Genomic DNA, 57,671 nt, shown 5'->3' with positions numbered 1-57,671 from the left:
TTAAAACTGGAACAATAGAGGTGTTCGCGATACCTGAACAGTTTGTTGAAGCTTTCACCGCAGCAGTTGATTATGCAGGTGCTGGTCCATATGTAGACAAAAATCAAATTGGTGTAATCGGTACCTGTCTTGGAAAAAAACTTGCCGGACCCTATCTTAATGGGTCAGAATGATGATTACGGTAGCCAAAAGGCTGTCGACTTATATAAAGCCTTACACACACGATATGCAGCGACCGGACTACCGGGAATTGAAAACGAAATACTGGTGCTGCTGGCGAATTGTTTTTTCCGTTGACCAACGGAAAACGTTTCGATTAAAAATAAATGATAATTAGTTTACGATGGGAATGTGAACGAAATGATTATACGGGGGGAACGAACATGAAGACAATTATGCTGGTGTGTGCAGCAGGCATGAGTACAAGCCTGCTCGTAACAAAGATGAAGAAAGCGGCAGAGAGTAAAGGAGTAAACGCGGATATTTTTGCAATACCTGCTTCGGAAATGAGTTCTGTTCTGGAACATAAAAATGTGGATGCTGTTCTGCTTGGGCCGCAGGTGATGTATATGAAAAAACAATTGGAAGCTGAATTAAGCATTAAAAACATTCCGATTGAGGCTATCAACGTACAGGATTATGGAATGATGAACGGAGAAAAAGTCTTGGATCAAGCATTCGCCTTGATTAAATAAGTAGTATAACACCAACGTTAAAGAAGGAGTGTTAAGAATTGAATACAGAGACAGATAATAATGAAATGGATCAGGATGTCATTGCTTTTAAAATCATCAGCAATGTAGGGATGGCGAAAAGCTTAACGATGGAAGCTCTGTATGCTGCCAAAGAGGGGAATTATGAGCTGGCGGAGGAGAAACTAAGCGAATCCAAACAGCATTTTAAACTAGGACACAAAATTCATTCGAAATTAATTCAGATGGAAGCCAGTGGGGAAAAAGTACATCCTTCGATTATTTTGATGCATGCGGAAGATCAGATGATGAGTGCTGAAACCATCTCTGAACTGGTAAAAGAAATGATCGAAATGTATAAAAAGATAAATAAATAGACATGTGTATACTGCTACTAATCATATGAGGAGCACTAATATGAATGAGAAATTAACGAATTTAGCCAATAAAGTATTGCCGGTTGCCAATAAAATCGGGAATCAAAGACATATTCAGGCCATCTCCAGCGGTTTGATGTATCTTATTCCGTTTGCGCTGCTAGGGGCAATCTTCAATATCATTGCTAATCCGCCGCTCACCGAAACTATTATTCAGCAGGGCGGCTGGTATGCCAAGCTGTTTAGCGGCTGGTTCCATTTTGCCCAGGCACACCGCGCCACTCTAATGATTCCATCCAATATGACTATGGGATTAATGAGTGTAATCGCCGTGCTCGGCATATCCTTTAATTTAGCCAAGAGCTACAAAATGAAAGAGCTGTCCACCTCAATGCTGGCACTGGTCATGTTCCTGATTGTTGCCGCTCCGTCAGTTCCCGCTTACATTGCATCACTTGTTACAAGCGGGGTGGATATGTCTACGGTTCCGACGACTTCGGTATTAGATGTGACGAACTTAGGCTCATCAGGGTTATTCGTTGCAATCGTCATCAGCTTGTTGTCCACGGAAGTGACCCGTTTCTGCAAAGTGAAGAATCTGGTTATCAAAATGCCAAGCTCTGTTCCACCCAATGTGGCCGATTCCTTCTCCAGTGTGATTCCGGCCATCATTAACTGTATTGTCTTCTTTGGAGTAAATTTATTCAGCCAAAATGTCTTTGGCTATTCATTACCGGAGCTAATTAATTCAGTGTTAACACCAGCTATTAACAACGTGAATACACCAATTGCGATTATATCTATCATCACTCTGGGGAACTTATTATGGATCTTCGGCATGCACGGACCGGCCATGATGAGCATGCTGTATATCCCGATTTCCTTTGCCATGACCGGAGCGAATGTAGAGCTTGTTGCGGCGGGTAAAGAGGCGATCTTCCAGCCTGTATATTTGACGCAATTCGCTAATGCCTTCTTCGGATTAACGGTATTACTATTGATTGCCAAATCGAAGCAACTGAAGGCTATCGGTAAAGTGGGGATCATTCCAGGGATCTTCCTGATCAGTGAGCCTGTAGTTTTTGGTACGCCGATCATGTTCAATCCGATTCTGGCCATACCTCATTTGCTGGCACCGATCATTATGATGTCACTGGGTTGGCTGGCAAGCTCATTCGGTTTCTTATCCGGAGATGTCAATATTATTTTTGCTCAATTGCCTTTGGGGCTTAACGCCTTCTTTGGATCAATGAGTGTGAAGAATCTTATTTTCTACTTCCTTATGATTCCCGTGCAAATCCTGATCTGGTATCCGTTCTTCAAAATGTACGACAAACAGCTGGTGATGAAAGAAGCAGAGGAAGAAGCTGCTACTGCCTAATATGTAAACGTTTTATAATTTGGAAGGAAAGGAACTGATTACACTTGGAAGACAGTAAACTACAGGAACTATTCGATTCTCTGACTCTGAAGGAAAAAATATATCAAATGGTGCAGTTATCCGGTGACTTTTTCGCGAACACTGAATTTGTAACCGGACCGCTGGAGAAAGTCGGACTCTCCGAAGAAGTATTTGAAAACTTAGGCTCGGTGTACAATATCTTCGGCGGAGCCAAGGCCATGAAGGACCTGCAGAAAAAATATCTGGAGCATAGCAAGCATAAGATTCCGCTGTTATTCCTCGGGGATGTCATTTATGGATACACCACCTCATTCCCGATTACACTCGCCTATGGCTGCACCTGGGACCCGGAAATGATTGAAAACATGGCACGAATTATTGCCAAGGAGGCTTCTGTCTCGGGCATTCAAGGAACCTTTGGTCCGGCAGCCGATCTGGTCCGGGAACCCCGCTGGGGAAGATGCCTGGAGTCGAACGGTGAAGATCCTTATTTAAACAGCCGCTATACGGCAGCGATGGTTAAGGGGCTGCAAGGGGATTTAGGGGAAGATACAATTGCCTCCTGTGTGAAGCATTTTGCCGCGTACGGTGCTCCAATTGCGGGCCGTGAATATAACAGTGTGGATATGTCGGAAAGAACGCTCCGTGAAGTGTATCTGCCGCCGTACAAAGCTGCGGTTGATGCAGGCTGTCTCATGGTCATGCCTTCCTTCAATTCGATTAATGGAGTGCCTTCTACCGGGAATAAATGGCTGCTGAAGGATCTGCTCAGGGATGAATGGGGCTTTGAGGGTGTAACCGTGACCGATTATTCCGGGATTAAAGAGCTTGTGGATCATGGTTATGCCAAAGATAACCGTCATGCCGCACAGCTTGCTCTGGAAGCCACCGTCGATATTGACATGCGGACCAACTGCTATGCGAATGAGCTGATTCCACTGATTGAAGAAGGTAAAGTTAGCGAGGATCTGGTGAATGATGCCTGCTGGAGAATCCTGGTCCTAAAAAATAAACTGGGATTGTTCGAAGATCCTTACCGCAGCGCCGATGAGCTTAAGGAAGAGAGCATTTGTAATACCCCGGAGCATGTTGATTTCGCACTGAAGGTTGCGGAGAAATCCATCGTTCTGCTCAAGAACGATCAGAAGGTTCTCCCGCTGCAAAAGGAACAGCAGATCGCCCTGATTGGACCTTATGCAGACAACCCGACGCTTAACGGCTTCTGGTCGCCTTTTGCCAGAAAGGATATTCCGGCGCTGAAGAAGACCCTGGAAGACAAGCTGGGTGCCGCGAACGTTCATTACGCCTTTGGCTGTCCGGTACTGGGGGATCACTCGATATACAACGGCTTCCCGGTTCCAAAGACGCCTTATGATGCTATAGCGACAGCGGAGGAGCTGGAGAAATATGGAGAAGAAGCCGTTCAAACGGCTCAGAAGTCCGATGTAATCGTACTTGCGCTCGGAGAACATCATCTAACAAGCGGGGAAGGCGCAAGCAAAACAGACATCAGCCTGCCGAAGCATCAAATAGAACTGCTGAAGAAATTGAAAAAGACAGGTAAGCCGATCGTTCTCGTGATGTTCAATGGCCGCCCGCTGGTGCTGGGTGAGGAAGAACTCGGATGTGACGCTATTGTGGAAGCCTGGTTCCCGGGCACAGCCGGAGCGGCTGCACTCGCGAATATTTTGTCAGGTGAAACCAATCCCAGCGCCAAGCTCTCGATGACCTTCCCAAGAAATATGGGGCAGATTCCGATCTACTATAATCACCTGAACACAGGCCGGCCGGCAAAAACCTCCACGCACAGCGGCAGATTCTTATCACGTTATATTGATTCATCCAATGATCCTATGTTCCCGTTCGGGTACGGGTTATCTTACACCACTTTTGAGTACTCTAATCTAACACTGTCCTCGAAGGTACTGGAAGGAACCGGGGCAATCACTGCCAGCATTGAGATTACCAATACGGGCGCGGTTGATGGTGAAGAGGTCATTCAATTGTATATCCATGATCTGGTGGGAAGTGTGGTCCGGCCGGTTAAGGAGCTGAAAGGCTTCCAAAGAGTAGCCGTGAAGGCGAATGAAACGGTTAAAGCCGAGTTCCAGATCACGGAGGAAATGCTGAGATTCTACACCAGTGATATGTCCTACCAGTCTGAAGCAGGAGACTTCGAGGTGCTCATTGGGCCAAGTTCATCCGAATTTATGACAGAAAGGTTTGAGCTGATCCAATGAACACAGCATCCGGAAAAGGATTTCCTGAAGGCTTCCTGTGGGGCGGAGCGACCTCCGCTTCCCAGGTGGAAGGCGGATTTGACCAGGGCGGTAAGGGACTAAGCATTGCTGATCTGGCGACAGCCGGAAGCAATGTAACCCCACGTTCCTATACCGCCACAATTGAGCCCGGCAGGTATTATCCGACGCATAAAGCGAGCGATATGTATCACCGGTATAAGGAAGATATTAAGCTGTTCGCTGAAATGGGCTTCAAATGCTACCGGATGTCGATCGCCTGGACTCGGATTTTCCCGCAGGGAGAAGAGGAGCTGCCGAATGAGGCGGGCCTGAAATTCTATGATGACCTGCTGGACGAGCTGCTTCAGTACGGGATTGAGCCGATCGTTACGATCTCCCATTTCGATGATCCTGTAGGGCTGACGCAGCAATATGGCGAATGGGATAACCGCAAATTCATCGATGCCTGTGTGAAATATGCCAAGGTGATTCTGGACCGGTATCATCACAAAGTGAAATACTGGCTTACTTTTAACGAGATCAATACCGTCATGTATTTCCCGATGTTTAACGGACTGGCGGTTAATGATGAATCCATGGCCCGGGTCTACCAAATGGCGCATAACCGGTTCGTTGCCAGCGCGCAGACGGTGATCTATGCACATGAACACTATCCGGGTCTGAAGGTGGGAATGATGCTCGGCGCGGCCGCCAAATACCCGTATTCCTGTGATCCCCGGGATGTGATCGAGAGCATGGAGAAGGAGGATGATATCTTTTACTTCAGTGATGTGCAGGTCAGAGGGTATTACACCAATAAGGCCAAAGGGAAATTACGGAATTATAATGTCTGCCTGGAGACGGCAAGTGACGATGAGCAGCAGCTTAAGGATGGCAAGGTTGATTTTATCGCCTTCTCTTATTACTCCAGCAATGTTGTAAAAGCCAATACTGATGAAAGTGAAGTGAAGGGGAATTTCTCCTCCGGCAAAAAAAATCCGTACCTGGAAACCTCCGACTGGGGCTGGCAAATTGATTCACGCGGCCTAAGATATACACTGAACCAGCTCTATGACCGCTATCAGGTGCCGCTGATGATTGTAGAGAATGGACTTGGGGCCAAGGATGAGATAAGTAGGGATGGTGCCATTCACGATCAGTACCGGATTCATTATTTGCGGGAGCATATCAAAGAAATGAAGACCGCAATCGAAACCGACGGTGTCGACCTGATTGCTTATACGCCATGGGGCTGCATTGATATCGTGTCGGCCTCCACCGGTGAAATGAGTAAGCGTTACGGTTTCATCTACGTTGATGCAGATGATAATGGCAACGGAACCTATGACAGATTGAAGAAAGACTCGTTCGAATGGTACAAACAAGTTATTGCCTCCAACGGTGAAGTGCTCTAATCCTATTGCTAAGATAGCCGATTCTCTGTTCAGGGGAGTCTGGCTTCTTAGCATTTATGGTATAAATATATAAGACGACAGGCCGAACAGTGCAGGAAACGAGGTGTACATCTATGGGTTCGAGGGTCTCAAAACGTCAAAAGGATATTCTCTTAGTCCTCTCAGGAACGAAAGATACAATTACCGCAGAAATGATTGCCAAGGAGTTAGGAGTCAGCGACCGGACTGTGCGGAATGAGTTGAAGGCGATACAGGCAGATTGCCGCCACTTAGGCGTAGTGATTGAATCTGTCCGGGGACTCGGATATAAACTCCAAGTAACTGATCCGGCGTTATATGCCGAAAACTTCAGTCAGCTGGTTATTGAGAAGAAAGAGGAGTATGACCAATTCCTTGATCAGGACGGCAGAGTGCTGTATCTGCTCAAGGTATTACTGCTCAGCAAAAAGGAAATCAAAATCGAGCAATTCGAAGATAAAATCTATGTATCCAAATCGACGATCCAGAATGATCTGAAGAAGGTTCGGGAGTATCTGTCCAAGCACCAGTTGAAATTGGTGTACCGGCCGCACTATGGAATTATGGTGGAAGGGGATGAGTATAAGAAAAGACTGTGCTTGTCCGAATATTTTTACCACAATTTCCGGGGCAGACGTATTCAAAAGGATTCTTCTCCGCTGTTGGATCAGCAGCTGTATGTCACAATCAAAGACATCATTATCAAGAAGATTAACGAGTATACCCTGAATATCTCGGACATGTCCCTGGAGAATTTGGCTACCCATATTGCGATAGCGTGCAAGCGGATAGAACAGGGATTCATCATTGAACATTTCAAGGAGCCGTTCGACAGCGGGCATGCATTTGAAAAAAAAGTAGCAGAAGAATTGATAATAGATGTTCAAGCCTATACCCATCTCCAGTTTCCAGATTCGGAAATTGATTATATTATCGTTCATTTGCTGGGCACAAGACTATTACAAGAGAACAAGTTATCTGAATTAAGCTGGTATGAGGAAGTAAATAGCATTGTTCAGCGTATGATTAAAAGGTTGGACATGGAATTAAATTGGGATTTTCATCAGGATTATGAATTTAGCCAAGCTCTTACGTTACATCTTCGCGCAGCAATCAACCGACTAAGGTTTCGGATGAATATCCGAAATCCGTTATTGGATGAAATAAAGCTGAGACATCCCGGTGCTTTCGAGGCAGGTGTTGTTGCCAGCAGAGTCTTGGAGGAATATACGGGTATAGAACCAGGTGAGCATGAAATTGCATATATAGCTTTGCATATTGGTGTTGCTTTGGAGCGGAAGAAGAGCAAGCAAAAAAAGATAAAGCGGGTAATCATCGTGTGTGCCTCAGGGCTTGGCAGTGCCCACTTGCTTGCCTTCCGCATTAAGCAGCTGTTCTCGAGTGAACTGGAAATTGTCGATATTATCAACTACTATAATTTATTGCAATATGACATGTCCTCTATCGACCTGATTATTAGCACAATCCCTATTAAGGAAAATTTGAGTGTGCCCATTGAAGTTGTCAATACTTTCTTAAACGAGGAAGATGTTGAGGAACTAAGAAAAAAATTATTGTCCGGTGAAAATAAGGCAGCTGTATATTTACACCCGTCAAGAATATTTATGAACCTAGCGCTGGATACGAAAGAAAAGGTTATCGGTTTTTTAGGTGATGAATTATATAAGCGGGGCCTTGTCCCAGAGAATTACACCCAATTAGTGTTGGAAAGGGAAGAATTTGCGCCCACCTGCTTCGGAAATCTGGTTGCCATCCCGCATCCGATATCCCCTGTGACCGATGAGACTTTCTGGACAATCTGTACGTTACAATCACCCATCGATTGGCATAACAATCAAATGGTTCAGGTAGTTGTCCTATTAAATATTCAAAAAGAACCGGGAAAGAACCTGGAAGAGATGTATAAAGTTCTTATTCAGGTGATAGAGAATAAAACCATCGTGCAAAATATGATTAAAAGTAAATCTGTTGCGGCGTTGATGGGGGAGTTCAATTAACTAATATATTCTCACATTAGGTTCATTTCCTTGGTACCGCTTCGGGGCCATCAGGGGTAATAGACGCCTTGAACTTACTACCCGAATCACCGTCTGGTATCTTTGTCCAAGAGCTTGTCAGGATATGAATAGTGGATATTTGGTATAAAAACAAATAAGTCCCCTCTAATTGGAAAATCCCTCTACAGTGAATTCGTTAAACTCCATCTACAATATTCAATAAGGGGGTATAATAATGCTCATTTATTGAAAGGAAGCTCAAATCCAAATTGCATTGGATGTGGGAATTAGGAGAATTTTATGGATATTGAAATGTGAATATGAAGTTGATGTTCATAATCCAGAGGAGGAACTAAATGATGGGGATTTGTCTCAAAAAATTTTGGGGGAATGTATTTATTTTATGTTCGGTTGTTATAGCAGTGATAGCTGCATTTCCAAGTAATGCAAGCGCGTATGGACCGTTGACAATGTACACTGCCGATTCATCTACATCGGTTCGATACGGAGCGTTGTACCCGCATGCTATTCAGCTTAAGTATCAGAGCAATCCATCAAATAACGGAAAGATGTATGCAACTTTTGAAAAATACACGGTGGCTCCTTTCACATTTCCTGTGTTTGAAAGTGTGGATAATGGAAAAACATGGTCAAGGCTTCCGGATGTAACGGATCAAGTCAACGGCTGGGGATTAAAGCAGGAGCCCTTCTTGTTTGAACTTCCTGAAGACACAGGTAATATGTCTGCTGGGACCCTTCTGATGATTGGCAATTCGGAGCCCGCTAATGATTCGCATACAAAGCTTGATATATACAAAAGTAATGATCTCGGTAGAACATGGACATTTGTAAGTTCAGTCGCTTCTGGGGGAGCGGCAACAATGGGGACAAGTACTGCTATATGGGAGCCATATCTTATCTACGCTAATAATAAGCTTATTTGCTTTTATTCGGACGAGCGTGGCGTGGCAAGCGGGGGACAAAAAATTGTAGCACAGTCCTCTACGGACGGAGTAAGTTGGAGTGTGCCTTTTGATGTTGTGAATTTCACTTCAACAAATGCAGCCTATCGCCCGGGCATGCCTGTAGTTGCTGAAATGGCTAACGGACAGTATATACTAGTCTATGAGTTCATAGGTAAGGCAAATGCGCCGGTTAATTATAAAATTTCGTCTAATCCAGAAAGCTGGGATCCGACAGATCCCGGGACCACTTACGGTTATGGAGGAAGCCCCTATGTAGCGGTAATGAATGATGGGAAAATTGTTGCCGGCTCCTATAGCACAGCGGACATATATGTAAACTCAAACAACGGCTCAGGTACGTGGACCAGACAGGCAACACCAGTAGGTAATGGTTACAGGCGTTTACTGTTACCACTTTTAAACGGCAGGTTGTTTGTAATGAATGGCGGTCTATTAAGAGAGCCATCGTTGAATTCAGTGACCTATGCTGATATGCCTGTAAATGCTGTGAACGGACAACCTATATATTTCAAAATCACTAACTTTAGCAGCGGTTTGGCCCTTGATAGTATGGGAAATAACACACTTGGTGCGGACGTAAATCAGTATCATATTAATAATAACGATAACCAATTATGGTATAACATGGATTTAAACAATGGTTATTTTAAAATTGTCAATAAAGCAACGGGCTTGAGATTGGATTCTTTGGGCAGAACAGTGGACGGTTCTGTAATTGGCCAGTATATGGATAGTTCTAGCTACAATCAACAGTGGTCCATTGTACCTCAGAATGGAGACTATTGGAAGATAATTAATCGCGCTACCGGTAAAGCACTAGACACAGGAGAACAAACCGGGGACGCCACTGCGATGCAGCAATGGATCATCAACTCCAGCAGCAATCAACTTTGGCGGTACTCTTCTAACTAACCAGCAAGTATTGCGATAAAGCAACTGCGAGTCAGGTCGCATCTGATTCGCAGTTTGATTTATTTTTTAGGGAAATAAACCTATCTATTAAAGAAAAACAGTCTACGTACACATGTATAGATTTCGTTTATATTTGAAAGCATTCCTAAAAAGATATGGGATACCGAATGGTAATGAATGCTACTTCTAGGTTATCATCATTACATTGTTAATTCCTCACTTAACGTGATAATGGACAAACAAGTTCCTCCAGAAGGTATTTCAAATGCAGGAGTGCTTACTATCTTCTTTTATAAGATGCTAATGTTCAATAATATTATGGTAAATAATCAACTTCATTTCCAAGGGGGGCATACTTTTGCAAGCGCTTAATAATTCGTGGATGAGGGTGGTATGAAGTTCTGGAACTCTTGGAGGTTGCAAACGAAACTCGTGTTAAGTTTCTCAGGGATATTCGCACTCTCTTTCATTGCTACAGGGGTATTCTACTACTACAGCAGTGTTAATGAGGTCAAGAAACAATCTCTGCAGTTGCTGGGTTCAAATAGTGCGCAGGTTTCTCGTTCGATCGAGCTCTATTCGGAGGATTTGGAGAAGCTGTCACTATCCGTATTCAATGATTCTGTTGTTCAAAGAGCAGTTGGTCAAAATGAAGCACTCGATGTTTCGGGGCAAGCGGAGCTGGCTCAACAGGTAACGTCGCATCTTCTGAATTTGACCTTGTCTTGGCCGGATGTCCAGGGAATCTATCTATACTCCAATCAAATGAAGGATTTAACCTACTTTTGGTCTAAGCGGAGTCCGCCCATAGGTTACACAATCAAACAAGAGCCATGGTATCCTTACAACGGAAGAGGTATAAGAACTCCTTTTCTGCTATGGCCAACCATAAAGGAGAATACAATCACGAATTTTCTTGGGGAACAAGTATTTTCGCTTATTCGTCCTGTTAATCAAATACCGACGGGTAAGCTAATCGGTTATATGAAAATTGATATTCATGCAGAGGTTTTTAAAAACCTGGTTACTTTGCAGGCTGGGGACAGATCTCCAGGTTCAACGCTGTATATCGCGACTGACCAAAACCAGGTTGTTTATGATACTCAAGATCTATTAACCGGAAGCGAGATTTCCGGAATAAATATATCTGAGTTGTTGCAAGATCGTACGACAGGCACGATCAATTGGCAAGGAAAAGCTTATTTATACGGTTATCACAGATCCGATTATACGCAATGGACAACGCTGATTCTAACGCCGATCCGTGCCATTACAAAGCAGCTAAAGGTTATCCGCAATACAGTCATGGGGATTGAAATCGTTGTGCTAATCTTGGTGGTGGCCATTGCTTGGATTATCGCAACAGGCGTAACGCGTCCCCTTCGTAAAATGATCGTCACTATGAAGTACGTTGAGCGCGGAGACTTCACCGTTCGTGCGGAATACTCAAGCCAACGTAATGAGATCGGCTTGCTGGGTAAGGTCTTTAACCAGATGCTTGATAGTCTGCAAGCTTTGATAACTAAGGTATATATAGCTGAAATTAGGGAAAAGGATGCCCGGCTTGTTGCTTTACAAGCCCAAATCAATCCCCACTTTCTTTTCAATACGCTTACGATACTCAAATCACTCGGTCGAAAGGGGGCCTCTGATGACGTTGTTGAAGTGACCGAATCCTTAGCCCACCTATTTCGCTATAGTCTGTATGATTGGGATCGAACAGTCGAATTAAGAGAGGAAATACAACTAATCGAAAGCTACATTAAGATTCAGAAATATCGATTTCAAGATCGCTTTGTATTCCAAAAAGATATACCCGAGGAATTACTGGGGGCTAAAGTACTGAGATTGATGATTCAGCCTCTCGTGGAGAATTCAATTGTACATGGGTTAGAACACCGCAAGGAGGGCGGTATTGTGGCTGTTGCCGTCAGGAGTCAGGATGGGGTATTGGAAATAAAGGTGACGGACAACGGGATCGGCATGGATGACGCCATACAGGAAAAGTTCCAGAAGAAACTTGAGGAGACACACTTAAGCGGATCTGACATCCGTGAAGAACATATGGGAATTGCACTTTTCAATATTCAGAAGCGATTGGTACTTATTTACGGAAATGATTACGGCTTAAAATTAGAGAAGTGTTTGAATGAAGGAACAACCGTTATTTTGCGGTTACCTTTCCAACGGGAGCGAGAGGAAGCGCGGTATGAAGATCACGCTGATTGAAGATGAACTGTTAGCATTGGACGAACTGTGGTATTTAATGAAGCCTTATGAGACTTTGCATACAGTCGTTGGATTTAAAAGTGGAGAAGAAGCTTTGGCAGATGCCAAGCTCTCCTCTCCCGATATCGTAATATCGGATATTCGCATGCCAGGGTTAAACGGACTTAAAGTGGTCGAAGAGCTGATTACTTTGCAGCCTAGAACACAAGCCATCATGCTGAGTGGCTATAATGACTTTGAATACGCGAGGATTGCGATGAAGTTTGGCGCTAAGGAGTATTTGCTCAAGCCGGTACTTGCTTCCGATCTTTATTCCGTCGTAGACCGAATGATTGCTGCTGTAAGAAAGGAAGAAGAGAAGAGCAGACTAGAACTGCATTGGTCTTTATCGCGTTCCATACGAGGTATACTCGAAGGAAAGGAAGACAGTATAAATGAGCTCACTGGTGACTGGCTCCTGGTTGTCATTCTTCTAGAGAACTGGAATAGTTTCTATTTGTGGGCTCACAGTGGTATTTCCGCTTCCGATATTTCTTCGTGGCTCCGTAATGAGGGTAATGTTGATGCGGAATGCTTCGACATGGATGAACACCTAAGAATTGCCATGTGGCCTTTGAACAATCAGGAAAGGGATGGCGTTCTGCGCCAACGTGTCAACCGACTTTATGAATATCTCTGTTTGCAAGGTCTTGTCGTGCATTGCGTCTATAAGCATCGGAAAATACCACAATCATTAGCGGGAATTTATAAACAATGTCTTAATCAATTAGAGGCTCAGCTTTGTTTAGGAGAATCAACATTTATGCAGATTGAGCAGCCAGTTGTCACACAATCCTTCTGGGACAGCGCCAGAAGGATTGAACAGCATTTGAGGGAGCAGGATTATGCTAAGTTTCAATTAGAGCTAAGAAGGATGATTGAAGGACTCCAGCGAGCACGGACGACGCTTAAGCAAACTTCCGTTTTGTTAGCGGATTTCCTCTATGCGCTTAAATTTAAATTGAACGATAATCAATTCGTTCTTGATACAGCAGGCTCGGATTCACTTTATGAGGTTCTTAAGTCATGCAGAGAAGAGACAATGCTTGTAGAGTGGTTATCCAGTAAGCTGGTAAGTTTGATGGCAGTAAGAGAGAAGAAAATTCTGGAGCCGAAACAAATCATTCCTTCGTTGATGGAGTATGCACAGCAGCACTATGGGGAGGTCGTTCATCTTCAGGATTTCGCGACCAAGCATCATGTAAGCATCAGTTATTTATCGAAGCTCTTCAAAACCGAGACAGGAGACAACTTCTCGGATTATATCATCCGACTCCGCATAAATAAAGCTAGAGAACTATTAGATAACGGCTATAAGAGAATTGCGGAGATCGGCAAATTAGTCGGTTATGAAGATCCGAAATTTTTCAGTCAGACGTTTAAACGATGGACAGGCGTCACACCTCAAGAATATAAGCGCAAAAATAAATGAAACGTGAGGGTATGCCATGCGGAACAGAATAGTCACTTCTCTGGCTCTGATCACTATCGCCTGCCTATCCTTGCTGTTGATAGTGAGAGCATTAAATACAGATAAAGCTACAATTTCGGATCCGGAAAAGGGTCGGATTACTCTGAAAATGGTCCATTGGATCGGAACAGAGGCCGGCCCCGTGGTGAGCGAGATCAATGAGAGATTTCATCAAGCATATCCTAATATTACTATTCAAGTCGAATATGCTCCTGTCGATCAATACCAGAGCCTAATCCGCAGTCGTTTTGTTGCTGGAGGCGCCCCAGATCTCCTTGGTATATTTCCTGGAACATGGAAGGACCCTTTCACACAAGCTGGGTACCTAATGAACTTAAGCGGGAGTAAGTGGGAATCCAGACTTCAGGATGATGCGCTGAAAATTATGAAAACAGGCGATAAGCTTTACGCTATGCCTATTAACCGTAATGTTATAGGAGTAATGTATGACAAGAAACTATTTCGCTTAAAAGGCTTCACTATTCCAAAGTCTTGGGATGAGTTTCTAGGCTTATGTGAGAAGATTAAGCTCAATGGAATTACTCCGATCGCGCTAGGCATCAAAGATCAATGGGTCACTCAGATAATTCCATTCTCTATGGCCGCCTCTGCCATTTACCCCAAACAACCCGACTTCGATAAGGAACTGTATGAAGGCAAAGCTTCATTCAGCAACTCATCATGGAAGCAAATATTAACGGATTATGTCAAATTGGATCAAAAGGAATACTTCAATAAAAACTATTTAGCTACAACATATGATCAAATGGTACAAATGTTGGCTACAGGCCAAGCTGCGATGATGATTATGGGCAATTGGTCTCTTGGCCCGATCAAATTGACAAATCCCCTAGCTGAGATTGGTATTTTTCCGTTGCCTTATGTGGAAAAGGATCAAACGATAGGATTGTCTTCTGGCGTCAGTATCGGTATCGGAATATCTAGCTCAACGCCTTATCCAGAAGAAGCAAAAAAGTATTTAGACTTCTGGAGCCAACCGGAGATTAATGCCCTTTTTCTGGAGAAAACCTACTCCTTCTCTGTATATAAGGATGTACATCCATTACTTTCTCCTGCGCTAATAGAGATTGATACTGCGTTTCGAGGTCCAGTCTTTCCATTTCCAGACCAAAACTGGCCGCCAGGCGTCCAATATACCCTCTTCCAGTCAGTGCAAAACGTTATGGCCAAGGAGAAGGGCCTTACTATTGACGAAGTCGTTAGCGAGTTAGACAGGGTTTTTGTGCAGAATAAATAGTTTGTATACAATTGGAAATTATCATTTATCTTTGACCAACCAGAAATTTCTGGTTGGTTTATTTTTTTTGATGCATTAGAAAATCAACCTAACCAAAAGAGAAAATAACCCGGCAGCCCTCGTTGGAGCCAGACGCTAAACTAAGAATGTAAGAGATAAACTTCTGGGAGGTCATTGCAATGTCTGTAAGAAAAAGAACGTTATTAGGAACGGTCTCACTTGTCACAATGTTATCCCTAGCTCTTGGGGGTTGCGGGAACAGTGGAAGCAATTCATCCAATCAAAGTGCTGGCCCGGACGCAAATTCTAAGCCGGCTGCTCCGAGCACTTCGACAGTCGAGGACGACAAGCCGGTTACGCTTAAGATGCTTCACTTTATGGAAGCAGAAGCAGGTCCGACGCTGAAAGAAGTTAATAAACGGTTTCATGAGAAATATCCGAACATTAAGATCGAATACGAGAACGCCCCCGTCGATCAATATCAAACATTAATTCGGACAAGGTTTGCTTCGGGTGATGCTCCCGATCTTCTAGGTGTATTTCCAGGAACATGGAAGGAACAGTTCGTCCAATCGGGTTACTTGATGGATCTGTCCGACCGGCCTTGGGTTGCCCGTTTGCAGGAGGGTGCCAAAAATATGGAGAGCCAGGACGGAAAGGTCTACGCGTTACCACTGGATCAGAATGCGATCGGTGTTATATATAACAAGAAGATCTTCTCGGATCTTAGCTTGTCCATTCCTCAGAATTGGGACGAATTCCTTGCACTATGCGATAATCTCAAGGCAGAGAAGATTACACCGCTTGCGATTGGAAATAAAGATTTGTGGGTCACACAACTGATTCCTTATGCCATGGCCCCTACAGCAATCTATCGCGACAATCCGAATTTTGATCAGGAGATGTATGATGGAAAAGCTGTATTTGCCGACTCGACATGGACGAAAATGATGCAAGACTACGTAATGCTTGATCAGAAAGGTTATTTTAACAAAGGGGTCTTAGGAACAAGCTACGATCAAATGGTTCAATTAATGGCAACAGGCAAAGCCGGCATGATGGTTATGGGCAGTTGGGCGTTGTCAGCAGTTCTGGCTGTAAATCCGGACGTAGATCTGGGTATGTTCCCTTTGCCATACGCTGCAGAAGGTGAGAAAGTTCTTGTATCCTCAGCAATCGCGCTTGGCATAGGCGCTTATGCCAAGACAGAACATCCGGAAGAGGTTAAGAAATACATTGATTTCTGGGCCGAACCGGAGAATAACGAATTGTTGCTTAAGCAAGCACAAGCTTTCCCTGTCTTCACGGATGTAAACCCGGACCTTGGAGCAACGCTGAAGGAGCTTCTTCCTTATCTGAATGTAGGAACATATAGCTTCCTTGACCAAAATTGGCCACAGGGTGTTCAAGAAAAGATGTTCACCGGAATTCAAAGTGTTCTGATTGATGGGGGCAAGACCTACTCGATCGATGACATGCTCAAAGATATGGATAAAGTGTTCTTAGAAAAGATGAACCAGTAAGACATCGCATAAGAAAATAATGCGGATGGGAGGGAAAACAAATTCCCTTCTTATCCTCATATGAAATAGAGGGATTGAGGATGAAGAAACCAGGATTACAGCTCATGTTTATGATGCCCGCATTCATTATTTTTAGCATGTTTATCGTAATTCCGATGATAAGCAGTTTTTATTTCAGTTTAACAGACTGGAACGGCTTGAATCCGCACTTTAATTTTATCGGTTTAAAGAACTACCGGAATTTAATTCGTGATACCGAAGTTTGGATTGCTTTAAAAAATACAGTTATATTTGCTCTTCTGGTGACGATTCTGCAGAACGTTTTGTCGCTGGGGCTCGCCATGCTGGTAGATGGAACAGGTTGGATTACCCGCTTCTTACGGGTATTTTACCTCATCCCGGCTTTATTAAGCGCTCTTGCGATTGGATTTATCTGGAGCTATATGTATAATCCCGTGTTCGGCGTAATTAATTTGGCATTGGAAAATATCGGACTCAGCTCATGGACGCAGGATTGGCTAGGAGACCCCAAGTGGTCCATGTTAAGCGTTGTCTTCACAAATATTTGGCAATGGGCTGGACTTTCACTGGTCATCTATTTAGCAGGGCTTCAAGCAATTCCTAGTGATCTATATGAGGCAGCGGATATAGATGGCGCCAATCGATGGCATCAATTCAAACATATTACATTTCCGCTTATCGCTCCGGCGTTTACCGTTAATATTCTAATCTCAATTATCGGAAGCTTTAAGGTATTTGATATTATTTTTGTGATGACTAAGGGAGGACCAGGAACAGCTACTGAGTCACTCGCAATTCTTTTATATAAAAAAGCGTTTAATTACAATGAGATGGGATATGGAACTGCAATCGCTATTGTTATGTTCTTTATCATTCTCTTGATTTCAGTCATTCAGCTTAGATTTCTCCGCAGAAGGGAGATTGAGGCATGATGAAAGGAAATTCTGTTTTTCATAGCATATCTAGCCTAGTATTAGTTGTATGGGGACTCATTGTCGCTCTGCCGCTTACAATTTTGATTACAGTCACCGTCAAGTCACCTCAGGATCTCCTAAAGTCTCCGTTTGCACTTCCGGAAAAATGGATGTGGAGCAATTTCGCGGAGGCATGGAAAACGGCGAATTTATTGACGGCTTTTGGAAATAGCCTCATTATTGCGGTATTCTCTCTGTTTGGCGTCGTATTGGTTAGCGCATTTGCTGCATATCCGATAGCAAGAGCCAAGTCCAAAATGGTCAATGCCTTTTACTTTTATTTCATATCTGGAATTATGATTCCGTTCCAACTAAGCATGATACCACTCTACAAGTTGCTCAAGATTCTACACTTAATCAATACTCACCAAGGTGTAATATTCATTTACATTGCCATGACGATTCCGTTCTCGATTTTTCTATATACGGGCTTCCTCAAAGGAATACCGAAAGAACTTGAAGAATCGGCGCTGATTGATGGTTGTGGGCCCACAAGAACCTTCCTCACAATTGTGCTTCCGCTTTTAAAGCCAGTCACTGCTTCAATCGTTATTACGAATAGCCTCACAATCTGGAATGATTTTCTTGTACCTCTACTGTTTTTGCAAGCAAGAGAGAAACGTACAATTCCTATCTCGATTTTTACTTTTACCGGACAATACAACAATAACTGGGCCATGATATTTTCGGCTATTGTACTAGGAACATTGCCGCTTTTGATTACATTCCTGCTGTTGCAGAAACATTTTATTAAAGGAATTGTGGGTGGAGCAGTTAAGGGGTAGATTGCTAGCTCAAAAAGAAGGTAAAGGAGAAAATAAAAAATTGAGTGATACTTTAACGAAACTACTACATCTTCAAGTCGAACATCATTCAGGAAATACATTGGGGCTCGATACAAGTACTCCTCGGCTCTCGTGGCAATATGACAGAGTGGTGCCAAATGACGCAAAAGTAGTAATTCAAATAACACGTAACATGCCTGGGGTTCCTGCGATAACTGAAATGGCGGAGGTTGATGCTGGACAAAACTATCTGCATCCGTGGCGATTTGCAGAACTCAGATCACGTGAACAAGTGACTGTTAAAGCAAAGTTAGTGTCAGCGAATAAATCATCCGACTGGTCGGAATTATTGAAATTTGAAATTTGCTTGTTGTGGCCCTTTGAGAAGGAAGCGGCATTTGTTGGACCTTCTTGGTTTGAGGGAGAGACGGATCATCGTCATCTACCTCTAGTTCGTACTGAATTTAAGCTTAAAGAGGCCCCTATTTATGCACGATTATACCTTTCTGCATTAGGATTAGTTGAAGCTGAAGTAAATGGAAACAAAGTCGGTAGGGATATTCTTACCCCTGGATGGACCTGCTATGATCATCGAATTGAGTGTTGGACGTACGATATAACTGAGGAATTACATGCAGGACAAAATGCTTTGGGGTTTTGGCTTGGCGATGGATGGTACCGTGGGCGAATTGGCTTCAAGGGCGGTAAAGCCAACATATACGGTGACCAGATTGGTGTTTTTGCACAAATTGAGATCACACACCTCGATGGTACAACGGAGTCGATTTATTCCAACTCGTGGGACGGACTTTGGAAAACATCTCTAGGACCCATTCTGCACTCAGATATATGCGAAGGTGAGACATACGATGCCCGCTTAGAAAAAAGCGGTTGGTCAAAAGCGGGTTTTGATGATAGCAATTGGTTTCCGGTTGCTGAGATTCCTTTTGAGAATGAAAAAATTCAATTTCCTAAAATCTCTCCGGTTCGAGAAACGGGTACCCATCCAATTTCTTTCATAAAAAAAATTAGCGAGAACGAGGAAGGGAAAACTATTTGGTTACTTGACTTTGGGCAAAATTGTACACAAAGGTTGAGGCTACATTTGAACGGCTTTCGATCGGGTGATACAGTCACTGTCAAGCATGCTGAAGTATTAAACCCTGACGGAACTCTTGCTATACATCCGCTCCGCCGTGGAAAACAGACTGATACATTTATTTCCAATGGACAGGATGCTTTTTGGGAACCAAGGTTTGCTATTCACGGGTTCCGATATGCCGAAATAGCCGGCTGGAATGGTTATCTTTTGGCCGAAGGAGTTGAATGCCGGGTTTATCATACCGATATGGAACTAACTGGTTGGTTCAAGTCTTCGAATAAGTTGGTCAACCGGCTCCACGAAAACGTGCTATGGTCGATGAAATCCAATTTTGTATCAATTCCCACTGACTGTCCGCAACGTGACGAACGGCTCGGCTGGACAGGGGACATTGCCCTTTTTGCTCCAACAGCAGCGTATTTGTACGACGTATCCAGTTTTCTGTCACATTGGCTGGAAGACGTGCGATATGAGCAGCAGCGTATTGGTACCGTACCTTTTTACGTGCCGTATGTACGTCTGGCTGAATGGTCGACACCGCAGGCTATTGCGATTTGGGGCGACTCGGCTGTATTTGTCCCATGGGCCATTTACATGTCCAACGGTGATAAAAATTTGCTGAAAGAACACTATTCTTTAGCTAAAGCATGGGTCGATGAAGTTAGGACATATTTGTCTGAAGACGGAGTCTGGGATCGTAAACCACAATATGTTCTGGGTCAGTTAGGGGATTGGCTGGATCCCTTGGCGCCGATAGATGATCCAACACTTGCCATTACTGAGAAGGAATTAGTAGCGACTGCCTTTTTTGCTCAAAGCTGTAGCTTGTTGTCATCAATGGCGCAGGAGCTAAATGAAGATTTCGACAAAGACACTTACCGGCAGCTATCTGAACATGTCAATATAGGGTTTGTGCAGCGTTTTGTTCAAAAAAATGGACTCATGACGTCCGATTCACAGTGCGCATATGCATTGGCTATCGCTTTTGGGCTTTTAGATGATCAGCAGAAGCTAAAAGAGCTTGCCGGCGAGCGCTTAGCTGAACTAGTTCGTGAGTCGGACGGCAAGATTAGTACCGGTTTTGCTGGGACACCCTATGTGCTGCCGGCGCTTACAGAAACAGGACATTTAAAAGAAGCCTATCAACTCTTTTTAAATGAGAAATGTCCGGGCTGGCTGTATCAAATAAAAATGGGTGGTACTACTACTTGGGAACGTTGGGATTCGTTACTTCCGGACGGTACGGTAAATCCCGGAGTTATGACTTCATTCAATCACTATTCACTCGGTTCGGTGGCCAATTGGATGCATGCTACAATCGGTGGTTTAAAGCCCTTAACCCCCGGCTGGACTACTTTCGAAGTAAATCCACAGCCAGGGGGCGGAATTACCAGTGCTCAGACAGCCCACCAGACACCGTTTGGACGCGCTGGCGTTGCTTGGGAGTTGGATAAAGACACGATAAAGATCAAGTTAACTGTTCCGTTTGGGACAACTGCACATGTCAAAATACTGGGTCAAACTGAAGTGGTTAAATTAAAAGGTGGTAATTATCTTTTAGAAACTACTTATTCAAAGGATGGTTCATGCACCAACGAGGTCTTTGTCACTTCAAGTGGGGATACAATTTTGAATTAGCGATGGAAGCCTAGCAGTTATTTGATGACTAAATTCGCATCTGCTGAGAAATTGCAGATGCGAACTTTAAACGAAATCCATAAATACGTAATCCAGAGTTGAAAGAAATACTATAATACGGGACAGCTTGAAGACGACCAAAATAAATTGGTCCAAATTCAATGCAGGTGAAAAGAAGGGGGCAGAAGGAATAAAGCAATTGGACAAAGCCGGAATCCTTATTGATAAGTATAAAAGTAAATATATCAAATAAATAATTTAATAAACAGAACCCTTAGAGCACTTTAAGGGTTCTGTTTTTAATTTGTCTGATTGAATTTATGTTGACGGCAACATATTTAAATGTTACTGTAGGTGTGCATATATGTTGACGACCACATAAAAGGAGATGACTTTATTGAAGCCTAGTGACAAGAGCGAAACCATTGAGGATGAAATCAGCGCAGTCACGCATTTCCCCGTGAATTTCTCGATCTTCAGTCTGGCTCGTTCCCATCACCGAATTGCGGGACAACTGCTTCGGGAAGCAGGCTTATACCCGGGCCAGGAACTGGTGCTGATGCAATTATGGCACCGGGACAGTCAATCGCAGAATGATCTCACAAAATCGTTGCGGCTTGATCACTCTACCATAGCGAAGTCCGTACGCCGTTTGGAAACTTCGGGTCTCGTCAGCTGCAACCGTTCCGAAGTGGATAAACGGGTAACCATAGTATCACTCACCCAAGAAGGGCGCGATATAGAAACCAGAGTCGATCAGGCTTGGCGCAAGCTGGAGGAGATTACAACGGAACATCTGAGTGCTGAAGAAAAAGTTCAGTTTGCAGTTTTGGCCAAAAAAATAGCCGCAAATCTTGAAAAATAAATGGAAGTAAACCAAACCATTAATCATATAGGAGGAGAGATAAACATGTCGAATAAATCTATGCAAGCTGTTCAGGTCAACGAATACGGGGATCCAAATGTTTTGAGGTTAGGCACCATTGATCGCCCTCAACCGCAAGCGGATGAAGTCCTGGTTCGCATCGTGTATGCTACGGTCATTCCGCTTGATTTTAAAATTCGTAAGGGTTGGCTTCAAAATGTGTTTCCTGTAACCTTTCCCTATATCCCTGGTTTCTACGCTTCAGGAGTTGTCGAAGAGGTGGGGCAAACGGTAACGGAATTTAAGCCCGGAGACCGAGTTTTTGGCGGCATCAAAGGCGCTTATGCAGAATATGGGGTTGCGAAGGAACAAGAATTAATGGCGATGCCGGAAAATCTCACTTTTGAGGATGCTGCAACGATCAAAGCAGGAGCAGAAAGCGCCTGGAAAGCCTTGTTCACTGAAGGTGAGCTCCAGTCCGGGCAAACCCTTCTCCTCCATGCGGCAGCAGGGGGTGTTGGACAGTTTGCAGTTCAGTTGGCTAAATGGAAAGGGGCAACCGTGATCGCAACGGCTTCATCCTCAAACGTGGACTTCGTAAAATCGTTGGGGGCTGATCAGGTCATCGATTATACCACAACAAAATTTGAAGATATCGTAAAGGACGTAGATCTGGTAGTTGATTCCGTTGGCGGCGAGACAGAATCGAGATCCTGGCAGGTTCTAAAAAAAGACGGAATCCTGGTTTCTTTAACTCAAGATCCCTCCCAAGAAAACGCTGAAAAATATGGCGTTACAGCTAAGTTCAATACCAAATTCCCTAACCGGGAAGACTTGCAGCATCTAACGAAATTAATAGCCGAAGGTATGATTAAAGCGGAGATTGATTCCATATTCCCGTTAAGCCAAGCGGATCAAGCACTGGAGAAGAGCGAAGCCAGACATGGACGGGGAAGAATTTTGCTGAAAATCAGTTCCATCTAACAAACCCCGGCCGGTCCTAATTATGAGCAGATCAAAACACCTTCAAGAGAATGGAACCCTGTCCAGTCGTAAGAAAGGGAGATAATCTTGGAGGTGTTTGGTTTGGATTGCGCGATTTTATGTACTGGCTGAATAGGGGGAGCCTTTACCCTTATCCTTCATCTAATTCAGGCTTCTCGCCATATTCGTTACCGAATTCCTCCATCTTCTTTAGGACAGGCAGCAGCTTATTTCCTTTCTCTGTCAGCGAATATTCGACCCGTGGGGGAACTTCAGGATACACATCGCGCAGAATAATTCCGTCGTCCTCCAGCTCCTTGAGCTGCTTGGTGAGCGAGCCTTGCGACAAGCCTCCCAGGAATTTTTTGATCTCGGTAAACCGGCGTCTTTCCCCTTCCAGATACCAGATAATGAAGTATTTCCATCGCCCCGAAAGTACATTTTGCGTAAAGGCTATTGCGTACATATCTCTTTTTTCATCAATAAACTCTTTTTCAAATCCTTCATTACATACCCGCATGATATCGCTCCCAGTCTAAAAGTACAAAAATATGTACTACGTTCATTTAAATTGCCTTCTTCGCAAATAAAACGTATGGACTTATGATATTGCCATGGCTGCTAACGGATACAAATATTATTAGCAAGCTAATGATTATTGTAGCATAACCCGTAGAGGAGACCAATTATGCTATACAGTATTGCGACTATATGGTGCTAAAGAGAGGATAATATTAATGAACAATCGTGTAGCAGAGATTCTTGGAATTGAAAAACCCATTTTACAAGGACCAATGAGTTGGATTACGAATGCTGAATTTGTTGCTGCCGTGAGTAATGCGGGGGGGTTAGGGATTCTTGGTCCTAATGCCGGCCAAACGACAATAACAACCTCACCGGAGGAAACCGCGGAACGTATGCGCCGTGAGATCCGGAAGACAAAGGAACTGACGGATAAACCATTTGGTACAACTTTAATCACTGATGCAGATATGAAGTTTACTTGGCCCATTTTGGAAGTTGTCATTGAAGAAGGTGTGCAAGTTATTCTTCTTAATGGTGTTGAAGGAACGCTAACTGAAAAAATAATCACCCCACTAAAGGAAGCAGGCATTAAGATTGTTTACCGTCCTTTAACTCCAACGATCGAAGATGCAAAGTCTGCTCAAGCTATGGGTGTTGATGTTTATGTTGCTACCGGGTTTGATGAGGGTGGAACATTGCCGACAAGTATTATTGGTACGTTTACAATAACGCCTATAATCGTTGATGTGCTTGATATTCCAGTGATCGCTGCTGGTGGAATAGGTGATGCTCGCGGTGTTGCAAGTGCCTTTGAGTTAGGGGCAGAAGGTGTCTTTTTAGGAAGCCGTTTTATTCCTACTGTTGAAAACCCCGCAGCACAATCAGTAAAGCAAAGGATAGTGGATTCATCTGCAGCAGATTTGTTGTTGTACCGTACTTTACCAGCTTACTACCGTTCGTTGCCTACACCGTTTGCTGAAAAATTGGTGGCTATGGATAACCAGGGCGCATCTCGTGAAGAAATTGCTAGGGTAGGAGGTAGCTCTAGTGTAATTCGTATCGGTATGCTTGAAGGTATCGGCGAAGGTGGTATTATCACTGTGGGTACTGGAATTACGCCGATCACAAAGATCCAAACTGTACAAGAAGTGGTTGATGAGCTGGCAGCTGGTATCAAGTAAAATATAGGCCATCCACGTAAAGCTCCGTTCACCGGTAGACACCTCAATTTCACCATGTTATAGTTAGTTCGCTAAAAATACTTTACAAGTTGAGGGTAAACTATGAATGATACAGTGGATTGTGATATCCGTCAGTCGCTAGACCGGATTTCTTCGCAAATGCGCCGGGATTACAGTGAATCTCTAAGAGAACTTAACCTTTATGTTGGCCAGGATAATTTGCTGTATCGCTTGTGGTTAGGCGATGGGATTACACAAATGCAAATAAGTGAACATCTGAAATGTGAGCCGCCTACGGTTACCAATATGGTTAAGTCACTGGAGCAAAACGGATTTATATACCGCAAGCGTGATGAACAAGATGCAAGGGTTATGCGAATTTTTTTAACTGATAAGGGAAAAGAGTTAGAACAACCAATCGAAGTCAAGTGGAAGCAGCAGCAAGAGAAATTACTGAAATCAATTTTACCCGAAGAGCGCTTACTGTTAAGACGGCTTTTGAAGGAAATGGAGAGTAACTTATGCTAAGTTCTCTCTTGCTCATATTTAGCATGCTAACTAATATAGGGAGAAATCAAGCTTCAGAAATGAATTTTCAATTCGAATAATGAATTATTTTGTCCTAGCGCGGACGAGACCGGGAAAATAAGGTCTCGTCTTTTTTATTGAAAACTATGTCCATTAACATCACCGAACCACCATCTGTCCGGCAAGAAGAGAAGGAATAGTGTATTTCTGAAGCAACGGAGAGGCCATCAGCTGCCATTAAGCCTGTTGGTCTCTTTTTTATGAGTTCCCGTGCTGACGCACCGGCTGCCGGTCAGGTGAAGGTATGACAAAATATAAACATTTCAGGTGAATTTGCAGAAACTTTTAATACACGCTCGGGAATACAATTAAGCGATATGAGGAGCATCAATTTAGCATAATGGGAACGGAGGTAGAACTTGAAGCAGATTCTTTCAACGGAGACAACTATCCGAACGGCTTCTCGCAGGGACGAACGATGCGTGGTGCGGAAACAACATCTCTGTTCCATTATGACGGCCAGGTAGTGGAAGTGAAGTTTTCACGATCACATCCATGTACGCAGCGGCCCCCTTAAACACGGAACTCTCAGATGGCTTGCCGAAGGTGCAGATGACCGATCCGTTCCAAGCGGCCGCATTCTTCCTGGAGAAATAGCGGTCAATAGCAATATCCATACCAATTAAGACGGAGAAGCACTTATCACGAAGCTTGAATAATGATCGTTTTCATCAAGATAATTGGAGGAGCGAATGATGAAGGATAGTTTTGATCCGAAAGAATATGGCGCTGTGGCCGACGGCATTGCCGTGGATACGGCAGCAATCCAGAAAGCGATTGATGTTTGCTTTGAGGCGGGTGGCGGAACCGTGGTGCTTGCGGGCGGTACATTTGTCTCGGGAACCATTTTCCTGAAATCCAATGTGTATTTACAGGTGAACCCGTCTGCTGTGCTGCTGGCCAATCCGGATATCAGTGACTACCCGGACGGAACGCATTATAACCGTTACATCAATGAACAGGATATGGATAAATGCTTTATTTATGCCGAGAATGCGGTGAATATTGGGGTAATCGGCCAAGGTGAAATAAACGGCAATGCGGAGAGCTTCCCGAATGAGGGCAGCATTTATCGTCCGATGATGATGCGGTTTCTGCGCTGTACGAACATTCAGGTCAAGGGACTGCGGCTCTATAATTCAACGGCATGGACAACGGCTTTTTTGGACAGTGAGAATATATGGTGCGAGGATTTGGACATTCGTAATGACAGAAAATATAACGGGGACGGCCTCGATTATGATGGTTGTACAAATGTGTTTATCTCGAATTGCAAAATACTAGGTACCGACGACAATCTTTGTTTACAAGCCAGCAGCAAAGAGTATCCGATGAAGAATGTGCATATTGTCAATTGTCATTTCACTTCTATCTGCGCCGGAATCCGCATCGGGCTGAAATCTGTAGGCGATATCTCTGCTGTCACCATCCACAACTGTACATTTGAGAATGTATGGCGTGAAGGAATCAAGCTGGAGTGCACAGAAGGCGGCAGCATTACCGATATTGTAGCACAGGGCCTGGTCATGCGGAATGTAACCCGTCCGGTCTTCATGATCCTGAACAACCGGCTGGACGTAATCGGTTCTTCGGTCGGTCTTGAGGTTATACCGGAAATCGGGACCATGGAGCGGATTACGCTGGCGGATATTACGGCGACGGACGACGAGGAGATGCAGCATACCCACTACCGTTTCACTGACGATGTAATGGGCTCTCCATCCTTCAACGGAATCCGGATTGATGCCTGCGACAGTTATCCCATCCGCGATGTAACCTTAAGGAATATTACGTATACCTTTATTGGAGGCGTTGATAAAGAAGACATCCCCCCGGCTTATCCCAAGGTATGGGACATGCGGTATAACCATCCGGAACAAGTATCCGAGAACTATTATCCAACCTGGAGCCGGGCGGCGTTTATGGATATCCGTAATGTGGAGCGGCTGACACTGGAAGGGATAAAGCTTCACGCTATTAATAAAGATACAAGAGCGCCGTATATTATCGAGAACTGCACGGTCTTTAAGCAAGAAATAGTGGAGTACTAATGTTACTAATCATTAACTACAACATCGACATGGAGGAAAAATGAATAAGACGATTGTTTATAGTGCACCGGGTGGGGCAATTAACACAGATGACTTTGCCGTGTATGTCAGGAATCCAGGACAAGCTTGGGAGCAGCTGTTTGTGTACGAGGCTAAAGTAGATATGCACCATGTGCGGCAAGCTTCTATGGCCTATTTTGATATGAGCGGAAGGGTAGAAGTACGGATTGAGAGCCTGAAGCAGAGCATTCAGGAAGCGGTTATTCGTCCGCTGTCGGCAAACCTTTCTTTTGAACATACGGAGAAGACACTTTCCTTCACCTTAGACCGGCCTCTGAAGTTATCGGTAGAGATTAACGGAGAGCGGTTCAGCAATCTTCATCTGTTCGCAAATCCCATTGAGGCGGTTACGCCGGACCCGGTGCAAGATCATGTTCTCCTGCTTAAGCCGGCCATTCACCGTACGGAGGATATTTACCGCCTGCTGGCAACACCCAAGGTGGAAGGGGGCAACCTGCCGGATACGATCTATTTCGCTCCGGGGATGCATTATTTGGAGCAGACGCTGCTGCAGATTCCTTCGGACACGACCGTGTATATTGCCGGCGGGGCAATTGTTGTCGGTTCAATGGTCTGTGACCATGTGAAGAATGTCTCGATACGCGGCAGAGGCATTCTCTACTTGTCTGACTTTCACCGCTTCTCGGCATTCCGCGGAATCCGCATCGTCTTCTCGGAGAATATCTCGGTTGAAGGGATTATTACGCTGGATCCTCCGCATTACAGTATTTATTTGGGACAATCCAAGCATGTGCATATCCAGAATTTCAAATCCTTCAGTACCCGGGGCTGGTCCGACGGCATTGATATGATGTCTTGCTCGCATATTGATATCGACGATGTGTTTCTGCGTACTTCAGATGATTGTATAGCCATATACGGCTCACGGTGGGATTACTATGGTGATACCAGCCATATTACCGTGCGGAACTCTGTATTCTGGGCAGATGTCGCTCATCCCCTGATGATCGGAACCCACGGGAACCATCGGGAGAATGGAGACACTATTGAAAATATTCTATTTGAGAACATCGACATTCTGGAGCACCATGAACCGCAGCCGAATTATATGGGAGCGCTGGCTATCAACGCAGGTGATAATAATTCGGTCCGGAATGTGGTCTACCGCAACATCCGTGTCGAGAATATTGAGCTGGGCCGTCTCATCGACCTAAGAGTAGTATGGAACAAAGACTATAATCCCGTACCAGGATTCCGGATCGAGAATATCAGCTTTGAGGATATCACTTACAATGGCGACACCAGTCATCCAAGCCAAATCTTTGGCTATGATGAAGAACGGACGATCAACAATATCAGCTTCACCCGCCTTTCAGTCAACGGCAGACTAATCCTTCAGCCAGAGCCAGGAATTATGGAGATTAATGAGTTTACCCGCGGGGTTTCATTTGACGCTTAGGATACAACTAAAGATGCGGGACTTGAGAATTTACAGCGTTATACACGGGTGAATCTTCCAAATTCAACGATACCGTTCAATTGTATAGTGGTTGTGGCGTTCACAATCCATGGGTCCTCCGTTGCTTGTAATAATCACACTAAAAACTCCCTCACCAAGTACACGGTTAAGGAGTTTTCATATTATAGTAAAACCGCATACTCCATCGTTTAAGATAACTTCATTCTTCTTATGATTAAGTAGCTTATTTAATATTGTTAAGCCAATCCCAAGCATCACCGATCGTCTGATCCTGAGACGAATCAGCGGAGGGAGAAGCTGGGGAGATTGTGTCCGGAGTAGCAGATCCGCTATCTGAAACAGCTTGTCCGTTAGCAGGTAATACACGGCGTGCTGTTGTATAATGTGAATCCCACCAGCCTGTATCCAGAGCAGTAATGGTCACTCCATCTTCTCCGTACGTATGAAGTATTTTACCGTTGCCCATATATACCGCTACATGGTGAATCGGAGAATAGAAAAATACAAGATCGCCAGGCTGAAGCTCATTTCTTGGCACAAATGTTCCAGTTGTAGACTGGTCTTTGGAAGAACGGGGGAGTGTGATTCCATTTTGTTCGAAAATAAACTGCGTGAATGAAGAGCAGTCAAAAGAACTCGAATCCCCTGACTCTGCACCGTATTCATAGCGGACGCCCTGATATTTCAAACCTGTTGCAATGACCTGATCGGCAACGCTCGTAGATGCGGAGTCTGAGGCAGATGTACTTGTTGCCGCATATGCTGTACTGCTGCTGCCGATCAAGCCGGTTGCGCCAGTAAGCAAGACCACGCCCAAGCTGACTACGATACTTAAGTTGCGGAAACGTCTTGTGTCGTGAGTTGTATTCATATGTTACCTCCTGTTGTTGTTGCAGTCTGGTTAATTGTCTGATTCAACTCTAACACAGAATTTATTAACATTAATTGTTAATGACTGCGATTTCACTTCTCCTCCAAGGCTTACAAGCCGTTTATTAAAAATAGATTACGATTTTGTCATTATTTTTTATTGACATGCCTGGTACAGGGACCGCTTGTTGGAGATTGGCCATTCGCTCATGGAGATGAAGGACACCACCGGATTCACCATTTCCTGCAGTGCTGGACAGAAACGTCGTCGAGAGAGTGAGGGCTGCAGTGATCCAAGCAGCTGTTTCTTCCGGGCAAGCGAGAGTTATGCCTGTTGACTTGATGGATGGAGTGTCGTAATCAACCCAACAACGGGAAAGGCTGTGTATTTCATTGTCCATTAACTGCAAAATTGTAGGTGAAGGATTCCCGGTAGTTATTTTGCATGGCTGGTCTTTGGATCACAGTGTAATGTCTGTATGCCTTGAGCCAAGTATGATGGTGAAATCATATGTACCGGCAAAGATATCCATGGATTATCCAAAAAATTATCAACTGATTAATTACGTAAGTTCTTATATTAAGAAGTATGATTATTAAAAATAACTCCAATTTAGTTGTTTTTTTATTGCTAGAATAGGGGCTTTGTCGGCAATGGGACTAAGTTCTTGTCACAAGGGACTATGTTCTTGTTCACAAACATGTTGTTGTGTTGTGTCGGTGGACAAGAACATAGTCCCATTTGAGCCCGCGCCCAGCGCGGGTTTGCTGTTTTAAGGGATCAAGTTCTTGTCCTTTGCTCAGGACAAGAACTTGATCCCATTGCCGAAAATGGACAAGAACATGGTACTATTGCCGATTTGATAATTATCTAAAGTTATTTGTGCTAAGTAATATGTTTGACTCGAGGTTGGATGAAGAAGGCTATTACGAACATAAAGTACTGTCTCAGAGTAATGACGAGACTGTACCTTTTTCAGTATTTATAGTCGAGAAGAACTGATTAAGCGATGCTAGCTGTTTTATCTCCATGCACTTAGTTGCTCCCCAGTACCGTTTCTTCGGTACAGCGAATTTTGCTTAGAACGTGAATACTTAACGAATTAAAACTATGTACTTACGGATTGATGTATGAGTTCTTGAAAGACGGTTGCTGTATCGTTTTTCCAGGGAATAGGAAGCTTACACACCCTGCAGATTAAATAGTGGACAGGAGAACTTCGGACCCGTGCACTCGGAGCTAGCCAGTTCCCGAAGGTGGATGTTATCTATAAGAGCGCTGACAGATGATCTAAGTTCGGCCTATGTCAAATGACCAAGCAGCACCGAGTTTTGCAGGCTACGATAGTTTATCGAAATCTCAACATCGTTGTGCCAGCGGTAACCTGGTTTTTCATAGCGAAATTTAACATTATCAAGATATAATGCAAGTATACTCAAATATTATTTAGAAGGATTGGTTTAATGAAAGAAATTCTAATACATTCTGGTAAACGTGACTGCCCTCACAAACGAAGCTTTAGAATGGCCGATACCTTCTCCGCTTGGTATTAATCTGGAACAATTAAAGGCACGCTACAATAAACATGCTGAGGAGTCCGGTTGAGCTGATCAGCCGGATTGTCAAATTCAGGACGGCAGAGAATATCCAGAAGGCAGCCGGCAAACGCAAGTCATAACGTCGAATGTTCGGCATTAGCGTTGAGGTAGACCGGAAACCCGAACAGAGAGTCTCGGTTATCGGAGGCTTGCTGTTTTTTGTTCAGAATCCAGGTCTTGAGCGGGTTCTTGGTGTAAGGTTTATGATATTCGTATGGAGTATCACAGCTGGAATCACCTAACCGAAACGTATGTTCGCTGACAGCTGAGAGTCGATTCAAACAGTGATAGTATATCTAAGTGCAGCAATAAGCGAGTGGAACGAATTAGATTGCATAAAGGAGTCTAATTGTGAATCAAGAAGACAGAATGCGCAGAAGCGATTTCATAGATTTTCTGATTAAGGAGTACGGGCTGGTTATTGCAAAAAGCAAACTGGAGTTCATCGAGAACAAGCAACTGCTTGCTCCGCTCAGACTCGACAATAATTATAGGCAATACAGTGAAGCGGATGCGGTTACTGTGCTGAAAATCATAATGAACCAATAATTCGGGATCAGATATGTAGATATTCAGTGGATTGAGGGGATCGCCACCAAACCGGAACGGAATGGAGTTCTAAAGGGAGGCGCAAGCTATTTCTATGAATTATTGGGAAATACAGAAGACAGAGAGATACAGCGCAGCATCGACAACATAGGTAAGGGCTCCGTACTAAAAGAGAGCATCCTTAGGGACTATCGTCAGAACCGGGAGAATGCTGCGGATAGTTACAGGAAGATAGATTGGTGCGATCTATATGCCAGCAGCAAGAGCATAATGCCGAAGAAAAAATGGTCCGTTGACCAGAACATCCTGAAGCAAATGATTCAGCAGATTATTGATGATATGATCTGGAGTAGATTATTGGTGAGGTTGCGGAAGAATTGAAGGATGAATTTTACGACAATGCGCTGGAAGTGATCATGGACAGATATGAGCTGGAGGATTTTGACGAAGAGACCAGCGACCTGCATATGTTGAAGAGCTGTATATAGAACTGGGTGAATGGATTGAACAGTATGAAGAGAAAGCGGTTCTGGAGCGGATGGAGCAGCAGCTGGATAAGGAGATACGGGAAAGGCTCAGAATGAGCAATAACAATGAGATTCTCTCCTTATATCCTTCAGTAAAAAGCAAGCTCGAAGGCCAGGTTTGTCGAGGCTGACCAAAAATCGCATGAAGCGAATATCCGCATGCTTCAGGACAGCTATGATGCGAAGAATTTGGTACTTGCTCCGAGTGAGATGGAGATACTGTCAATTGTTATCTTTGGACGGTATGTATGGAATTGGTTCGAGCTGGTTGAAGAGATTCCCGGAATAACCGGATACATAGAAGCGAATTATTCAGCGATTAAGCAATGCTCCAGAGACCTTAGAGCGAGCTATGGTAATGCTAACGAGGGAGAGTTCTTCGCGTTTTATAGCATTCCTGATTGTGAGAAGACCGTTCTCGAAGTAGCCGTGAGGTGTGGAGTAGCTCTGCCTTAACTGGTATGCCTCAATGAGTTAATAAATTTCATACAGGAGTGATGGGATGGAAACTACTAATACTAATAATATACACAGATATAATTTCGAGAATATTGAAAAAACACATAGAAATTCCTCATCTTTTTCTCTCTTACACTATGCCTTTATGTACCGTAATTTTGACAAAGTATTAGAAATTGTAAATGAGGACAATCTTAATGAACAACTCATATGCGAAGGTAAAGCGGGTTATGAGTGGATTACTCCGGCAATTTGTGCCAAATGGAACGAGAATTACATAAGGGCCTATGACGATAAGAACAATAAAAGTTTATATGGGCTGCTTAAAGAATCCGAGTCTTTTGAAAAAGTGAAAGATCAGCGTTTCTTACTTGAATATACTGAAACAGTCCAAGAGAACAGCACTGTTTTTGACATCTTTTTTGACGGGAATCAGCCCGTTCTTGACGTGAAATATTATGGACAACAAGAACTTGCCTCCAAGCAAGTGAAGAAGAATGGAATGTCCCTGGTTATTGATGAAGTGGGGACCGGGAAGACAGTTACTGCACTTTATTCAATAGTAAATACTATTCAAAATGCGATAAACCAGAATGAGTATGCTTATATACTTGTGGTTTGTCCTTATAATAAACGCACCGATTGGCAGGATGACATTAGACGCCAGCTAGGAAGGTATGCACATATTGTTGAACAAAGTGATCATGGCCGCATTTACTATAATCATTTAAAAGACGCTTTTTTCCGTGAGAATGAACATGTGATTATGATAACGGGGCAAGCTCAATCTAAAAAAGATAAAGAGGGCACCAACTCAGCACTTAAAGGCTCTCTTGAGCAAGTCTCTTTATCAGAAAACGATGATATTGAAAGATGGGATTTGGTAGTCATAGACGAAGGTCATATTTCCTTTGGAAATTACCGTTCTCTCCGTTCAGATCAAGTGATGATGCTTACGGCTACTCCGATTGTAGTGAAGTCATCTTCGGCCAGAGGTTTTGAGGATTATATTGAATTAATGAACACAATTACAGAGAAGTGGAATCATAACTCTGTTATGAATCCGATTGAGAATACAAACCCTACTGAAGATGATATCTTTGTGGGTCTGTTCAGGGAAGACTTGGGATTAAGAGCAGCAGAACGAATCATACGTTTTGAATATTGTAAGCGAGTGGAGAAGAGGCATGAGCTGTTTGATCGAATTGTAGAACAATCAGGATTCTTAGCAGCCTTGCAATACGATCAGGATGATACATATTTATTGAGAAAAGCCAGAGATAACTTTGGGGATGATAGCTTTGATAGTCACTGTAATTACAAGCTGGACAAACTTCTGGAGATAGTCACACAAAACAATAACACTAATTCATATATTATTTTCTGTGAGCATACAGAAGTAGTTAAAAATGTGTATGATCGATTGACAGATGAAGTAAATGCGATAATCGCCATGAAGCATGGTTCCCATCAAGAAGCGGTTGGCATGGAGGACTCAGGCAAGGAACAATTTATAAACGGGATTAAGCTGAATCTGCGTCAAAAAAACAGAGTAATCTTTGTGACTACAGGTAAGACAGGGGGGACGGGCCTTAATCTGGGTGAATTTGATGGTATTATTCATTATGAATTACCTTTTACCAGCATTGAACTAGAGCAGCGTTTTGGACGTGTTGACAGAATGGATACGAATAACCGTAAAGAAAAAGAAATGATATTTTTATTGAATGAATCATCTTCTATTCATGATTTTGAGAATAATCGGATGCTATATTATTGTACAACCAAAATTGATTTTACCTGTCAGTATACACCAATAAGGAATACTGTATTGTTTTATCCGGAATTTATAAAAAGGAGCTTTGAAAATTTCAAATCGTATCTGATTAATCTTAAGGAAAATACGCTTCTCAACAATTACAATGAGGCAATATACAATGACGTGACAGCAAGAAGAAGAACAATAAGCAGAAGAAATGAATGGACAGCGATTTTAGGGGCTACACAATCAGAGTCAGGCAACAAAAAAATTCATGAAAAAATCATAAACGTTCTTAATAGCCCAATGGATGAACAGATTGCTGGCGAAGATTTCTTCAAGCTCTTAAGGGAGTATCATGGCGTTTATGAACAGAGTCCGTACAGTATTCCGGAGTATGAAGCAGAGAAAAGAAATTTTGATGAAAATATAAAAATCATTCAAAATGTGCTTGTTGTTATAGGAAAAGTGAGCGCCAGGGACAGGGATGTTTTTGTCGCATTACAAGAGAGCGAAGAGGACGGGGAACACACGGATTCATCCAGTAAGTATCAATCTCTAGAGAAACGTGAAAAAGAGGATGCTGATAGGGAATCTCATGTGCTCATTGAATCCAAGATAAACCAACTTATAAGTTTGATAGAGAATCTTAACGAGGACACTTTAATTGCAGACGGTATTTTTTATTATAACAAGGACAAACGAATAGAGCGCAGAGAGGTGAGAGACTTCCGTGGATATAACAGCTCAAGGGATTAACGAGGCATTAGCCAGAGGGGAACATAGCGCTCCCAAATATATGCGGGAAGAGATCCAGGCTGCTAATCAATATCTGAAGAACGAGCGATCAGATAAGCCTGCATGGCTTGATGATTTTTTAACGAATAACCAAAATAAAATGCGTGAAACCATCATTCGGTCATCTAACGGCAGGGGTATTGCGTCATTGGATGGATACAACGAAGGATACTTTAATGAAATTATTCAAAATGCGAATGATATCGATACTGCCGATGAGATGTATATAAATGTTAGTAAAGAGGGGGATGTCTACACAATTGAATGTGAGTATGCGGATAAGGGATTTTCCGTCTCCAATATTTATGCGTTTCTAAACAGAGAAATGTCTGATAAAACCCATGATAAAGGTCAGAGCGGAAAGTTCGGCATAGGCATCAAATCCTTTTTTACATTTGTGGATCGTCTTACAATCGACAGCAATGTAGTGATGACGTTCAACATTATCAGTGATAATAACGGTGAGTTGGATATAGACAGCGATGTAAAGCGCAATGATCATTGGCGCCAAGGCACTACTAAATTGACGTTACAGTTCAATGGGAATAAGGAAACTAGCTTCAATACAGCAAAGCTAAGAAAGCTGATTGATTTTTTATGCGGTGATAGTAATCTGAATCCAGAATTTCTTTTTCATAATGAGGATCATTTGAGCGTTATTTTTGATTTGCGTTCACTGTTATTTACTGATGGTATGAGGAATAAGACGCATGCTATTAAGAAGATCTATTTCAAAGGTTCAAAAGTAGAAAACTCCCTTACTTTGGAGTGTAACGATGACGGACAACAGGAAGAATATACAACAGGTTGGATTACCAAAAAATCCACAGTTTCTTTGTCATTTGATGGTGTTCCTGCAATTGAAAACAAGTATTTACTTTTTATAAAAGAGGATATTGTGTTTGCATATCCGGTGAATGCGGATGAGCTTTCTATGAGAAACAGATTTTACGCCACATTTTTTATTAAATCTGATGGCAAGGAAACAATTTATCCATCCGGTGCGCTTATTAATACAAGATTCTCCAATATGCACAGAACGGATCTAGGACACAGTTTTTTTGAGATAGAGAATGCTGTACGAACTATAAAAAAAGAACAAATGAAACTTTACAAGTTTATGTGCAGTGCTGAAATTGAAAATAGTGCTCACAAATATGAGATTAGCGATATCTTTCATGGTCTTTTATATATCTACAGGAACGTTGAAGTAAATGAACATACGGAGAGTCTGCTTTCTATACCTGATATTGACACACAATACTTGCCAAAGTTCATGGATTCGCTTGAATCCAGGGGGAAACTGGTGGTGAAGTTAAAAGCAGTTGAAGAATATCAACGGCGTACCCCCTTTGAAGACGAAAGCATTATTACAAGACTTACGGATACATTTAGTACTGTTGCAGGTAAAAATGAGATTGTTAAGTATGAAGATCTTATCAGTAACGATAATTGTCTGAGCGGAGTAAAACGTATTTATAATTATCTGTATGAAGCATCAGAAGGTTCGAACAAGCTGTATCTGAGAAATATCCTCTGTGCATTTACTGGTGCGGCAGAATTGATTGCCTATAGAATAACGGGTTTAAAGAGTGAGGATGGAGAGAATATCCAAGTAGAAGAAAATGAGATTGATGCCTGGTTACTTGCACATGAGGAGGCGGAGTGGGATCTGCTGCTCAAGCTTATCGGGCGATATAAATTAAATCCCAATGTAAGCTACACTGGAGAGATTAGCGGTGCTGCGATTGTTCCGTTTATCTTTAACGATTTATTACAGCAATCAGGTCCAGAGGGGCTGTTCTCAAAAAGACAAAACCAAGAATATGAACTAAAGTACAGCAGTATGAAAACTGAGTTGCTGGCTATGAGGGGAATCGATTCAGAGAATTCCGGAAATACATTCAATATTAGATATAAGGGATCTAATTACAGTAATTGGGACGGGATACATCAGTGTTTTTATTTACGCTTCCCAACAAGATCTGTCATGGATTCCAAGAATCTAATGCTATTTGTTGAACTTCTGAAAAAGGGCAGTTTAAATGAGAAAATTGGTTATAGGTCGAATCAGCCATCACCAGATATCTTTTTGTGTGAGAAGAAAAGGATTGATTTAAGGTATAGAGAAAAGGGCCTGATTTCAAACATCATTCATGAACAACAATTAATACATTTAAACTTTCTGCGAAATATTGAAGTTACCACTTTTGATGAATTTAAATATTATAGAGAAGCATTTGATAGCATTGATTTTAAAAGAGGGATGCATAAATATAATGTGAAATGCAGGATAGAAAATATTACTGTCAAGGAGTTATCCACTGAAGTTCTTCCATGGTTTGGAAGCTTGGCTTATGATATTTCCTATTGTTTTAAAATTGCGTCAATTGCAGATCATCCAGTTATTAATTACAGTGAAAAGTTAAAGTTCATTGAACGGATTACAGGTCTCAGGTTGTACATTTCTAAATTCGATAGCGGCAGAAAAAAACATGTTATTGGGTATTTGGGCGGTCAAAATTTTAAAATGAAAAGAAGTGCTGACGAAAAGTTCACTCCAGTCGCCCAGTTTGATGAGGACTCCAACAAGGTTTATATTTGCTACGACAACATTAATGACGAAAGTAAAGTCATCAGTGAAGTGTTAGTGGATTTGGGCTTTGACTCTGCAATCATAGCGATTTTCAATGCGTACATTAGCAGTGAAAATAATGATAAAGTGCTCGGATATAACGACTATGCAAAAGCTGTAACGTCTTCGGCGGCTCCTCTGAAGTTAAATTGGAGACACAGTAATGATTTTGACTTTCCGGCAGACCGGAGCTTTTTGTATGAGGATTTGTACAGGCTGCTAACTTCAAGGGGGTCTTATGATAAATTTTGTCCGGTATGTGGAAAAGTCCATTCTGAAGATGAGCATAGAAATAATAACGACAAGAAAAGACAAGATAGAAAATTGATACTGTTTGATAACAAATGTGAAGAAAACAAATGCAACCTGCCGTTTATACTCACTATTGCCTGCAGTGCCTGTTTCAATAAATTAAAAAACACTCTAAGCAGGGCAGAACTGATTAAAGAATTCGATGGCACTTATTATTTGAAATTCTCAACGGAGATGGGTCATGGGCAGCATGAAAAAAGCTCGTCTGAGCAAAAAATAGAGCTTTCGCCTCTAAATATAGAGATTATCAATAAATACCAACTTGAATTCAATAGAGCGTAAAGGAGCCACCATGATCCAATTCGATCTCATTTCCGACATCCACCTTGATTTTTGGCTGAAGCACAAGGGCCCTACAGCAGCGGATAATCGGCGGGAAATTAAGCTGTTTGCGGAGAGCCTGCTCCCCCGGCAGATTTCTCAGGTGCTGGTCATTGCCAGAGATCTGGGGCACCGCAACAAGCAAAACTATGAGCTACTGTGTGCACTCAAAGCTACTATACTCATATTCTGCTAGTTGCGGGCAATCATGACTATTATCTGGTGAACAGCAAGGAACGCTACAAGCTGCAGACCTCGATGAACCGCTGGGTGGAGATGAAGGCGTTAGGCAGCAGTATCGAAGGGGTTCACTTCCTGGAAGGAGACAGCTTCGAATGGGATGGCGTGCGATATGGAGGAATCGGGATGTGGTATGACTTCGCCTACGGTATTCAGGTTATTGGGCATAGTCTTTCGTATATGCTGGACATCTGGGCGAATCAAATGAATGACCGCAACTACACGATCGGTTCACCGTGCCGTCCGCTAGAATTCTTTTGGGAGCATGGATATGACTAAGCGCTAAGTGAAAATGTCTACCGACGTTATAAAACAGCAGGATACAGCCTCACCACTGAATAGATAGTGCTACGGAAGGTGCGCATCGGTCAAAAGAATTTGTGTTTCCTTCTGCACACGTGACGGGGCTTGAGCAGCTGGTAAACGTATTGAAAACAGGTCAAGACTTTTCTCCCTATCTTAGCAAACAGTTTGAAGACATCACGGCTATTGACGGAGTTTAATGACTTGGGAGTCTTACACCTTCATTTTGGAGAATGGCGCGATGTACGAGACAGTCGCTATATTGAAAGAACTGGTCCATCATGAATATGAGGATGTGTAGAAGAATGAAATTATTTATTATTGGTAATGGATTTGATCAAGGGCATCGTTTGCCGACAAGCTATTGGAGCTTCCGAGAATTTTTAAAAGTCAAATATCCTGAATTCCTTTACGATTTTGAGAGTCATTATGAAATTTACCCTGGATATGATGATGACGCAAAGAAAGCCATGCTATGGAATGACTTAGAAACCAATCTCGCTAATATTGATACAATTGAAATCATTGAGAACGCTGTGCAAATGGATATGGGGCTTGAGAGCGGGGATTTCGGCATCAAAGACACCTTAGACCAATATTTTGAAGAAGAATATAAGTACATTGAGCGGTTGACCGTATATTTAAAAGAATGGGTTGCTACTATTGATCTCAAAGATGTGCAACAGAAAACATCATTTAATCTTTCATTTGAAAACGCATTGTACTTGACTTTCAACTATACAGCTGTATTGGAAGAAGTCTATGGAATTGACGATATAGACATTGTACACATCCATGGGTCATTGAATAATGGTCCATTCGGTGATGACCCGATATTGGGGCATGGTAATATTACAAGAATGGAAGAGATCCAAGAACAAGCAGGTGAAGCAGAAGAGAAGTTTGATGAAAAACTGTTGAGCATCTGTGGGGCAATTCAACGTTATTACGAGGAGACCTATAAGAACATAAAAGACTATATGTACAAACTGGATAGATTACGAGGGAAATGTATCGATGAAATTATCTCTATCGGTCATTCTATCGCCGGTGTGGATCTTCCTTATTTCAGCAGTATAGATGAGCTTTCACAGGAGCAGGCTAAGTGGATAGTTTATTATTATTGGGAAGGTGAGAAGCAAGCTATGTATAATAGTTTGCTTGAATGTGGAATTAACCCTGATCGGATTGAAATGAGACAATCGGACGAGTTCTACGATTTGTAATCAATCAGCTGCAAGCCTTAGCCGAAAATGGAAAAGAACATGGTACTATTGCCGATTTGATGAACATCTAATGAAAGCAGTTGGCTGGGCACCTCAATTTCGATTGTGAAAACTGGAAATGGAAGCATAACATTAAACTCACCAGCTCAAACGCTACCGCTTCCTCCCCGCCCAACTTTACAGGAAGTGAGTGCTGACGACGACAGTGCTAATACCACACTGGACTGAATAAGACGATGGAATTCTCACTGGTCGAAGGTATAAATGCGGACAGCAACACCGGCACTGGAATTGCAGTTGCAATTCAGCACTCCTGGTAGTTTCCGGATGAAGGTAACAAGGACGACAACCTGCCAGCGGGCCGACTGTTGCACTTTCGTGTCCTAGCTGCTTTCGAGTAAAGTTGGCAAGGTCAACGGTGCTGACGGATCCGATATCACTATATCCATACCTAGACAACTGTTCGAATAAGCGAGAGAACTGATTTGAGTTTGCTAATTGATGGAAACCTATGGAGCTTTAGGGATCTCTCAATCGACATCCCTGCAACATCAGTCATACGGCTAATGCTGGCGGAGCAGTTTTAGTAGGCTACGAAGATCAATCGGGGGAACCGTATCATAAATAAGCACAAACTGACCATGCAGTTGGAGCATCATCAGCGAAGGACATACATTATCCAGAAAAGTAAAAGGAACACAAAAGAGAACGAGGTAGATGTGCTTCGTTCTCTTTGTATATTAGACCTTTGGTTTGTTCGGAAGAAGGTGAAATAACATGCAACTCAACAGACATGGCGATGTGAAAACTCGTACTAACATGATGCTAAATGGTTAACACATACGATTACAAATATCTGGGGTAACACCATTGTCACTAATGAGACAGACTAGGGCGTGTCTGAAAACTAATCTTAATGGGGTTACTTCAACAAAATCATCACAGAAGCCAGAAAAGCAAAGCTCAAAAAGTTTCGGAAAAGCTTGTCATAGCGTGTGGCGATCCCACGGAATTGTTTGAGTTTGTTAAGAAAACATTCCACCACATGGCGTTCTTTATAATGGTAAAAATCACAGGCCCAAGGATCTTTCGCATTGGACTTGGGCGGGATGCAGAACGTGGCATTTTGGGATTCGATATACGTTCGAATGTCCAAGGTTCCATAGGCTTTATCGGCTAAAACAGCGCTTTCGGATAAGGCTACGCCAGAGAGGACGTGGGTCGCTACCGTAGAGTCATGGATATTACCAGGCGTCAAAAACAGGCGAATCGGATTACCCAGCGCGTCCACTACAGCGTGGATTTTGGTATTTCGCCCTCCTCGGGAAAGTCCGATGTTTTGGTTGGTTTCGGCGTTTTCGGCCCCTTTTTATCCCCCGCTGCGTGCTGATGAACTTTACAGGAGGTGCAGAGAGACATCCTGCAAGTCTGCATCGCGAGTCAAGGACTCAAACACCTTTTGAAAAAGGTCATCATCGCTCCACAAACGGAAGCGAGAATACACGGTTTTCTAAGGACGGAAACGTTCAGGCAAATCACGCCAAGGAGCGCCTGTTTTTACTTTCTAAAGCATTCCATTTAGCATCACTCGATTGGGCTTCGAGGGTCTGCCTTCCCCTGTGTTTTCGGGCGGCAATAGATGTTGTATCCGTTCCCAGTCCTGGTCGTTGATTTCGTGGCGTCTTAGCATCCTTTTACAATCCCCTCGTGATTTCATTCTTGTAAAATTATGCTACGATTATGCTTTTGAAGCAATACCTAGTTTTCAGACACGCCCTAGTATCCTAAACCTATCTGGTATTTATGATAGTATTGGGACGATTGGGGGATTTATTTCCGAGGATGCATTGAAGGAACGGACAGCCATATGGACAACAATAAACCATTTCATCCAATGCCTTGTAATTTGCAGATCAAGTGTACATACAGATGAAATAAGAGGAACGCCTTCTGTACCGAAAGAATTAAAGTCGATCTTAGGATTGTCCTTTGCAATTAACGGATCCTGAGGCGATTAATTCCATTCAACCATTCACTAGATGAGGTTATTATAGTTGAATATTATTATCCGTGTTATGATTTATATTAATTTACGTAATCAATGCATTCAGGCTTCTTGGGATGTTGTGTGTTACTTACTCAAATGGAAGTAATATTTAGGAGAGGCGCATTAACCTATTAAATCTTACTTAAAAACTAATATGAGAGATGTCAAATGGCGAAGTTAATTAATTTCCCATTTTTGTATTAGGATACATCTTAAAGGAGGAACATCGATGATTGATCCGATTAAGAGCAATTTGAAAGACTTGATCAAATATGCTAAAGGAGAGGAAGCATTCCAGGACCGAGCTGCTTGGCTCGCCGGCCTAACGGTAACCACAGCAGCACTAACTTTCACTGGAGTCGGGGGCGATATAGCGACGGTTTTTACAGTTTTGGGTAGCGGTGTACCGTCAACAGTTAAACAAATATTAAAAAATATGAACCAGCGGGACATAGAAGTTCAAGCAGTAGACACTTATGAGAGATGTCGATTTATCGATTATGCTTTAGCCCGTATGGCTGTCATGCAAGCGATCGCAGTGCTTCTTTCTGACGAGGAACGTTTTTATGCCCGATGGCACGTGAACAAACTGACGAAGGAAGAACAGGAGAAACTACATAAGAGGGACGAGAAACGCGAGGAGCAGCAAGTGCAGAACTACCTAGACAAATGGGAACTGGACCACGAGAGTTATTGGGATGACCTTTTGGCGGCTATCCTTCGAGTGATCGAGGTGGAGGAGGACGGTGAAGAATCATTCAGAGAAAAAATGATCAATGAGATTAGAAAGACATATGAAGCGTATAAGAATCGTGTTATGAGCGATTCGAAAGAGTTCGCACAGTATATGAACAGTACCGTTTCACCAATGAGACTAACTCAAAGCGTCAAGAGGGAAATAGAGTCCATGATGATATCTCGGGATAACGGATTCTTCACGATTGACGACATTAATAGTGAGTTGAGGGGAAGTACAGAACCAACCATCGACCTCACATTCTTTAATTATGAGGAGCATGATTTTGAGAAGCAAGTAATTGACAAATTGTCCGATCAGAGCCAAGACGTGATCTATGTTAAAGGTAAGACTCGGGAAGAAACACTTTATTACTTGCTTTATATTATAGGATGGATTGAAAAGGACCACAAGATAAATACAGTGATTGTTCGGTCGCTGGAAGATTGGAAAAGGATGAAAGGGACTTGTAAAGGCAAACTACTAATCCCCGATTTCAACGCATCTCTAGTCGAACCAATTCCAGAAAATCGCATGGTAGTTGTCTATGGAGAGGCTGACTTTATCGGCAAGAAGCCCCTAATTGAACTGAAAAAGCGAAAGCTTGGCAACATGCTTTCTAAGTTGCGGGATTCTGGCAACATTGATATTAAGTTAGCCTCTGAGCTTGTCGAACGGACAAACGGACTTTATGCTGGGTTCAAAAGGAGAGTATTCAAAGGGAAGAGTGGAGAGCCTGGCTGGGAAGCACAAAAAAATCCGAACTTCGTACCTGCGTTGTTAATAGGAGCTTGGACAAACAACTTAGGGGATCAAATGATAGTTGCCCGTTTGGCATCAGTCGACTATGAAAAGTATATTAAGCAACTGGGGACAGTCGTGAATAATGAGGATCCCTTCTTGCTTCACTTTCCTGACAGAACCTCGATAACTTGGAGATTAGCAAATGTGGAGGAAGCCTGGGAAGTGCTGCTTAAGGAAATCGACTCGGAACAGATTCAGAAATTCCGGGAACTTTTGCTCGAAGTATTAGGCGAAGTACCTTCAGGATTTAAACTTCCTATAGATAGACACTACCAAGCGGCTGTGTTAACAGAGCGTCCCATGTATTCCGATACGATGAAACAAGGTCTTATCCGTTCATTGATTATGCTGGCCGACCGAATCAACGATCATCCAACGCTTTGGCCAATGTCTTCACAAGATTTTGTTAACGAGATCGTTCTGGACGTTTTCGGTCAGCTCGATAAGAAGGAACAATGGTTCGCTATATCTGGACTCGTCCCAGATCTAGCAGAAGCCGCGCCACAAGTAACATTAAAGGTGATTGAACGTGAAGTTTCAAATCCGGATTCACCTTTGTGGTCGCTGTTCAACGAGAATGGAGACGGGCTTTGGTCGCGTAATTACTATACAAATATTTTGTGGGCGTTAGAGAAAACGCTGTGCTTCGAGGAGACAGCTCCGCAAGCAGTGAGAATCTTGACTAAGCTGGCGGAGAAGCGAATTAACTATAAGATCTCTAATAGCCCGATGTCCACACTAACACAAGCTTTGTCAGCTTGGCGACAAGAACTCAACTTATCGTTAGAGGACAAAATACGGTTGACCAGATCCGTAGTGAAGCAGAGTGATATTGGATGGGATTTGATCAAGGCGTTATTGCCAGATCGCGCGCCAAGCCATATTCAAACTAACATGTGCACCCCTAATTACCGGCCATATCAAATCCGATATAAAGTGAACTACACCAACGATATCTTGCAAACCTTTCGTGACTACACCCAAATAGCTATCAATGAAGCGGGGGAAGACCTGGATCGATGGGGTGTTCTTTTTGAAAAGTTCTTCTTTTTCGAACTTCAATTGGAGAACGAGGTGATACAAGGTGTTGTCAAGGTAATTAATCGTTGCCAGTCGGACAAGGAGAAGCATACCTTCAAGGAAATTATTCGAGATCTCCTCTACCAGCATCGGTATTTTCGGGATGCGAAATGGGCAGTCGATGAGAATGCTTTGTCACAGATCGAGCATAACGTATTTGATGTCATTCATTTCGATAATCCGATCTACGAGGAAATACATTTGTTCACTTCTGATCAGTGGCATCCTCTTCATCCTGTTTCGTATCGCGACAACGCGCAAGATTTTGATAATGAACGGGTTCAATTGCATGACGCAAGACGTGAGGCTCTTCTTAGAATACTGAAAATTCCGCAGTTAGGATTGCAAAACCTTTTATCCAAGATTCCGAATTCGAACTTATTGGGACTAACTGACATTGGTAGAATCATGGCAAGTGAAGTTCATGAGTTCAAATGGAATGATGAATTTATTGAATCGATGACACGTGAACATCAACGAACAATTCTACAGGCGTATGTAGGTACACTTTATCAAAAGCATGGATTAGAGGTTATTCAAAAAGCTCTAGAAAAGATCCAGTTTGATGAGATTTGGTCAGCCGGTTTATTACGATTAGCAAAATTGGATGAAGCCTTTTTGAAGCTCTTAAAGGATACTCCTCCAGGGGTGGTTAGGCATTACTGGGAAAGCGTACCTGGGTTCTATTCTATAGAGAACCCCGCCATGCAGGAGGAAGTCTGGAACAGATTTCTGGAATATCGCAATCACAGTGCTGCGCTTGAGATGCTTCATCGACAATTTCGCTCTAATCACTTAAAGCACCTTCAAGTATTGGATAATATTCTTAAAGATCTCGGCCGATTCAATCCTGATTCCCACTTAGTTTACTTAATTGTCAAAGTATTCGAACGGTTGTATGAGGCTGATTATCTTGATGTGGAACAAGTTAGACGAGCAGCACGACAGGAGTGGGCCTTCTTCAATCTATTGATCCATCAGACAACGCCGCAATTTCTGGTCCGGGAACTGAAGAGCAATCCAGAATTGTTAGCTCAAATCATTCAGTTAGTCTATAAACCTTCCGATTCGCCTAAGGATTATAAAGAAACCCTAACAGAGCAGCAACAACAGATGGTGAGTCAAGGACACAGTATCCTTATGCAAGTTAAGTTTTGCCCTTGTGTGGATTATAAAGGAGATATCGCTGTAAGTGCATTGAAGGAGTGGACCAAAACATACCTCAATCTAATCGATCATGCTAAGCGTGAAGCAATCGGTCGTCAGATTCTAGGGGAATGCTTCGCTCATTCTCCAATAGGCAGGGATGGTAATTTCCCTCATGAAGCAATCAGGTCTACATTCGAGGAAATTTATACACCTGATCTCGGAAAGGGCTTTCAAATCGGAGTGATGAATAGTCGCGGTGTTTTCAACTTATCCTCTGGCGACGAGGAACGGAAATTATCTAAAATGTATGAAACTTATGCTCGGACGCTAAGAATTGATTATCCTCATTTGGCCAAAGAACTCGAAGATATATCGGAATATTATAAAAGGGACTCGGAACTGGACAGAGAGAAGGCCGCGTATGACTTTTAAGGGACTAAGTTTAAATTTCACGCGTGGTAACGTTATTGGTCGGGGCGGCAACGGGGCTGTGTTTCAAATAGTGTGTAAGCCCCCGCGAGAGCAATCCCTGGTTGCTAAATTTTTGAAAAAACCTAGAACAACACGAGACCATAACTTTCAACGCTTCGAGAAAGAAGTTCAAGCAATGGTGGAACTTGGAGGTAAGTACGGTGGAATTATGCCGATCTTCGATTACAATTTGTCAAGTAACGATCCCTGGTATGTAATGCCATTGGCAATCCCATTAAAACAACATTTGTTTGGGCGCAAGGCTAATATTATGGAAAAGATGGATATTCTCACTGAAGTTGGCAAGACCCTGCAAAACCTTCATAATGAAGGATACTCACATCGAGATATTAAACTCGATAACATTCTCATGTATAACAACCGAGTTGTCCTGAGTGATTTCGGACTCGTGCGACACCCTGATTTTGAGCGTCTTACGAGAAAGGGTGAGAAGGTTGGACCATGGAATACTATTGCACCGGAAATGAAGAGATTTGTCCGTGAAATAGACGACCATCGCCCGGCGGATGTATATTCTTTTGCCAAATTAATTTGGATTGTCTTAACAGAAGATGAGTATTGCTTTGATGGACAGTATGAGAAAGTTAAAAGTTTCGGACTTAAGCATTCCGAATTTAATGTGGAGACATTAGAATGTGTTCATCAAGTGTTGGAGTTATCGACAGATCCTATCATGTCCAGAAGACCCATCATTAGTCGCGTACTAGATGAATTGGAACGTTGGCGGTATATTCTCGGAGACAAGAGATTAGTAGTCCAAGAACAAAGAAAAACAGTTAGGAACGAGATCAGAAGAGAGCTCACACCGGACGATGAATATTATTTGGGCTTGGATTCAATCAGAGTGATTCTGGAGAAGTTACTCGGTTTGTATTCATTAAACAGCAAACAGATCAAGAATATTCCTATCTCAACATGCAAGCCATCTCAATTACCTGGATGCTTGGAGATTAGCGGCACTGGGGGCGGAAATTCAATTTATCTGATCAAGCCGGAAAAGCTGACGGTAAAGAATGTATCAGGGAATGATGGCGAGCTTGAACCAAAGTATCTGCTGGATATCGGTAAAATTGAGGACGAAGAACTTGAACAAATGAAAGAGATTGTGATAAAATTAGAGGATATGAGCTACTTGGATACCATTTTTGGAAATAGTATTGAAGAACAAGGAAAGATCATCGCATTATCTGGAGAAAAGGATATCACTTTCGCTTGATTTTTATGAAAAATGTGAAAGCTCACACATGAGTGGTTGAATGGGGATCTCGAATTGATACCTAGAAGACTTTAGCTAACATTTTTCGGCGAATTCATCGTTTACGGGTGTTAAAATTACCATTACACTTAGCTTAATACTAAAATCAAAGAATAAGTTAGCCTAAGTTCTTCTATAAAAAATACAATATTTGAAAAACAACTCAATTGATGAGTTGTTTTTTTATGGCCTGTTGGCAAGCAAAGAGACTATGTTGTCGGTGGACAAGAACTTGGTAATATTGCTGATGTGATATATTGATCCGAACACATACAATTATCTCTGATTATGTGGACAAAATTATGTTGAAAGTCTATAAAAGTAGAATTAGTATTTGAAAGTAAGCACTAATAACATTTATAGCACTTAAAATCATTATACGGCCATATAAATGTCGGCGGTGTCGATGAACAAGAACATAGTCCCATAAGAGCCCGCGCCCAGAGCGGGTTTTCTGTTTCAGGGACCAAGAACTTGATACTATTACCGATTTGATAAATATCTAAATGAGTTTTTACAGATTAATGAAGCATTGTCAGTCTACAACTTTATTTTTCAGTTTAGAACTTTCTTTTGACTCCAGGGTTTTACTTAAAAAGTCTGTTCAGCTGCTTCCTTGTTTATATCATACTGCTCATGATCTGAAGCTAGTTTGTAATAATAAACCTGACATTCTTGATATGTACAAGAGGCTTATGAATTCAGAGTATGATTCAGTATTGGGGTATCGTGTGATGGAAGCACTGAGAAATTTTGTTCAACATAGAGGACTTCCAGTTCATGTTATTTCACATAAAACAAGTAGAACAGATGATAATAGAATTAAGCATTTAATTATACCTATAATTAGAATTAACGATTTAGAAAGCGATGGTAAGTTTAAGAAGAAATTATTGGAAGAATTAAAGGAAGAAGGAGATAAATTGGATATCAGATTATATATTAGACAGTACATACAATCTTTTTATAAATTTCAAAAGTTCATTAGAGAAATCTTAGCTGAAGAAGTACAAAATAACGACAACTTAGTAACTCAACTTTCGCACCAGGAAAATGAGCCTAAACCCTTGAGTACGTAAGGAAAACCCAATAGATTTACTCGCATTGACAAAAAAACACCTCACTTGTTTGGTATCATGGAAGTGCGACCAACCATGCCAACAAGAAAGGTGCGTAACTCTATGTTACAACAACATTCCCTGTCTGAACAGTCTCGCTTTTCCAACCTTTTTGCCAGTCTTCACATCGGGAAATCGTTGCGACAAGCGGGTATTTCTAAATCGTTTGGTCTTTCGAGTTTAGCCATTTTCCAAATCATTTTCTCTTTGGTCTTCGAAGGGAAGAATTGGTATCGACTTCTGGAAAGTGACCGCGCAGCCGATCTTCCCGGCAAAGACGTGATCTACCGTTTTTTGAATCAAGCTTCTTTTGCCTGGCGACGCTTTTTGCAGGTCTTAAGCCTTCGCATCGTGCGCCATTTCGAATCGCTTATTTCGTCGCACCGAGTACGCGTATTCATTATTGACGATTCCGTGCTCAGCCGAAACCGGAGCAAAAAAGCGGAACTTTTGGCACGTGTATTTGACCACTCCACAGGCAAATTTACCAAAGGCTATACGATGCTAACGCTAGGCTGGTCAGATGACTTTAGCTTTGTTCCACTTGACTTTGTCATGCTGTCTTCAGCCAAACTAGCCAACCGTCTGTGCGAAATGGCTTCGAATCTCTCCAAACGCAGTAACGGCTACAAGCGCCGGATGGAGGCCTTTTCTCGGAAGCCGGATGCAGTCATAGCCTTGTTGGAACGAGCCTTACGTGCAGGATTCACCGCCGACTACGTGCTTATGGATAGCTGGTTTACGCAAGCTCCACTGCTCCGTGAGCTCGCCGCCAAAGGGCTTCCCGTGATTGGTATGGTGAAAGAAATGAAGCAACGCTACCTGATTCAAGGTAAGCGAATGATACTCCGCGAGGTGTTTCAAAGCCTTCCCGCATCGAATGCTAAAGACATTAAAGGCTCGGTCATTGTGCACACCGCCTGCGGTCTGCCCGTGAAGCTTGTGTTTGTCCGCAACCGGAATAAAAAACGGGAGTGGCTGGCCATTTTAAGTACCGATGTGACGCTGGATGCAGCTGAAATCGTACGAATCTATGGCATGCGCTGGAGCATAGAGACCTTTTTCAAAGTCACCAAAAGCTATTTGAAACTGGGAACTGAATTCCAGGGCCGTTCTTTTGACGGGCTGATTAGCCATACGACGATTGTATTCAGCCGATATTTGGCAATGGAATACGAACGGCGTCAATCGAGTGATGATCGAACACTGGGAGGACTCTTCTTTCTCTTTGCCGACGAGGTCCGCGATCTGGACTACCAGACCGCGCTCCAGCGGCTCATGAGTTTATTTCTCGAAATGTCCCAGGCGAAAACCAAGAAGAACAAAACAGCTGTTTTTTGTCAACTACACGAATGGATCTCCGGTTTACCCAGCTATATCAAGGATTTGTTTGCAGATTTGAGCTGCGAAAGTTGAGTTAGTAAACAATGCATATTTAAAATGTGAAGAAGAATTTGGACAGAAATCTTCTGCAGTTGCAATTTCAAAGATTGTTCATGAAAAATATCATTTAGATGTTATACATATTATGAGGGATATTATAACTCGCAGAAAATGGCTGGAAGACAAGAATTCAATTGATAAAGATTTAACCAAAAACTTTGTAACAGGAGAACTCTAACGTTAAATGTATGATCGCTACAGTTCATTACATTAACAAAGAAAATTCGCTGAATAAACTTACAGAGGTAGCCGTCAAAGACCTACCCGTTTTTTGCAACTAGAGGGGAGTTTAGTTCCAATATGTGCAAAAATGAATGGGACTAATATTCGGAGTTGAAGTAATGAACATTAGCAAAAAAGGGGCAAGATAGATCCTTGTCAAGCGAGCTATTCAGATGGGTAATCACTCCATTAGCAAGAGGCGTTATTATACTAACCGTTCAGCATAATGAAGTGAAGGGGCAATCGCTCCGAGTTGATATAAAGTCAGAAATCAACGAATTCTGGGTGGAGTTTCCGAATGTTGACTCACTAAATAGTAAAATTGTGATGCCTGCTGAAAAAGCATTAATTATTTCGAAGACAATCTTACAAGGATGGAGACTTAGGGAGCAAGGTGCAGTTCAACATAATCCGTGTGCCTAAACACGCGATTTTTCGCAAACAAATAGTGCAAATAATGTAAGAGATATTGAGACTCTCTATAGAACTGGCTTCCTTTAAAATACGAAAAAGTTATAATTTCTTAATCAAATTCCTAGAAGGGAAGTACCTACTATGCTTGATACTTTTATTAAGCAAACACGAGGTTTAATTTTACGTTCGGATATTAAAATTCATACTCCGCAAATTATGCCTGTAGAAATAAGAGAAGATGGAGGACGTACTCACTTTTTATCATTTAACGATAATCTTTTCAAATCTGCCGTTTTAAGCGAAAATTTCATGTTGAATATCTTTATGTTTTTTGGCATGTTAGATGCTTACGTTGATAGTAAGTACCCCGAATTGCTTGGTAAAACCTACGCAGATAAACTTCGTCATATGCCTAATATGTCAGATTCGGAATCCGTTTTGCATGAGGTTTTTCGGATCTATAAGTTAATTCGTAATGCTACCATCCATAATGTCGGAAGTATCATCATAGATCAGAATGGTGACATAAGCATAGAATATAACTTCAGAACTACCGAATATAAATTAGAGATTTCAGCGAAGGGACTGGAATTGCTCAATAGCATTACTTATGAATTTATTGCACCATTTGAACCTAAATCCGCAACGTATTCTGCAGCACTTAGAATTGGACTTCTGCATGATCTCCGGGCAGAGATAAAAATATTTAATGACGAAAATAATGGACTAGGACCTGAAGTGAATGGTAAATATTGCTTGAACAAATTACGCAGATATCGCCCCCAACCCGTTAGGTTTTTTTTAGAAAAAAATACACTGACTATCCAGAATCCGTGTCCAGTTGCTCCTATAGAGGAATCCTATACAGGAGTTGACTATGGAATAGAATTAAATCACTGCTTGTTTTTAATTCCAAGCGAAGTCTTAAGTAACAATTCGATTTCACTAAATCAATTAATTGATTGGGAATTGAATTAAAGTTCATACCTAAAGGATAACAAAATGAGAATGTGGATATAGAGTAAGTTCAATACGAAAGTTACAAATCCCCTACTTGCAAACCTAATCTCAAAAATGAATCATATATACCGACACTAATATCCATGAATTATCCAAAAAGTTATGAACTGATTAATTACGTGAGTTCCTATATAAAGAAGCATGATTACTAAAAACAACTTCTAGGAGTTGTTTTTTTCATGACAAGAACGGAGCATTGTCTGCTATGGGACAAGAATATTGTATTGATGTTGAATTAATAATCATATTTAAAGCAAGTATTAATATCAAATAAAGTTTGAATGCCAGTCGCGGCAGGTGTGTTAAACCAGGAAGTTTAGCTGATGTCATTAAAGCTGTGGCTGATCAGGGACTGTTCGCCGCAACGATTGGGATGGGCTTTATCGCTGCAATCATCTCCTCCATAATGAACAACATGCCTACGGTTATGATTGACGCGCTGGCTATTGATGCCACGAATATCTCGGGACTGATTAAGGAAGCCTTGATTTATTCGAATGTCATCGGCTCTGACTTGGGACCGAAGATTACACCAATTGGTTCACTGGCAACCTTGCTGTGGCTGCATGTGCTTTCGACCAAAGGGGTGAAGATATCCTGGAGAACATATTTCAAAACTGGTATTATCCTTAGGATCCCTACGCTATTTATCACACTGCTTGGCCTCTATTTAACATTGACCCTATTTTAAACTCGAAGGAGATTACGACTCATGGATAAGAAAACCATTTACCTTTTATGTACAGGAAACTCCTGCCGGAGCCAGATGGCGGAAGGATGGGCCAAGAAATATTTGAGCAATGAATGGAATGTGTACAGTGCCGGCATTGAGGCTCATGGTTTGAATCCGAAGGCCGTTCAGGCGATGAGCGAAGTAGGTATAGATATCTCAAGTCAAACGTCAGATATTATCGATCTGCAGCTGCTGAATAGCTCTGATCTCGTTATTACATTATGTGGAGATGCAGCGGATAAATGCCCCATTACCCCGCCTCAGGTGAAACGTGAGCATTGGGGATTTGATGATCCGGCGAAAGCTCAAGGAACAGATGATGAGAAGTGGGCGGTCTTCCAGCGGGTTCGTGATCAAGTGGGCGAGCGCATCAAACAATTTGCTGAAACGGGTGAATAGTCACGATGGTGGAGGAGTAACTGCTGCTAATGAGACAGGAGAGAACTATAATGGTAAATTATCATGAACTGATTGAAGGTAAAGTATATATTGGCGGGGAGAATGCACTGCTTGATGCCCTCCAGGAGCAAGAAATTTCAGACGTGTTTGATTTAAGAGATACCGGCACAAAAGTAGAGGGCTTCCCTGAGCAAGTAACTCGTCATCATTTTCCGATTGTAGAGGATGAGAGCGGCCAAGAAGGTTCTGTACAAGCAGCGATCCAAGCGGTAACAGCTGCAATGAATAACGGGAAGACAGTCTATTTCCATTGCGCTGGCGGACGAAATCGTACAGGCACGGTTGCTACTGGAGTATTGCTTGAATTAGGATATGCTGCAACTGTGGTAGAAGTTGAGTCCTTGGCTAAGGAAAAACGTCCGGATATCAACATTAAGCCGGATATTCGTGAGATGCTGAAGGACTTTTATCCATCCAAGTAAATTAGAATAATCTAAACAGGCTTCTCCCTAAACGAGGGTTTCCAATAGAGGTTGAGAGATTCAAAATTAAATTCAATGTTCATATCTGACCTGTGCAACCACATTTAAATGTAGTTGCACAGGTCATTTTTATGCTATTACTGAAGTTCTTTGGTTTGCAAAGAGGAGGAGCCGAGTTATAGTTAATAACACAGACTAATAGTATAATATTCCAAATATGATAATGTAAAAGTAGAATAATATATAGTACTAAAGGATGGTGTGTTGGTTTGACAGTTAAATTAAAATCAGATGAAATTAATAATAAAAGAACTGAAATTACTATGTTCTTTTGGAATATCGGAAAAAAAGATTTGACTGATTCATTAAACACTTTATTAAATGAAAGTCCAATGGATATATTAATTTTCAGTGAAGCAAATATTTCAATTAGAGAGAGCTTAAATAAAACTTTATTACCTTTAGGATATAAAAGTCGAACTCCCTTAAAAGGGGCGGTTAGGGTTTCAATATTTGATCGATTGCCCAATGTTATTTATTGCCGTGTAGATCAATATCAAACATTCATTATATATGAGCTTCTCGGAATGAAAGTGCTGGTTGTAGGGATTCATCTTCTCTCACCTATATCAGCTCCTATAGACGATAGGTACGTTGATGCTACAAAACAAAATGAAAATATTGAAAGAATTGAAGCTGAATGGGGAATAGATAAAACTATAGTAATCGGTGATTTTAATATGAATCCCTTTGACAAAGGGATGGTCAGTGAGAAAGCCTTTAAGGCAACTCATTGTAAACAAACGGTTTTATCCAATAGAACAAAGAAACCATATTACTTTAATCCTTCTTGGAGAGCCTTTTCCAATGATCTTACATTAGAAGGCAATAATGCCCCTCCTGGAACAATTCACTTTATCCCCCGAAACAAAGATTCAGATGTTAACTTTTGGCATATATTTGATCAAGTCTTGATTCGCAGCAAACTCTTTTCTGAGTTATCGGATCGTTATCAAATATTGTTTAAATGGAATAAACATTTTTTGTTAACCGATAATTTAATCCCTAACCGTTTAAGCTATTCAGATCACTTACCTATAAAATATACAATAAATCTTCAAGCTGAATAAACAACCATATGTGTCGTTTGGAGGTAAAGAGATGAATGATTTTAAAAGAGCTTTAAGTGAAGTTGAGGAAAAAAAATTACTAAATGATATGTCAAACGAAGATTTGATTTCTCGTAATTTATTGATTGAACATAATTTACGATTAGTTCATCATATAGCGAAAAAGTTCGAACACATGAAGGAAGATTTTGATGACTTACTCTCTATAGGAGTACAAGGATTAATTAAAGCGATAGATACCTTTGCAATAGATAAAGGTTTTAGATTAACTACTTATGCTGCAAGATGTATAGAAAATGAAATCCTGATGTATCTGCGTTCAAAAAAAGATTATAATTATGAGGCAAGCGAAGCTCTCCCCGAATTTGAAATTCAAAAGTTCATTAGTAGTAATAATCTCCCGCTCAAAATTCACAATGCTACAGATGATATCTTATTGTTTAAACATATTGATAAACTGATTGTTTTTATAAATGACATAGTAAAAACACTAAAGACAAGCTTAGCTTTGCAGTTAAGCATTATGAAATCTGACGACAACTATTTAACAATTCAGTTGGATTCAATAATTAAAGACCCATATCTATATGAGATTAATATTTTCACAATAGTTTTTTCAATACTTGATAGTGAAGAGACAAAGTTTGAAATGGTTTATAACTTTGAATCAACGGTTGTATCGGATATTGATCTTTTACAGCCATATATCTCAGAAGCCATTGCTGAAGCCTTAGATAAGGGGAGTAATCATAGTAACATCTCACTGCCACCACTTTTATAAATATTCATTACTGAGATGTGGAGTATAAGATATCATGAGATCAAAAAAAAATAAATTTCAAATTTACGAGAGGAGGTTCTGCATTGTCAAAAATAGTCCTTCTGGCTGGAAATGGTTTATCTGTTGCTTTAAGCAGCGAGTTTTCAATGGCTAATATAACAAAGAAGTTTTTTGAGCGCTTGGGAGTAGAACATAGAAGATTTATTGAATACCACATGATGGATAAACTTAATGTTGTTGATTTTGAAGAATGTATAGCCATCATTGAAAAATTGTACGATGAGCTCCACTTTCACCAATCATTCTATACAAACGGTATTACAGGAGAAAAGTTGCTTAGTGCATTCAACCTAAACATCGTAGAACTGTTAAAACATGAGAATTCTATTCGAGCATCTATTCATACCTATATGGCTCTAATTCTGGATATAGTAAACTGGAATGTTAAAAAACATTTAATTGATTCTAGGCTTAAAGACTTTGTAAAATGGCTCGATTCTATTATTAAGGACAAGAATCAAGTTGAACTTTTTACATTAAATTATGATTTACTGCTTGAGTCAATTCTTATTGATTTAGCTCCTTACAAATTTTTAGAATATTATCATCAAGCTGGACAATGGTTCGCTGTAAGTAAAGAAGTACCACGTTACTATTTTAATCCAGATAAAGTTAAAAAGCAGAGATACAAACAAGAATGTAACACCAGGCTCTACCATCTTCACGGGTCTGTTTCTTCTTTTAAAGATCAAAAAAACAAAAAGATATTTAAAGTTAAGAATGAGGTAATAAAAAAACATGATATCTACAATAGAATTTCGGAATTGATGATCGTTCCTTCGATCATAACTGGAGGCCGCAAGACTGACAAAATTCAAGAAACTCCTTTCGATTTTTATTATGATCAGTTTGTAAGAATGATGAATGAAAGAAAAGAACTTTGTGAAGAACTTATCATTGTTGGATATAGTTTTAGAGATGAGCATATAAACACTGCAATCGCAAATAGAATGCAACTTGCATCTTCTAAAGATGAGTGCAGCCCATTGAAGTTATTAATCGTGGATTATGCTATGTCTGAAGAGGGCAAAGAGATTTTTATTGATCAAGTCAATTTGGCTTTAGGACTAGGAGAAGATGCTGCAGATCGGTTTATAAAAAACGACCCTCGAATTTCATTTGAAGGAGCAAATAGCATCTTACGTTATTACATGTAGCAGTCATAATCACTGGCTTAGCCGGTGGTTTCCATCTAGGACATCTTAATGATTGAATTGATTGAATGTTTTCTGATACCCGAAGTAGTGTTGTAGCGCAAAGTGGAGGACGACACGGATAGGAGATACTTACTAGTGCAATAACTGATGACATCAAATTAGAAGAATATATTCTTAGAAGTAAGGGGAAACAGGTTAATAAGGATACACCGGAGTAGATTCAAGAACAAAGTCATATCGATTTAGTTTAGTATTTTTTTATGATTGTCTAAAATATGCCAATGGGAGAAGGGAAAACAATGCAAGTTTATAAGGAGCAAACCCTATTGAATCCTACTCCGGTTATGACGTCCACTACTGTAAAAGGATGGTACGTTTCTTATGGATGTTGGTCCAGAGGAGTTCAAGTTGATCCACCGGTTGATCATTCAGTGTTATGAAAGTAGTTTTGACTGCGATAGATCGGTCCGTGGGCAGAGTGAATCATCAAAAGCCTACTTCATCATAAGTAGCATCAATTTAAAAAGGAAAGTTGAGGTTTTCGTGTGAAAAAGAAGTTAATCAGTTTCATGGTTGCTGCTCTGGTTTTTGCAAATGTTGGTGGAGTGGTGGCTGCTAAGAATTATGAATCCCTGCCACAAGCGGTTTGGACTCAAACACCGAATGAAGATTACATACCGATTCAACCAGAGAGTTTTTATGTGCCAGGAAAAGAAACGCTGTACTTACATGTTGGAGAACAAAGATTCTCTGAGA

38 protein-coding genes and 3 pseudogenes (1 of these 41 only partly in view) are annotated in these 57,671 nt (G+C 42.0%); 38 read left to right on the top strand and 3 right to left on the bottom strand.

The window, feature by feature from the left end:
• The first annotated feature begins 383 nt into the window (after positions 1 to 383).
• The 16 genes from GC101_RS01195 (at position 384) to GC101_RS01120 (ending at position 22,949) form a co-directional block, all read left to right on the top strand.
• Positions 384 to 695 (top strand): PTS sugar transporter subunit IIB, encoded by a 312-nt coding sequence (locus GC101_RS01195; RefSeq protein WP_171715777.1) that lies wholly within the window; start codon positions 384 to 386, stop codon positions 693 to 695.
• 38 nt (positions 696 to 733) lie between these two features.
• Positions 734 to 1,069 carry a PTS sugar transporter subunit IIA gene (locus tag GC101_RS01190; protein ID WP_246354107.1) on the top strand — a complete coding sequence of 112 codons (336 nt, stop codon included), beginning with the start codon at positions 734 to 736 and terminating at the stop codon, positions 1,067 to 1,069.
• A 40-nt stretch (positions 1,070 to 1,109) separates the two neighbouring features.
• Complete coding sequence (locus tag GC101_RS01185) at positions 1,110 to 2,450, top strand: PTS sugar transporter subunit IIC (protein ID WP_171715776.1); 1,341 nt, start codon at positions 1,110 to 1,112, stop codon at positions 2,448 to 2,450.
• A 44-nt stretch (positions 2,451 to 2,494) separates the two neighbouring features.
• Positions 2,495 to 4,711, top strand: a complete 2,217-nt coding sequence (gene bglX / locus GC101_RS01180; protein WP_171715775.1) for a beta-glucosidase BglX — start codon at positions 2,495 to 2,497, stop codon at positions 4,709 to 4,711.
• Positions 4,708 to 6,126 (top strand): family 1 glycosylhydrolase, encoded by a 1,419-nt coding sequence (locus GC101_RS01175; RefSeq protein ID WP_171715774.1) that lies wholly within the window; start codon positions 4,708 to 4,710, stop codon positions 6,124 to 6,126. Before bglX ends, GC101_RS01175 begins: the two co-directional genes overlap by 4 nt.
• Before the next feature lie 113 nt (positions 6,127 to 6,239).
• A complete protein-coding gene (locus tag GC101_RS01170) occupies positions 6,240 to 8,162 on the top strand; it encodes a BglG family transcription antiterminator (protein ID WP_171715773.1) in 1,923 nt (640 codons plus the stop codon).
• A 356-nt stretch (positions 8,163 to 8,518) separates the two neighbouring features.
• Positions 8,519 to 10,060: an RICIN domain-containing protein gene (locus GC101_RS01165; RefSeq protein ID WP_171715772.1), complete on the top strand. Its 1,542-nt coding sequence runs from the start codon at positions 8,519 to 8,521 to the stop codon at positions 10,058 to 10,060.
• A gap of 393 nt (positions 10,061 to 10,453) precedes the next feature.
• Positions 10,454 to 12,289: a sensor histidine kinase gene (locus GC101_RS01160; protein WP_171715771.1), complete on the top strand. Its 1,836-nt coding sequence runs from the start codon at positions 10,454 to 10,456 to the stop codon at positions 12,287 to 12,289.
• On the top strand, positions 12,270 to 13,760 hold the full coding sequence (locus GC101_RS01155; protein WP_171715770.1) for a response regulator transcription factor: 1,491 nt from the start codon (positions 12,270 to 12,272) through the stop codon (positions 13,758 to 13,760). The genes GC101_RS01160 and GC101_RS01155 overlap by 20 nt, the downstream gene beginning before the upstream one ends.
• A gap of 16 nt (positions 13,761 to 13,776) precedes the next feature.
• Positions 13,777 to 15,057, top strand: a complete 1,281-nt coding sequence (locus GC101_RS01150; protein WP_171715769.1) for an ABC transporter substrate-binding protein — start codon at positions 13,777 to 13,779, stop codon at positions 15,055 to 15,057.
• A 179-nt stretch (positions 15,058 to 15,236) separates the two neighbouring features.
• Positions 15,237 to 16,580 (top strand): ABC transporter substrate-binding protein, encoded by a 1,344-nt coding sequence (locus GC101_RS01145; RefSeq protein WP_171715768.1) that lies wholly within the window; start codon positions 15,237 to 15,239, stop codon positions 16,578 to 16,580.
• Positions 16,581 to 16,660: 80 nt separating this feature from the next.
• Complete coding sequence (locus GC101_RS01140) at positions 16,661 to 17,533, top strand: carbohydrate ABC transporter permease (RefSeq protein WP_171715767.1); 873 nt, start codon at positions 16,661 to 16,663, stop codon at positions 17,531 to 17,533.
• Positions 17,530 to 18,360 carry a carbohydrate ABC transporter permease gene (locus GC101_RS01135; RefSeq protein ID WP_171715766.1) on the top strand — a complete coding sequence of 277 codons (831 nt, stop codon included), beginning with the start codon at positions 17,530 to 17,532 and terminating at the stop codon, positions 18,358 to 18,360. Before GC101_RS01140 ends, GC101_RS01135 begins: the two co-directional genes overlap by 4 nt.
• 40 nt (positions 18,361 to 18,400) lie before the next feature.
• Positions 18,401 to 21,100 (top strand): alpha-L-rhamnosidase, encoded by a 2,700-nt coding sequence (locus GC101_RS01130; RefSeq protein WP_171715765.1) that lies wholly within the window; start codon positions 18,401 to 18,403, stop codon positions 21,098 to 21,100.
• A gap of 397 nt (positions 21,101 to 21,497) precedes the next feature.
• Complete coding sequence (locus tag GC101_RS01125) at positions 21,498 to 21,965, top strand: MarR family winged helix-turn-helix transcriptional regulator (protein WP_246354106.1); 468 nt, start codon at positions 21,498 to 21,500, stop codon at positions 21,963 to 21,965.
• A gap of 45 nt (positions 21,966 to 22,010) precedes the next feature.
• Entirely contained in the window at positions 22,011 to 22,949 is a 939-nt protein-coding gene (locus GC101_RS01120) for an NADP-dependent oxidoreductase (protein WP_171715763.1), read from the top strand.
• Positions 22,950 to 23,100: 151 nt separating this feature from the next.
• Here the strand turns inward: GC101_RS01120 and GC101_RS01115 are convergent, their stop codons facing one another.
• On the bottom strand, positions 23,101 to 23,469 hold the full coding sequence (locus GC101_RS01115; protein WP_171715762.1) for a winged helix-turn-helix transcriptional regulator: 369 nt from the start codon (positions 23,467 to 23,469) through the stop codon (positions 23,101 to 23,103).
• Positions 23,470 to 23,686: 217 nt separating this feature from the next.
• On the opposite strand from GC101_RS01115, the gene GC101_RS01110 reads away from it, so the two are divergent.
• The 4 genes from GC101_RS01110 (at position 23,687) to GC101_RS01095 (ending at position 28,774) form a co-directional block, all read left to right on the top strand.
• Entirely contained in the window at positions 23,687 to 24,655 is a 969-nt protein-coding gene (locus tag GC101_RS01110) for an NAD(P)H-dependent flavin oxidoreductase (RefSeq protein WP_171715761.1), read from the top strand.
• A 102-nt stretch (positions 24,656 to 24,757) separates the two neighbouring features.
• Positions 24,758 to 25,183 (top strand): MarR family winged helix-turn-helix transcriptional regulator, encoded by a 426-nt coding sequence (locus GC101_RS01105; protein WP_171715760.1) that lies wholly within the window; start codon positions 24,758 to 24,760, stop codon positions 25,181 to 25,183.
• A gap of 752 nt (positions 25,184 to 25,935) precedes the next feature.
• A complete protein-coding gene (locus GC101_RS01100; RefSeq protein WP_246354105.1) occupies positions 25,936 to 27,294 on the top strand; it encodes a glycoside hydrolase family 28 protein in 1,359 nt (452 codons plus the stop codon).
• A gap of 40 nt (positions 27,295 to 27,334) precedes the next feature.
• The gene (locus GC101_RS01095) at positions 27,335 to 28,774 is read left to right on the top strand and encodes a glycosyl hydrolase family 28 protein (protein WP_171715759.1); all 1,440 of its coding nucleotides are present in this window, start codon (positions 27,335 to 27,337) and stop codon (positions 28,772 to 28,774) included.
• A gap of 379 nt (positions 28,775 to 29,153) precedes the next feature.
• Here GC101_RS01095 and GC101_RS01090 read toward each other — a convergent pair.
• Positions 29,154 to 29,666 (bottom strand): annotated as a pseudogene (locus GC101_RS01090) (C40 family peptidase); the annotation flags it as partial.
• Between the two features lie 1,949 nt (positions 29,667 to 31,615).
• Here GC101_RS01090 and GC101_RS01085 point away from each other — a divergent pair.
• From GC101_RS01085 to GC101_RS01060, 6 genes are all read left to right on the top strand, one after another.
• A complete protein-coding gene (locus GC101_RS01085) occupies positions 31,616 to 31,813 on the top strand; it encodes a MerR family transcriptional regulator (RefSeq protein WP_171715757.1) in 198 nt (65 codons plus the stop codon).
• A gap of 1,029 nt (positions 31,814 to 32,842) precedes the next feature.
• A complete protein-coding gene (locus GC101_RS01080; RefSeq protein WP_171715756.1) occupies positions 32,843 to 35,317 on the top strand; it encodes a DEAD/DEAH box helicase family protein in 2,475 nt (824 codons plus the stop codon).
• Positions 35,292 to 38,585, top strand: coding sequence for a hypothetical protein (locus tag GC101_RS01075; protein ID WP_171715755.1), 3,294 nt, complete (start codon positions 35,292 to 35,294; stop codon positions 38,583 to 38,585). The genes GC101_RS01080 and GC101_RS01075 overlap by 26 nt, the downstream gene beginning before the upstream one ends.
• Before the next feature lie 10 nt (positions 38,586 to 38,595).
• Positions 38,596 to 38,820 carry a hypothetical protein gene (locus GC101_RS01070; RefSeq protein WP_171715754.1) on the top strand — a complete coding sequence of 75 codons (225 nt, stop codon included), beginning with the start codon at positions 38,596 to 38,598 and terminating at the stop codon, positions 38,818 to 38,820.
• A complete protein-coding gene (locus tag GC101_RS01065; RefSeq protein WP_171715753.1) occupies positions 38,784 to 39,143 on the top strand; it encodes a hypothetical protein in 360 nt (119 codons plus the stop codon). The genes GC101_RS01070 and GC101_RS01065 overlap by 37 nt, the downstream gene beginning before the upstream one ends.
• A 329-nt stretch (positions 39,144 to 39,472) precedes the next feature.
• Positions 39,473 to 40,393, top strand: coding sequence for a bacteriophage abortive infection AbiH family protein (locus GC101_RS01060; protein WP_171715752.1), 921 nt, complete (start codon positions 39,473 to 39,475; stop codon positions 40,391 to 40,393).
• Positions 40,394 to 41,315: 922 nt separating this feature from the next.
• Here the strand turns inward: GC101_RS01060 and GC101_RS01055 are convergent.
• Positions 41,316 to 42,083: pseudogene (locus GC101_RS01055) on the bottom strand (IS5 family transposase).
• Positions 42,084 to 42,669: 586 nt separating this feature from the next.
• Here GC101_RS01055 and GC101_RS01050 point away from each other — a divergent pair.
• The 12 genes and pseudogenes from GC101_RS01050 to GC101_RS00995 form a co-directional block, all read left to right on the top strand.
• Positions 42,670 to 46,641, top strand: a complete 3,972-nt coding sequence (locus GC101_RS01050; protein WP_171715751.1) for a hypothetical protein — start codon at positions 42,670 to 42,672, stop codon at positions 46,639 to 46,641.
• Positions 46,631 to 47,917 (top strand): protein kinase domain-containing protein, encoded by a 1,287-nt coding sequence (locus tag GC101_RS01045; RefSeq protein ID WP_171715750.1) that lies wholly within the window; start codon positions 46,631 to 46,633, stop codon positions 47,915 to 47,917. The genes GC101_RS01050 and GC101_RS01045 overlap by 11 nt, the downstream gene beginning before the upstream one ends.
• A gap of 563 nt (positions 47,918 to 48,480) precedes the next feature.
• Complete coding sequence (locus GC101_RS01040; protein ID WP_171715749.1) at positions 48,481 to 49,035, top strand: hypothetical protein; 555 nt, start codon at positions 48,481 to 48,483, stop codon at positions 49,033 to 49,035.
• Between the two features lie 102 nt (positions 49,036 to 49,137).
• The gene (locus GC101_RS01035; RefSeq protein ID WP_171715748.1) at positions 49,138 to 50,490 is read left to right on the top strand and encodes an IS4 family transposase; all 1,353 of its coding nucleotides are present in this window, start codon (positions 49,138 to 49,140) and stop codon (positions 50,488 to 50,490) included.
• An 804-nt stretch (positions 50,491 to 51,294) separates the two neighbouring features.
• A complete protein-coding gene (locus tag GC101_RS01030; protein WP_171715747.1) occupies positions 51,295 to 52,131 on the top strand; it encodes a hypothetical protein in 837 nt (278 codons plus the stop codon).
• 358 nt (positions 52,132 to 52,489) lie between these two features.
• Positions 52,490 to 52,864, top strand: a pseudogene (locus tag GC101_RS01025) (ArsB/NhaD family transporter); the annotation flags it as partial.
• A gap of 21 nt (positions 52,865 to 52,885) precedes the next feature.
• Positions 52,886 to 53,305, top strand: coding sequence for an arsenate reductase (thioredoxin) (gene arsC, locus GC101_RS01020; protein ID WP_171715746.1), 420 nt, complete (start codon positions 52,886 to 52,888; stop codon positions 53,303 to 53,305).
• A gap of 50 nt (positions 53,306 to 53,355) precedes the next feature.
• Positions 53,356 to 53,787, top strand: a complete 432-nt coding sequence (locus GC101_RS01015; protein WP_171715745.1) for a protein-tyrosine phosphatase family protein — start codon at positions 53,356 to 53,358, stop codon at positions 53,785 to 53,787.
• A 269-nt stretch (positions 53,788 to 54,056) separates the two neighbouring features.
• Positions 54,057 to 54,917: an endonuclease/exonuclease/phosphatase family protein gene (locus GC101_RS01010; protein WP_171715744.1), complete on the top strand. Its 861-nt coding sequence runs from the start codon at positions 54,057 to 54,059 to the stop codon at positions 54,915 to 54,917.
• A gap of 31 nt (positions 54,918 to 54,948) precedes the next feature.
• Positions 54,949 to 55,698 carry a sigma-70 family RNA polymerase sigma factor gene (locus GC101_RS01005; RefSeq protein ID WP_171715743.1) on the top strand — a complete coding sequence of 250 codons (750 nt, stop codon included), beginning with the start codon at positions 54,949 to 54,951 and terminating at the stop codon, positions 55,696 to 55,698.
• A gap of 83 nt (positions 55,699 to 55,781) precedes the next feature.
• Positions 55,782 to 56,915 (top strand): SIR2 family protein, encoded by a 1,134-nt coding sequence (locus GC101_RS01000; RefSeq protein WP_171715742.1) that lies wholly within the window; start codon positions 55,782 to 55,784, stop codon positions 56,913 to 56,915.
• A gap of 545 nt (positions 56,916 to 57,460) precedes the next feature.
• A protein-coding gene (locus GC101_RS00995) for a hypothetical protein (RefSeq protein ID WP_171715741.1) crosses the window boundary here: on the top strand, positions 57,461 to 57,671 show its start. 968 nt of this gene lie beyond the right edge of the window; the window shows 211 of its 1,179 coding nt (coding positions 1-211); it begins with the start codon at positions 57,461 to 57,463; its stop codon lies beyond the right edge, outside the window.

Source organism: Paenibacillus phytohabitans, assembly GCF_013141775.1.
Lineage (GTDB): Bacteria > Bacillota > Bacilli > Paenibacillales > Paenibacillaceae > Paenibacillus_AQ > Paenibacillus_AQ phytohabitans.
This window is presented reverse-complemented; position numbering and strand designations above follow the sequence as displayed.

What these genes read in the sequence shown, in the direction of transcription:
- GC101_RS01110 (WP_171715761.1), top strand. Translation starts at nt 23,687, where the DNA reads ATGAACAATCGTGTAGCAGAGATTCTTGGAATTGAAAAACCCATTTTA.
- GC101_RS01095 (WP_171715759.1), top strand. Translation starts at nt 27,335, where the DNA reads ATGAATAAGACGATTGTTTATAGTGCACCGGGTGGGGCAATTAACACA.
- GC101_RS01165 (WP_171715772.1), top strand. Translation starts at nt 8,519, where the DNA reads ATGATGGGGATTTGTCTCAAAAAATTTTGGGGGAATGTATTTATTTTA.
- GC101_RS01160 (WP_171715771.1), top strand. Translation starts at nt 10,454, where the DNA reads ATGAAGTTCTGGAACTCTTGGAGGTTGCAAACGAAACTCGTGTTAAGT.
- GC101_RS01080 (WP_171715756.1), top strand. Translation starts at nt 32,843, where the DNA reads ATGGAAACTACTAATACTAATAATATACACAGATATAATTTCGAGAAT.
- GC101_RS01070 (WP_171715754.1), top strand. Translation starts at nt 38,596, where the DNA reads ATGATCCAATTCGATCTCATTTCCGACATCCACCTTGATTTTTGGCTG.
- GC101_RS01100 (WP_246354105.1), top strand. Translation starts at nt 25,936, where the DNA reads ATGATGAAGGATAGTTTTGATCCGAAAGAATATGGCGCTGTGGCCGAC.
- GC101_RS01035 (WP_171715748.1), top strand. Translation starts at nt 49,138, where the DNA reads ATGTTACAACAACATTCCCTGTCTGAACAGTCTCGCTTTTCCAACCTT.
- GC101_RS01050 (WP_171715751.1), top strand. Translation starts at nt 42,670, where the DNA reads ATGATTGATCCGATTAAGAGCAATTTGAAAGACTTGATCAAATATGCT.
- GC101_RS01005 (WP_171715743.1), top strand. Translation starts at nt 54,949, where the DNA reads ATGAATGATTTTAAAAGAGCTTTAAGTGAAGTTGAGGAAAAAAAATTA.
- GC101_RS01105 (WP_171715760.1), top strand. Translation starts at nt 24,758, where the DNA reads ATGAATGATACAGTGGATTGTGATATCCGTCAGTCGCTAGACCGGATT.
- GC101_RS01140 (WP_171715767.1), top strand. Translation starts at nt 16,661, where the DNA reads ATGAAGAAACCAGGATTACAGCTCATGTTTATGATGCCCGCATTCATT.
- GC101_RS01045 (WP_171715750.1), top strand. Translation starts at nt 46,631, where the DNA reads ATGACTTTTAAGGGACTAAGTTTAAATTTCACGCGTGGTAACGTTATT.
- GC101_RS01040 (WP_171715749.1), top strand. Translation starts at nt 48,481, where the DNA reads ATGAAGCATTGTCAGTCTACAACTTTATTTTTCAGTTTAGAACTTTCT.
- GC101_RS01120 (WP_171715763.1), top strand. Translation starts at nt 22,011, where the DNA reads ATGTCGAATAAATCTATGCAAGCTGTTCAGGTCAACGAATACGGGGAT.
- GC101_RS01150 (WP_171715769.1), top strand. Translation starts at nt 13,777, where the DNA reads ATGCGGAACAGAATAGTCACTTCTCTGGCTCTGATCACTATCGCCTGC.
- GC101_RS01185 (WP_171715776.1), top strand. Translation starts at nt 1,110, where the DNA reads ATGAATGAGAAATTAACGAATTTAGCCAATAAAGTATTGCCGGTTGCC.
- GC101_RS01135 (WP_171715766.1), top strand. Translation starts at nt 17,530, where the DNA reads ATGATGAAAGGAAATTCTGTTTTTCATAGCATATCTAGCCTAGTATTA.
- GC101_RS01145 (WP_171715768.1), top strand. Translation starts at nt 15,237, where the DNA reads ATGTCTGTAAGAAAAAGAACGTTATTAGGAACGGTCTCACTTGTCACA.
- GC101_RS01115 (WP_171715762.1), bottom strand. Translation starts at nt 23,469, where the DNA reads ATGCGGGTATGTAATGAAGGATTTGAAAAAGAGTTTATTGATGAAAAA.
- GC101_RS01175 (WP_171715774.1), top strand. Translation starts at nt 4,708, where the DNA reads ATGAACACAGCATCCGGAAAAGGATTTCCTGAAGGCTTCCTGTGGGGC.
- arsC (WP_171715746.1), top strand. Translation starts at nt 52,886, where the DNA reads ATGGATAAGAAAACCATTTACCTTTTATGTACAGGAAACTCCTGCCGG.
- GC101_RS01155 (WP_171715770.1), top strand. Translation starts at nt 12,270, where the DNA reads ATGAAGATCACGCTGATTGAAGATGAACTGTTAGCATTGGACGAACTG.
- GC101_RS01195 (WP_171715777.1), top strand. Translation starts at nt 384, where the DNA reads ATGAAGACAATTATGCTGGTGTGTGCAGCAGGCATGAGTACAAGCCTG.
- GC101_RS01170 (WP_171715773.1), top strand. Translation starts at nt 6,240, where the DNA reads ATGGGTTCGAGGGTCTCAAAACGTCAAAAGGATATTCTCTTAGTCCTC.
- GC101_RS01060 (WP_171715752.1), top strand. Translation starts at nt 39,473, where the DNA reads ATGAAATTATTTATTATTGGTAATGGATTTGATCAAGGGCATCGTTTG.
- GC101_RS01030 (WP_171715747.1), top strand. Translation starts at nt 51,295, where the DNA reads ATGCTTGATACTTTTATTAAGCAAACACGAGGTTTAATTTTACGTTCG.
- GC101_RS01015 (WP_171715745.1), top strand. Translation starts at nt 53,356, where the DNA reads ATGGTAAATTATCATGAACTGATTGAAGGTAAAGTATATATTGGCGGG.